The organism is Acinetobacter sp. ACNIH3 (genome assembly GCF_002918965.1).
Lineage (GTDB): Bacteria > Pseudomonadota > Gammaproteobacteria > Pseudomonadales > Moraxellaceae > Acinetobacter > Acinetobacter schindleri.
Genome location: NZ_PQLP01000023.1, coordinates 1 through 45,662 on the forward strand (window position 1 = coordinate 1; position 45,662 = coordinate 45,662).

A 45,662-nucleotide genomic window follows, 5' to 3' on the forward strand; every position below is an offset into this window, starting at 1 on the left:
ATTGCGTAGCAGGATCAAACCAAATGGCAATATTTCCGCGACTCATGAGTGCTCGGTTATATGCGGGCCAATTGGTTGTGCGGTAGATTTTGTGTGTAGGCTTCTTCATTTGAAAATTATATCGCTAAAAAAGCCTTTACAGATAGGTTTGTGCAACAAAGCCCTTTTAGAGTCGTTAAAAGAATTAGAGATTTTAACTAAAGACCCAGAGATTTCTATTATTGTTGAAACATATCAGGATTTTAATTTCGTATATGTACTTACTTTAGGTATGATAGGTTTAGTTGTAGATCGAGATAACTTTAAAGGCGATGAATCTAATTTTAATGATTTAAAAGAAATACTGAATATATCGGCACCTACTAAAAATGTGAAAATTGCCAATAAAAAATTATATGAAATTTTTGTTGGGACGGTTGAGTTAGGGATTAAATTAAAATTATTTATTTTATTAAAAGCAAAATAAAAAAGCAGCCTAAGCTGCTTTTTAAATCACTTATCTTTTGGCTCAGGCGGTGTTAACCCAAACTGCAAATACGCCATATTGGTAGCAATACGACCACGCGCAGTTCGCATGACATAACCTTGCTGAATCAAATAAGGCTCAATCACATCTTCAAGCGTGCCTGAGTCTTCCGCCATGGCTGCAGCTAAAGCTTCAACACCTGCAGGACCACCATCGAAACGCTCAAGCAGCATCGACAAATAACGACGGTCAAGCGTATCTAAACCATCTTTGTCAACTTTCAGCATATCAAGCGCACGTTGTGCCATGTCTTGGGTCACTTCGCCTGTGCCTTTGACCTGTGCATAGTCACGCACACGACGTAATAAACGATTAGCAATACGTGGTGTACCACGAGAGCGGCGAGCAACTTCAAGCGCACCTTCGTCGGTCATAGGCACATCCATCAAACTCGCTGAACGTTTCACAATATGGGTTAAGTCTTCAACTGAATAGAACTCTAGACGCTGCACAATCCCGAAACGGTCACGCAGCGGAGAGGTAAGCAAACCTGCACGTGTGGTAGCAGCCACCAACGTAAATGGCGGTAAATCCAGTTTAATCGAACGTGCCGCAGGACCTTCACCAATCATGATGTCGAGTTGGTAATCTTCCATCGCCGGGTAAAGAATTTCTTCAATGACGGGTGAAAGACGATGAATTTCATCAATAAATAAAACATCACCTTCCTCTAAGTTGGTCAGCATGGCTGCCAAGTCACCCGCACGCTCTAAAACTGGACCAGAAGTCGACTTTAAGTTACCGCCCATTTCACGTGCGATAATATTGGCCAGCGTGGTCTTGCCCAGACCGGGAGGACCAAAGATCAGGGTATGATCAAGGGCTTCTTCACGGCCACGGGCTGCACCGATAAAGATTTCCATTTGCTCACGAACCACTGGCTGACCAATGTAGTCATCGAGGGAGGTTGGGCGAATCGCACGATCAAACTGATCTTCGGGTTTTTCAGAACCACTGATGAGACGGTCTTGCATATCTAATAACTTAATCTCTTTATTGAAGCTGTTTGATGCTGCGGAAACAGCCTCAAATAATGATTTGTGTTTAGCTGCCATTGTGTAGGCGTTGTTTTACTTTTGAAAGATCAAAAGTAACAAAAATCTTTTGTTGAGTTGAGGGTACGTCCTGTACCCCAACTCAACTGGCGACATCCATGTCGCTAGTCAAGTATTGAAAATAGGAGAATAAACAAACTTATTTAACATTAAGTCATTTTCCTATTATTTATTCATCGACTTTAATGCCGCACGGATAATATCACTGGCTTCAGTAAAATCACCTTTGGCTGCATTAACCAGTTTTTGGGCTTCCAGAGGTTTGTAACCCAATGACTGTAATGCAGCTTCCGCTTCTGCCACTGCAGAATTGCCAGTAAATTGAATTTGCTCAGTGGTAGAGTTGCTTGGTGCTGTACCTGAAGTCATGGCTTTAAAACGGTCACGCAATTCAATCATCAGGCGTTCTGCGGTTTTTTTACCTACACCCGGCACTTTCACCAGTGTATTCACATCTTCATGTTCAACGGTATGAATCAGCATTTCTACACTCAGGGTAGACAGAATGCCAAGCGCCATTTTAGGGCCAACGCCGTTCACCTTTAATAAGGTGCGGAAAATAGTTTTTTCCTGTGCATTAATAAAGCCATAAAGTAACTGGGCATCTTCACGCACGGCCAAATGTGTCCAAAGGGTAATTTTCTGGCCTTTTTGCAACTGGCAAAAAGTGGTCAGTGGCGTATCAATTTCATAACCGATACCATTTACATTCAACAAAACAGTCGGTGCTTCCAGCGCCAGCACTTCACCAATCAGACATCCAATCATTTTTTATAAATACTCAATTTCAATACGGGCATAGTAGTCAGCATTCGGTCTAAAGGCAAAATACTGCAAATCAAAAAGTTGCGATTTGTCGAGATTATCAGCAAATCGTATAGATTATTAAATTAATCCAGCTTTATTGCCATGCAGTTCCTGAGCCAGGTTATAAGCCTGATGATCCGAAAACTTGGAAATAATATCCAGTACCTGCATGATATTGTCATAATGATCTGCATGGAACTGCGCACCTGAACGGTTCAGAATCGCCATCAGGCGCTGTTCCTTGAAGCTCAAATTTTTATGAGGTGTGGTCAAGGGAATAAAGGCATCTAGAATGGTTTGCAGACTCTGATGGGCAATAATTTCCAGACCGGCTTTTTGCGGATGTTCAAAGATTTTGTCTCTCGCCAGTTCTTTGGCCCGGTTAATCCCAATCTCTATGTCTGAACTGCAATAACCTAGCAATGAGCCTTTTAGCTGGCCCATCAGAATTTCCTGCTGGTGATGGGCAAATGACGTCGTGACTTCAGCTACCAGACGTTTCATTACCCGGCCACGCAGGGCAGCAATTTTTTGCTGCCAGGTTGTATCCGGCATCCCGATCTCGGATGGTGTTCCATAATCCCCTAACAAGTTTAAAAATACTGGTTCTACTTCGGCATAGCTGAGCATATTCAGACTGATGCCATCTTCCAGATCAATCAGGGCATAACAGATATCATCGGCAGCTTCGAGCAGATAGGTTAGGGGATGACGACAGTAGCGATATTCACCCAGCTGTATCAGTCCAAGCTGTCCAGCAATTTCTTTTAAAATCTCTTTTTCAGATTGATAACAACCAAATTTCGGACGGTGGCTGGCTGGCGTATTGCCAGTAGGATCGATGGTCTGAGAGAGCCATGGATATTTCAAGTAAGCACCTAAAGTGGCATAGGTCAGACGCATACCGCCATCGTTAGGATGATAGTCAATCTTGGTCAGCAGGCGCAGACCTTGCGCATTACCCTCAAACTGACGAACATCGGCTTCCTGTTCCGGGCTTAAGTTTTTCAGGAAATCAGTATGAGATGCATCATCAAACCATTCACGAATAGCGTATTCACCGGCATGGCCAAAAGGCGGATTACCAATATCATGTGCCAGACAGGCAGCCTGAATGATGGCGCCGACATCGGCAGGAGAAATCCAGGGAGGTAACTGATCCTTGATTTTTTCCGCAGCCAGCATACCTAGGGAACGCCCAATACAGGACACTTCCAGTGAATGGGTTAAACGGGTATGAATGCCATCATGCTGGGTCAGAGGGTGGACCTGAGTTTTACGATTTAGCTGGCGAAAACTTTGCGAAAAAATAATACGATCATAGTCTTTATGGAACGGGCTGCGCGCCAGTTCAGAACTTTGCTTTTTGCTGCCAATACGGACAGTGGAGAGTAATTCCAGCCAACGCATTTGAGTCATTTATCATTATTCAATCAATTCTTTAATGCATAATGCCAAAAATGGAGCTAAAAATATATGGAGTTGCGACATAAGTTGCCGTCTTAAAGTGAGATAAGGGTAAAGAGTGTTTAAAAGATGATTTTAATATTAAGATACTTCAATAGACGAAAAGAAATATTTATTTTCAAATAAAGGGAGTTTTTTTAAGGTATTCGGCACACTGAAGCGAATAAGAAGGTTTAATTCTAGATAAATTTGTTGTTGAAAAATAATACAATTTTGCGACTAAAAATAAAACTTTAACGGTTTTGATTTTTCTGCAAGAAAATGTGTTAATCTAATCGACTACATTAAATTTTTTTAACTGAAAATAAAAGTATTATTTTAAAAATCCTGACAGTTTAGCGATCAGATTTATTAATTCCTCACTAGCTGATTCCAGTATTTCACAGTAGAATATGCGCTCTCTCAAGTCACATTGTGGCATGGTTCACAAGACCATCCCGTGGAGCCAAAATCAGCATGTTTATCGTTGCCGGTGCACCTGCACATTCTTCTTTTAAGAAAACTCAACTACTTTCGCGTTTGTCGTCAATTAGTTCTGTTCAATCACTAGAAAGTCAATTTGTTTATCTTTTTGACCAAGCGCTCAACGAGCAACAACAGCAATCCGCTTTACAGCTTCTCAACGATGGTCAATCATTTGAACTGCACCAGGCTGCAAATGATGAAATCCAGATTTTAGTCACACCACGTGTCGGCACGATTTCGCCGTGGTCCTCGAAAGCGACAGATATTTTCAAGAATTGTAATACACCGGTTCATCGTCTTGAGCGCGGTGTTTTATTTACGCTGAAGGGTGTAAAAGAGCTTTCTACAGAAGCATTACAGGTCTTGCATGACCGCATGACTGAAAGCGTATTTAATGCAATTGAAGATGCGGCTGCACTATTCATCGAAACTGCGCCAAAACCTTTGAACTCGATTGATATTCTGGGTCAAGGAAAAGAAGCACTGGTAAAAGCCAATAACGAGTTTGGTTTTGCACTGTCTGATCAGGAAATTGATTACCTGACAGAAGCGTTCACTAAACTGGGCCGTAACCCGAATGACATCGAACTGATGATGTTTGCTCAGGCAAACTCTGAACACTGCCGTCATAAAATCTTTGGTTCTGAATGGACCATTGATGGTGAAGTTCAGCCATTATCATTGTTCCAGATGATCAAAAATACCTATAAAGAATCACCAACAGACGTATTGTCAGCATATAAAGACAACGCATCGGTGATTGTTGGTTTTGATACTCAGCGTTTCTACCCAACGCAAGAAGAAAACGGTCAACACGTTTATAAATACAAGAGTCAGGCTGCTCACATCCTGATGAAAGTGGAAACCCACAACCACCCAACCGCGATTGCACCATTTGCCGGTGCAGCGACAGGTTCAGGCGGCGAAATCCGTGATGAAGGTGCAACAGGTCGTGGTGGTAAGCCAAAAGCTGGTTTAACTGGTTTCACCGTATCTAACCTGAATATTCCTGGCTTTGAACAGCCTTGGGAAGAAAACTACGGCAAACCATCACGTATGGCATCTCCACTTCAAATCATGATTGAAGGTCCATTGGGTGGTGCCGCGTTCAACAATGAATTTGGTCGTCCTGCATTAAATGGTTACTTCCGTACTTTTGAACAAAATGTAAATGGCGAAGTCAAAGGTTTCCATAAGCCAATCATGATTGCCGGTGGCTACGGTAACATCCGTTCAGACCATGTTGAAAAAGATGCAATCCAGCCAGGTGATCTTCTGATTGTTCTTGGTGGTCCTGCGATGCTGATTGGTCTTGGCGGTGGTGCAGCGTCTTCTGTAGACAGCGGTAAACTTGGTGAAAACCTGGACTTTGCTTCGGTACAACGTGAAAACCCGGAAATGGAACGCCGTTGTCAGGAAGTGATTGATACTTGCTGGCGCATGGAAGATCACAACCCGATCGTTTCAGTACACGATGTAGGTGCGGGTGGTATTTCAAATGCAATGCCTGAACTTGTGAACGATCACGAGCTTGGTGCGGTACTTGATCTGCGTAAGATTCCATCGCTTGAGCCAGGTATGTCTCCAATGGAAATCTGGTCAAACGAAGCACAAGAACGTTATGTGCTTGCGATCCGTCCGTCTTCATTAGAATTATTTGAATCAATCTGTGCACGTGAACGTTGTCCGTTTGCAGTATTGGGTGAAGCGACTGAAGCGCGTCATTTAACTGTTGAAGATCCATTGTTCGGCAACAAGCCTGTGGATATGCCAATGCAGGTAATGCTTGGCGGTACACCGCGTATGAGCCGCTCATACGAAACAGCTGAACGCAAAGGCGACGACTTCGATGCGTCTAAAGTGACTGATCTTAAAGATGCGATTTATCGCGTGATCAAGAACCCGACGGTGGCATCTAAATCGTTCCTGATCACCATTGGTGACCGCTCGATTACCGGTATGGTGGCACGTGACCAGATGGTTGGCCCATGGCAGGTTCCTGTAGCAGACGCTGCCGTAACGACTACCAGCCTTGTAGGTTTCACTGGTGAAGCGATGGCAATGGGTGAACGTCCACCAGTTGCATTGTTAAACCCAGCGGCTTCTGCACGTTTATCAGTTGCTGAATCGATCTCGAACATCATGTCTGCGAAGATTGATCAGATCAGCGACATCAAACTGTCTGCAAACTGGATGGCGGCTGCAGGTCAACCAGGCGAAGACCAAGCCTTGTTTGAAGGCGTAAAAGCCATCGGTATGGAAATGTGTCCTGCACTGGGTATCGCAATTCCAGTCGGTAAAGACTCATTGTCTATGCGTACCACTTGGAATGACGAAGGTGAAGACAAATCTGTGACTTCTCCAATGTCAGGCGTGATCACTGCATTTGCACCAGTGACAGATGTTCGCAAAACATTGACACCTGAACTGAAAAATATTGATTCTGTACTGGTTCGTATTGATCTGTCTAAAGGTCAGTTCCGTCTAGGTGGTTCAATCCTGGCTCAGGTGTATAAAGCCATCGGTTCTGTGACTCCAGATGTCGACAGCTTCGATGACTTCAAAGCATTCTTTGCTCTGGTTCAAGACTGGAACAACCGTGGCTTAATCAAGGCGTACCATGACATCGGTGACGGTGGCTTAATCGCAACTGTTGCGGAAATGATGTTCGCTTCACGTCTAGGCGTAGCACTTGAAGAACAATCAGTTGCAGGTCTATTTGCTGAAGAAATTGGTGCAGTGCTTCAAATCGCGAAAGCAGATTGGGAAGCGTTACAAGCTGAAGTTGCAGCATCTACATTAAAAGATGCTATCAGCGTAGTTGGTACTGTGAACAATACAGACCAATTATCTGTAAATGGTCTTGTGCTTGAACGTAGCAATTTGCAAGTAGCTTGGACTGAAGTTTCTCACCAAATCCAACGTTTACGTGACAACGTAGAAACTGCGGATCAGGAATTTGCATTAGTTACAGACAAAGCGCACAAAGGTTTGATTGCTCAACCGACATTCGACCTGAATGAGCAAATCGAAGCACCGTTCATTAACTCACGTCGTCCAAGCATGGCTATTCTGCGTGAGCAAGGTGTCAACGGTCATGTCGAAATGGCAGCTGCGTTCGACAAAGTTGGTTTTAGTACAGTTGACGTACACATGAGCGACCTGCTGGCAGGTCGTATCAGCCTTGATGATTTCGAAGGTCTGGTGACGTGTGGTGGCTTCTCTTATGGTGACGTATTGGGTGCAGGCGGAGGCTGGGCAAAATCAGTACTGTTTAACCAGCAACTGCGTGACCAGTTTGAGAAATTCTTCAACCGCCAGGAAACCTTCTCTTTAGGTATTTGTAACGGTTGTCAGATGTTGTCTCAATTGGCTCCATTGATTCCAGGTGCGGATGCATGGCCTCGTTTCCATCGCAACAAGTCAGAAGTATTTGAAGCGCGTAGCGTAAACGTTCGTGTAGAGAAATCTCATTCTGTATTGCTTGAAGGTATGGAAGGCTCAATCCTGCCAATCGCTGTGGCTCATGGTGAAGGTCGTGTGGTTGCATCAGCTGAAAGCATTACTGCGTTGAATGCCAATAACCAGGTAATCATGCGTTATGTAGATAGCCAGGGTAATGCAACTGAGCAATATCCACTGAACCCGAACGGTTCGCCTGAAGGTATCTCTGGTGTGACCTCTAAAGATGGTCGTGCAACGATCCTAATGCCACACCCTGAGCGTAACTTCCGTGCAATCCAGCATTCTTGGAAACCAGAAGACTGGGATCAGGATGGTGCTTGGTTACGTATGTTCCGTAATGCTCGTAAATTTATTGGTTAATCAAATCAGTGAGTTGAGAAAGCCACCGGAAGGTGGCTTTTTTTATTTGCCAAAACTCGTTTTGTATAATTTTCATATGTCAGTTGAATTTAGCTGAATTGTATTATGAATTTAGAGGTAGAGTTTATTACAGCTTTATTTGATGCATAAAATAATTATAAAAATAATGACAGTGTTTATATTCACGTTTTTAGCAGGTTGTGAGTGGGATATGTGGGGAGTGAACTTTCATCGAATCGATACGGCAAAAAAATAGGATAGTTGCCAAAGCTCAGCGCAAGCAGTATTAATGGTAGATAAAACTGACACGATTCATGTGAGAAGATTAAATTTTGAAGTCGCACGAGCAATCTCTTACATATATGATATATTTCCTCTAGAAAATCATGTTTCATCGAATGTTGTGAAAAGTATGAGGACAATCACAACCAATACTAAACAACGCTTTCACGAAAAATTAGAATTTTCTAAAGCATTGGATGGTACTTTGATGATAATGCCGCGAGGTGATTATTGTAATTAATAGTTTTTAAAAACAATAACTAAAATTTATCATATGGAAAAATAGTAATTTATTCAGTAAGATGTAGATATTCAGCCACCCATTTGATGGTTTTTGCTTTTTCAGTATTTTGAAATATTTTTTAATCTCTCACTGAACTGGTTTGGATTTTGCTTTTATATAGGTATAGAGGTGATATTGTGTAATTTATGCACAATATATATGCACTTTAAAGCAAAGATGATATAGATCATTTCAGTATCAACACTCATGTATGAGGTGATGACATGGCTAAAACACTCAGAATAATAGATAGAACGGAACTACGTCAGAAAGGTTGGTGGTTATTTGGTTTTATTGTTGGTTTACAGGTGCTATTTTTGCTAGGCAGTTATTTGCTACAGGGTTCTTGATCATCAGATTTAATAAAAGCCACCGAGAGGTGGTTTTTTTCATTTTTGATTTTATGTGTGTATTACTTTTAATGAAGCGTCTTGGTTACTTTGAAGAATGAGAAATATATTCCGTAAAGTAACTAAAATCCTTTGTTAGCCTGATGGGCATCTATGTCCTACGAGTTGACGAGTGGCATCTATGCCGTAGGGTATTTTTAAAATAATGAGATATTAGGGAAAAGATGTATAATCTTAATGATCGACAACTATAATTCTTTTACCACTAATAAAGAAAAACCACCCGAAGGTGGCTCTTTATCTCTAAACAGTTAATTGAATCTGTTTCAACACCGCCTTCAGTGTATTCACAAAATCAAACTGATCATTGGTACTGTCCTGATAACGCCATGCGACATAACCATCCGGACGAACCAGAATTGCACCAGAGTCATGAATTTCAGACTTGGCATTCCAGGTGCCATACACATCGCGGTAGTCACGTGAACCGATTTGAATTACATCCAAATAAGGTAAGTTCAGTGATTCGGTCGCCTGTTTCCAGCCTTTACCCGATAAACCAGTCAGCAGGGTAAAACGACCTTTACCGGTAATATCCAGAGTGGACTGCTTTTGACCATTGGTATTAACCAGCCAGGTATGTGGCACTTTAGCACCCGGACGTGTTGTTGCTTGCAGATAAAGCTGCTGATCACGCTCAAATCTTTCAGGCTCAGCTTCACTAATGACTGCATTAGAGGTATAGCGCTGATTTAACTCTACACTTTGCGCATTAAACTCATAGTTTTTAACTGCCAATGCTTTAAACAGCTTTTGACGGATTTCAGCACCTTGCTCATCTTCAGCAAAGATACGTTCCAGCATTTGTTTTTGTGTCGTCACGCCTTGATCAAAACCAAAGACTTCTTTCAGGTATTTATAGTCAAAACGTGACTGGTTCGCACGCGACACGATCTGTTTGCCCACAGGTGCACGTTCAATTGTATAGGAATCCAGCAAGGAAGGCGCAGCCCAGCCCTTGACTGCATAAGCCAGTTTCCAGCCCAGGTTAAAGGCATCCTGCATACAGGTATTTGAACCTAAACCACTGGATGGTGGATGACGATGCACTGCATCTCCGCCATAGAATACACGGCCTTTGGAATATTCGGTTGCCCAGGTCTGGTTCACATACCAGTAAGACAGTTTTTGAATTTCGACATCTTCTACTTCAGCACCAACAAATGTATTGAGACGTGCCCGAACCTGTTCTTCAGTGACTTGTGGCTCACCTTTGGAAATGTAAAAGCCCCAGCCTATAATCCATTCATTCCATGGTGTAATGGCACGCAGTAAGCCCATACCAAGATCACCAACTCGCTTCCGGATTGACAATCCATTGCAGGATGGCAGGGCGGTGCTGCACATATTTAGTCAAATCAGCCTTAAAGGTCACATACACTGTACCGGCACGGGCCATGACACCTTCCAATGGCAAACCAAGTTGTTCCAGTACGCGTGACTTGGCACCATCCATACCGACCAGATATTTCGCTCTTAAGCTAAATTCAGTATTGGTAATCCGGTTCAGGAAAGTTGCTGTGACGCCATCTCCATCCTGTACATGAGAGAGATATTCAGTATTAAAGTTATAAATGGCGCCACGTTCACCAGCATTCTTCACCAGTAAAGCTTCCATTTTTGGCTGAATCAGATCAACCAGTGGGCATGGGCTGCCTTTGATATAGTCACCATGACGTTCATCACCGGTACCCCAGGCACTCATGCGGGCAATTTCTTCGCCAACCAGGCTGGTAGTAATCAGGCTTTCACCCATTTGTTCCCAAGGTGTAGCAATTTCTTTGACCTGTTCTTCAACTCCTAAATCACGTAATACCTCCATGGCACGTTGGTTAGTAATATGTGCGCGTGGACTCTTGGCCAGCCAGCTAAACTGGGTAAACAGTTGTACCTTGATACCATAATTGGCCAAAGCCAAACCCAATGTTGAACCTGCAGGACCGGTACCAATGATCAAATCATCGGTGTCATAATGCTGTGTCATACAAGACTCCATATATATGCGTGAAGAACAAGCCATCTATATGGTCATGCAGTCTAGTAAAACAGGATCTGTTCATATACCGATATTCATATAAACTATCGACCTATTCTTATTTGCAATGCGCGGGTCATAATCTTAAGATGCTGACCTGATCAGAAACCGGGCAGCTTATGGAACTTCGACATTTACGCTATTTTATGACTGTGGCGCAGCAACAAAGTTTTACCAAGGCTGCCGAAAAGCTGTTTACCGCTCAACCGTCATTAAGCCAGTAAATTAAGGATCTGGAATAGGAAGTTGGGGTGAACCTGTTTGATCGTTCATCCAGAAAAGTCAAACTTACCGATGAAGGGCGGGCTTTTCAGATCTACGCGGAAAAAGCACTAGAAAATGCCAAGCTGGCAGTGGCAGCAGCACGCCAGGTCGCACAGCAGAAAAATAATCAGATTCATATTAGCTTTCTGAATGTTGCAGAAATCAAGGTGATGCCTCAGATTCTGGCGCAGCTTAAAAAAATCATGCCTGACTTAAAAATTCACTTACATAGCCTGACCTGTATGGAGCAGATTCAGCGGCTAAAAAATGCTGAACTGGATTTATGTATTACCCGTTTTCATCTGGATCATCCAGATTTTGACAATATTCATTTATTGACCGAACAGATTTACTTGCTAGCTGCTCAGCATTTGCATCCTACAGATCGAATCCTGAAATTACAGGAACTGAAAAATCACAATATAATTATGTGTGAGCAGAATGCTTCACCCGTGTTTTATGAAAAGCTGGATCAGCTGCTTGGTATTGATCAGCTCGAACATGAACAGCTACTGTGGGTGACCAATGTGTTGCAACACATTAATCTGACCAATATGGGGATGGGTTTTAGTTTTGCTCCTGAGTATTTACTGAGATTTTTGAATGATCATGTGAAAATCATCCAGACGGATCAGGTGCTCCCAAAACTAGGCTTGTATGCAACATTTAACAAGAATTCTCAAAATCCTGCATTGAAGATAATTACCCAAGCCCTTAAAAATACAATAAATATCTGAATTTCAGGAAAGAATATATGTTAAAGCTGATTTATTACGTACCGGACGAAAATCTGGAAGACACTAAAAATGCAGTCTTTGCAGCAGGAGGCGGTGGCATTGGGGAATATACCAATTGCGCTTGGCAGGTTTTAGGAACCGGACAGTTTAAGCCGCAAGAAGGTGCAGATCCTCATATTGGTGAAGTCGGTAAAATGGAACAGGTAGAGGAATGGCGGGTAGAAATTCTGGTGCCAGATGAAAAGGCAGTTGAAGTCGCTAAAGCCTTAAAAGAAAGCCATCCTTATGAAGAGCCGGCTTTTGAGTTTATCCAGCTGCTGGATATCAAAGTCTAAACTCAAAGTATTATTCATATCATATTCATTACGGCGTGTTCATCCTGGCGCGCCGTCAGTCTACATTTGAAAAACAGTCAAACTGGTTTTGTTATTATAAAATTTGCCATAGCACTCCAGATAAAAAATACAATAAGGAAAATAACAATGCAGTGGCCAAAACCGCTGAGCAGAATGCTCAAAAATACGCTTAGTAAATCCATTCAATACAGTGCAGAAATTCTGCATAGTCGTATTCCCTATTCCAATGATAATCCTTATCTGGATGGTATATTTGCCCCGCAACGGCAGGAGCATTTCTCTACTCAACTCATGGTAGAAGGACAGATTCCGGCAGAACTCGATGGTGCACTAATGCGGATTGGCCCAAATCCAATTCTGGTCAAAAATCCCAGAAATTATCATTGGTTCACTGGCGATGGCATGATTCATGCCTTGAGACTGAAAGGCGGTAGGGCACATTGGTATAAAAGCAGTTACGTCGGAGTTGCCAGCGTGCAGAAGAAACTTCACCGACCACTGATTCCAGGCAAAACGCGAGGTGTTGCTGATGCCGTGAATACCAATGTCATTAACTTTGCTGGAAAAATCTGGGCTTTAGTTGAAGCGGGTGCTTATCCAGTTGAAGTCAATAGTAAGCTGGAATCCGAACGACATCATCTTTTTAAAAATGAAGAGGATTTACCATTCACAGCTCATCCGCATGTTGATCCAGAAACAGGAGATATTCATGCAGTTTGCTATGATGCCTTGAGCCAAAATAAAGTTTTTTATCTGCATATAGATTCGCATGGTAAATTGAAACACCAGGTCGAGATTCCAGTGAAACATGGACCAATGATCCATGATTGTGCCATTACTAAATCTCAGGTACTGATTCTGGATCTGAATGTAAATTTCTCGGTTCGCAGTGCTTTAAAAGGTTCAATGCTGCCTTATCAATGGAATCCAAAACGGCAGGCACGTATAGGTGTATTACCTTTTGGTGGCAAAGTCACTGACATGTGCTGGTATGAGATTGATCCCTGTTTTATTTTTCATACCGTGAATGCCTATGATCTGAATACTGGCGATATAGTGATGGATGCAGTAGTGCACTCCAAAGCATTGATCCGCTCGATTCAGGGACCGATCGAAGATCAGGATATACGACTAGAGCGCTTTATTTTTGAACAAGGAACGGGAAAAGTGACACGTACCGTATTATCAAATATCAAGCAGGAATTTCCACGGATTAATGAAGCATTTATTGGGCGACAGTATCGTTATATCTATAGTATTTCTTTTGGTGAATTTGACGATCCTTCCCATGTCAGCAGCAATACGGTGAGGTGTTTTAATTTAAGAACCAGAACCACAGAAAGTTACTCCTTTGGAGAAAACTGGATTACTGGTGAGGCAGTCTTTGTCGCACGGGAAAATGCTCAGGCTGAAAATGATGGCTGGCTAATGTCTTATATCCATGCTTTAGATTGTAGCCCCTCGAAAGTTGTAATTCTGGATGCCCAGCATATTACAGAAGGACCCATTGCAACGATTCATTTACCAGTTCGGGTACCGGTTGGATTTCATTGTAATTGGATTGATTATCGGAAATTAAGAGCGAACTATTCTTAAAAAATGATTTAGCATCGACTTGTATTTGCTCTAAATAGATTTCTTCCTTTTCGCCATCCGCGTATCAAATATTATTTCTTTTCAAAATAGTAGTGAATTTACATTGAGGTGACATGGATGTTGTCACCCGCTAGACAGAAGGTTCAAGGATGAACCTTCTGTCTGGCAATGGCTTTGGTTACTTTGGCCTGTCAAAGTAACGAAAATGCCTACGCGTATATCAGTTGATTTAAGAGAACAGTCGAGGCCGTGATATTCATTCAATAAACGTACTTAAATCTTCTGAATAAACAACTCACGATCAAAACGGTACTGCGGGAAGAATACCCCATCTTTAGCACGTTCACCTGCACCAATCACCATGACCGGATACTGCTCGTCATTTAATTCCAGAATTTCACGAACCATGGGCTCATCGAAGCCTTCCATCATACAGCTATCAAAACCATAAGCGCGTAAAGCTAAAACCAAATTTTCACAAGCCAGCGCCGTGGTTTTAGTCGCCCATAGTTTTGCATCAGCGGGGCTGAAAGCAGAAACCGGCATCTGCTTATCCAGAGTACGGGCTACTTTGAAAGCGACTTTCTTAAAGTTACCAAAGGCATTCAGATAACCTGTCTTGTAGTTATAGGGAATGTACTTATAGTACTTTTTGATTGCTGGAGGCGCCTCAGGAAATGGAAACTCACTAATATTCAGTTTCGCCATTTCATCAATGCGGTCAGTACGTGCAATACAAACAATCAGTTCAGAAGCCGTTTTAGCGGCCAGTTGGTTCATGCAGGCTTTCACCAGATGCTTTTTCTTGGATGGGTTCTGCACAACATAAAATGTCCATGGCTGCAGATTTGATGAATTTGGTGCCAGTAATGCCAGATCCAGACAGGCATCCAGTACCTCAGCAGGGATTGGTTTTTTGGTAAATTTACGCACTGAACGGCGGCTTTCAATGACCTTGCGAAAATTCTCTACATCAATATCCTGTGGTGCCGGCTCGTAATAACGCGTCTTGTCAGGATTTGAACTATCAGTTGTTTGAGAAGTCGTTTGGGAGTTTTCATTTGTCATAAGCTGGATTCTTTCAAAAATATAAAAGATTGAGGCAGTCTAAACTGCCTCAATTAAAAGATAAGTTTCAGAATTAGTTGAATTGTGTGAAATCAGGTTTCCGTTTTTGTATAAAGGCCTGAACTGCTTCCATCATTTCAGGTGAGCCTACACGCTTCATAAAGATTTCTGCCTCATCATCAATGCATTCAATAATTTCAGCCAGATTATGCTTCATTAGTGCTTTGGTCTGCTTAATAGAAGCCAAGGGTAAAGCGGCAAGAGTTTGAGCCTGTTTTTGTGCAGCTGCATACACATCTTCTTCGATGCTATTGATCAAACCTGCACTTAAGGCTTTTTCACTATTAAATCTTTGAGCTGTCAGGAGCAGTTCAGCAGCTTTGTGATAGCCAGCCTGTTGTACCAGCAGTTTGCTTGATGCACCTTCAGGAGACAGGCCAAGGCTGACAAATGGAATCTGGAACAGGGCCGTATTGTCGCTATACACCAGATCGGCGTGCAGGAGAATCGTTACCCCGATGCCAATGGCAACACCACGCACTGCAGCGATCAAAGGCTTGGAGAATTTTGCAGCAGACTTGAGCAGGACAAATGGCGGTGTATCACCGGCTTTACCCTGTAAAGGCGTCTGGATGAACTTCATAAAGTCCTGCATGTCATTGCCGGCACTAAAGTCCGCATCCTGACCACGCAAAATCACCACACGCACGCTACTATCCTGATCCGCTTCATCCAGAGCCTGAGCAATCCATAAGTAAAGCTCGCCATAGAGCGCATTTTTCGCTTCAGGACGGTGAATGGCTAAGGTCAGTATGCCATTGTCTAAATTCGCATTTAAATGCTGATGCGGTTGTTGAATACAGCTCAGTGTCATCGTACTATCCTTGCTTTATTAATATGAATTTATTGGCGCTTATTATGTCGTAAAAATTTCCTTACGACATAACTGATGCGTTCATAAAAGTAAGATGTGCTATGAAATATAAATTTGATTATCTGGTTTTTATTGGTCGCTTCCAGCCTTTTCATCTGGCACATATGCAAACCATTAAAATTGCTTTGCAGCAAAGCCAGCAGGTGATTCTGGCTTTAGGATCAGCGCAGCAGGAACGTAATATTAAAAACCCATTTCTAGCCTCTGAACGTGAAGAAATGATCCTGTCGAATTTTTCCGAAGCAGATCAAAAGCGTATTAAATTCGTACATGTCATTGATGTCTATAATGATGAAAAATGGCAAAAACTGGTAAAATTACTGGTTGCCGGAGTGGCAGAGCTAAATGCCAAAGTTGGTCTGATTGGACATTTTAAAGATGAGTCCTCTTATTATTTAAGGCTGTTCCCAGAATGGGAAATGGTGGAACTAGACAGTCTAGTTGGTGCCATTTCAGCAACACCATTACGGGAAGCCTATTATCGTGGTGACATTATGGAATCAGCATTTCCTTTAGGAACCAGCGAGTTTTTACATAAGTTTAAAAATACTGAGACTTATCAACAATTGGCACACAAGTTTAAAACGAATGATAAAACGAATCTGAGCTAAAACTGTTTTAAGGTGAGGAGTTCATTTGATTGTTAGGAAGCAACACAATGAATCTTATCATAAAAAATATAGCCTATGCAGGATGCCTTGCAGTAGTAAGTATATCAGCAGCCTACGCCAGCTGGAGCTTGACGCCTAAAAGTAGTGTGGGTTTTAGTATTAATTCATTGGGTTTGACTGTCGTAAAGGGAAGTTTTCAGCAATTCCAGGCCTCGATGCAGTTTGATCCTCAAAAACCACAACAGGCTTCAACTGAATTTACCATGCAGGTGGATAGCTTGCAGCTGTCCAAGCCAAGTCTAAAAAATATGATTATGGGTGAGGATCTGTTTGATGCTTCACGTTATAAAACTGTGAGTTTTAAAAGTACCCAGTTTAAACCAAATGGTACGAATCGCTATCAGGTATTGGGTAATTTGACTTTACGGGGTGTGACGCGTCCAGTGGTTTTTGATACCACGCTAACACCAAATAAAACCAACCCGAATTTACTTGATGTTAGTTCGAAAACAGTGATCAACCGTTCAGATTTTGGTATGAAAAAAGCCACAGCTGGTGTAGGTGAAAAGGTCAATATTCATCTGATCGGGCAGTGGAAAGCCTCATAATTTAGCTGTTCATTTCTTTGAATGTGGCAGAGCAGTCTAAATTGGAATGGGATAATTTAAATGTTGCTCTGCCTGTTCTAGAATAGTTTGGGTGAGTTGTTGTAAAGCTGGTGACTGCTGTTTCCAGTGATGCCAATACAGTTTTAAATCTGTTCTGCATTCCGGAAGGATTTCTAGCAAAGCGTTTTGTTGAAACCGATCTGCAATCTGATAGTCCGGCACCAGACCATAACTCAGTCCGGCAAAGACTGCTTCTGCAAAAGCAGTCGAAGAAGGAATATAGTAAGAAGGATAGCTTTGTTGAGAAAGACCGTGATGAGTCAGTCAAGCTTCACCATGCATGTGATCCTGATCATTATAAATAATTGCAGGCGCCTTACGTAGAGACTCGCGATGGATGCCTTGACTAAACCATCGCTGAAAAAATGCAGGTGTCACTACCAATAACGCATAGCACCAATCAGTTGAGCCTGATAGCCTTTCATGGCTTGTTGCTGTGAACTGATATCTTGATGTACTGATTGCGATGGTAATGTGGGGAATTGCAGTATGCCTGATCTTTGTGTGAGTGATAAAAAATGAGTCTAATTGGGACTCATTTTTTATTTTAAATAGATTTTAAGCTGCTTGGAGTGCTTTTAAATCTTCTAAAACCTGTTCAGCATGCCCCGCTGCTTTTACTTTACGGTATTCCTTCACCAGTTTGCCATTATGGAAAATGAAAGTAGAACGCTCAATGCCCATAACTTTTTTGCCATACATGTTCTTTTCTTTAATCACGTCAAAATGATTGCAGAGTAGTTCTTCTTTATCACTGATCAGGTTGATGCTAAGGTTCTGCTTTTCCGTAAAGTTTTGGTGAGCTTTAACTGAATCGCGTGATACTCCCAGAATTGTTGTATTTAGTGCATCAAACTGGTCTTTTAAACAGGAAAAACCAACAGCTTGTGTAGTACAACCTGGGGTGGAGTCTTTTGGATAAAAATAGATGATTAACCACGCTGCATCTAATTGAGCCAAGTTGATTTCACCAGTCGTAGTAGGGAAAAAATGGTCAAGCAAGCCGATCTCAGACATAAAAAACTCCATTGCTGTTGTAATTTTCACAAAAAAATAAGCCACATTATAGTGGCTTATTTATGCAAAGAATAATCAGAAATTATTTTTTGGCAGCAGCAGCTTTTTGGGCCTGTTCAGTTAAGGTTTTTAACTTACCGGTTAACTGTGGGCCAAAACATGCTTGCAAATCTTTATTTTGCTTTTGTACAAAAGCTAAAGTTGCTGGACTTTTCTTCTGGTTAATCGTGCTTTGAATTTCCCATTTCTGTGCATTGGTTAATTTACCATCTGCTTCAACAGCACAAGTACAATATTTGCTCACTTCAGAACTGGTCAGCTGTTTGCCTTTGCCAGTTTCTTCTTTACAAACATTGATCAAAGCAGCTTTAATATTGGTACTTTTGTAAGCATTTTGCAGTTTGCTGTCATCTGCTTGAGCAGTAGTTGCAAACAGTGCAGCGGCTGAAACTAAAGCTGAAAGAACAATATTTGACTTAAAATTTTTCATAAACTTTACCTTGTTATTACGGTATATAACGTGTCGGATCTTCAACACCTGCATCTGCAAAACCTTGTTTACGCAGACGGCAACTGTCACATGTACCACAAGCACGTCCTTGGTCATCTGCCTGGTAGCAAGATACCGTTTGGCTATAGTCTACGCCATGATCAAGGCCTAAGCGAATGATATTTGCTTTGGATAAATGTAACAGAGGTGTTTCAAATTTGAGCGCCTGACCCTCTACACCGACCTTGGTCGCAAGGCGTGCCATATTGGCAAAGGCTTCAATAAATTCAGGACGACAGTCAGGGTAACCGGAATAATCGACGGCATTAATTCCGATCACAATTGCTTCTGCACCAAAAACTTCAGCTGCAGCCAGTGCATAAGACAAGAAAATTGTATTGCGTGCTGGGACATACGTCACAGGAATACCTTCCTGAAGTTGGTCTGGCACATCAATACTGTGATCAGTCAGGGCAGAGCCACCGAGGTTACCTAAGTCAATATTGATGACACGATGTTCTACACCTGCACGACCAGTCAAAGCTCTTGCTGCATCAAGTTCAGTGGTCGAACGCTGGCCATACATAAAACTTAAAGCAATACATTCGTAGCGTGCCTGCGCCCAGGCTAAACACGTGGTTGAGTCTAATCCGCCAGATAACAATACAATGGCACGAGGGCGCATAGCTAAATCTCCAAAATATTTGATAAATAATTAACGACCAGTTTCGTCATTCCATAACAGCTTATGTAACTGTAGCTGGAAGCGAACAGGGAGATGGTCTTCTAAAATCCATTGGGCCAGATCACGTGCCAGCTGTGGCATACGCGCTGTACCTTTTTCCACTTCAAAAGCAGGCGAGAACCAGACCGTACCGACTTTTTCATTAAGCTGATATTGTTTAACCTGCTGTTTGGACCATTCATAATCTTCACGATTACAGATTACGAACTTGATCTGATCGTGCTGGGTTAAATGGTCGAGATTGGAAAGCAAATTTCGTGCAACTTCACCCGAAGTTGGCGTTTTCAAGTCTAATACTTTTGATACACGAGGATCTACCTTAGACACATCCAGCGCACCGCTGGTTTCCAAGGAGACTTCACAGCCGGCATCGGCCAGGCGCTGCATTAACGGCAAGGCATTCGGCTGTGCCAGTGGTTCACCACCAGTCACGCAGATATAAGGTGTCTTAAAATCGAGTGTGGTTTGAATGATTTCTTCTAAAGATTTACGCTCACCACCTTCGAAAGAATAGGTGGTATCGCAATAGGTACAACGCAGTGGACAACCCGTCAAACGGATAAAGACTGTTGGCAGACCTGCTGTATTGGCTTCACCTTGTAATGAATAAAAGATCTCCGTGATGCGTAAACCCGCAGACGGATCAGAAACAGGGATAGCAGAAGATCGAAGCGTACTCATAACAAAATTAACCAGAGAAGAAAGAACAATGTATAAAAATAAAAATCCCTACGATCATTACTGACCGTAGAGACGAAGAGCGACTAAAGCTCTGAGGAACATTAAGTTCCTAAAAAGTTAAGACTTAGTCTTCACGCAACAGATCGTTCAGGCTAGTTTTCGCACGTGTTTTTGCGTCAACTTTTTTCACGATCACAGCAGCGTACAGGCTGTATTTACCGCATTTAGAAGGAAGGCTGCCAGATACAACGACTGAACCAGCAGGTACACGGCCGTAGTGGATTTCGCCAGTTTCACGGTCATAAATCTTGGTGGATTGACCAATAAATACGCCCATAGAAATCACAGAGCCTTCTTCTACGATTACGCCTTCTACGATTTCAGAACGTGCACCGATAAAGCAGTTGTCTTCGATAATGGTTGGGTTTGCTTGAAGTGGCTCAAGAACACCACCAATCCCTACACCACCTGACAGGTGAACATTTTTACCGATTTGCGCACATGAACCTACAGTTGCCCATGTATCAACCATCGTACCTTCATCAACATACGCACCGATGTTCACATAAGAAGGCATCAATACCACATTTTTCGCCTGGTAAGAACCTTTACGTGCTACAGCAGGTGGTACTACACGTACACCAGCAGCTTTGAACTGTTCTTCAGTCCAGTCACCAAACTTAGTATCTACTTTGTCATAGAAGCGAAGATCACATGCTTCCATTGGTTTGTTGTCATTCAGTTTGAAAGACAACAATACAGCTTTCTTAATCCATTGATGAACAACCCATTCACCATCGATTTTTTCAGCTACACGTAAAGAGCCATTGTCCAGGCCAGCAATTACTTCCTCAACTGCTTGACGAACTTCAGCAGCACAATCCGCTGCTGTGAAATTCGCACGGTCTTCAAACGCTTGTTCAATGATTGTTGAAAGCTGAGACATGATCTTCCTTCCAGAAAAAAAATTTCCAAGATTTTACACTATATTGAGCAAAGATTAGATGGAAAACACGACTTATATCAAAATTAATTCTTCCGAATTATGGAGAAAATGGATGTGTCAAGTTTCATTAAAAGATTAATGAATATTATATTTATATAGCTCATGATTTAATCAATAAATAGAAAATTTCTAGTAAAAGCATCCAATTAAGGTGACTGTGCAAAAAACCTCATGAAAATCATATAAAAGGCATCAAATGTATCAAAAGTTTACATAAACTCAGCAAAACTTGAATAAAGAGTGATCATATTGTGAATTAAGATGCAGGCATAACGAAGAGTAAAAACGTTAAAAATAATTTTTTTGAGGAGACATAGATGAAAACTTTTGCTAAATATTTTGCGCTGTCTGTACTTGCTGCAGCAACCACTTCTGTCATGGCAGCTGATGAAGTCATTGTAACCGACGAAGGCGTTGCTGAATTCTCTTTCTTCAAACCTGCTGCTGTTCGTGCTGAAGTCGGTACTACTGGTTACGGTGGTGCAATCTCTTGGAGCGCTAACCCATATGTAGGTGTAACCTTAGGTTATAACGGCGGTGATATCTCTTGGTCAGATGATATTGAAGTAGATGATGTCAACTACGATGTCGATATGGACAACAATCTGGTTTATTTAAATGCTGAAATCCGTCCTTGGGCGAACTGGTTCTATGTTGCAGCTGGTGTAGGTTATATTGATCAGCAATATGGTTTACTTGCGCGTAATGATGGCGGTACTATTGAAATAGATGGTAATGAAACTAGTTTAACCAGCCTAGGTTATGATTTAGATTACAGTAACGAAATTGCGCCTTATCTCGGTATCGGCTTTTCACCAGCAATTACCAACCGTTGGGGTGTATTTGGTGAAGTAGGTGCTTATTATACTGGTAATCCTAATGTTACCAATGTACGCACTACAGGTGGAGCACCGGAAGATGCTCAGTTAGTTGCTGATCATATCAATGAAGTACGTAATGATGATAAATATGAATGGCTTCCAGTGGCTAAGCTAGGTGTAAGCTTCCGTTTCTAATTATTCGATTTAATAAAAAAACGAGCTTTGGCTCGTTTTTTTATATCTATCAAGTTATTAAATTAATTTATGTGTTTAATCTTACTTCAATATATCAAGCTAAAAGTCCATAAGGTTCTTAATTTTTAAATATTACTCTGAAGCTCAATTATGCCTGTGTTTCAAGAAATACTTACTTGAAAAAAACATAAAAAAGAGGCTAAAAAGCTTCATTTCATTTACTTAGATTTTATAGATTAGTCATCCGGATAAGCTACTTTTTTTAGTGCTCGAATGTCTGCATCTGGAGAGCAAAGCGAGATAAATTCGTAGCCATAACCACGTAATAAATGGCCTTTACGTACAGCAATCCATGTTGTATTTACACCAAAAATATCAGTTTTAATTTGTTTTAAGCGATAATCACGTTCTGGGTCGTATGCCACATCATTGACAATACCGACACCCATATTCAGCTCTACATAAGTTTTGATTACGTCGGCATCTAGGGCGGACATTACGATATCCACATCAAAACCTGCTTCTTCAAAAGCGGTATCGATTTTAGAACGGCCTGTAAAACCACCGTGATAAGTGATGATCGGATAATTCGCCAGATCTTCAATACGTATATTATCTTTCTTGGTTAATGGGTGGTTTTGAGGCGTGATAATGCTGTGTTGCCAGTTATAGTACGGCACACTGGCCAGGTTATCTTCAGTCGTTAAGGCTTCAGTCGCAATCCCGATGTCTGCTTCACCTTGTAGCAGCATTTCGGTAATTTCAACCGGACTGGCCTGTTGCAGAATAAGATGAACTTTTGGAAATTCTTTTTTGAACTGATTTACGATCGGCGGTAATACATAACGTGCCTGGGTATGCGTTGTCGCAATGGTCAATGTCCCTTCATCAACCTTGTTAAAGTCATCTGCCAGACGTTTGATATTGTCAGCATCGACCAGCATGCGTTCCACAATCCCGAGTAATGCCTGACCTGGTTCAGTCAGACCGAGTAAACGCTTACCTTTACGGATGAACAGCTGTACACCAAGTTCATCTTCCAGGTCTTTAATATGCTTGCTCACACCCGATTGTGAGGTATACAGTGCTGCAGAAGCTTCAGTTAAATTAAAGTTTTGACGAACAGTTTCTCGAATAATTCTTAATTGTTGGAAATTCATTTTCTATATACCCTATAAGCGGATGGGGCTGAAATGGCCCCATCTGAATGTGTCTTAAGCAACCTGATTTGCAAATAAATGCAGGTTAAGTGGACTTAACCATACAGTCTGATTTGGTCGGAATTGATGCGCTCGTGCTTCTTCAGGTGTCAGTGAAATTTCAATCAGGTTACCCTGACGGTCATTCAGTTCTGCAACGACTTTACCGGCAATCCATAATTCACGAATAAAGGTCGCCTGAATTGCATTGTCCTGTGGCTGAGCGGAGATACGCAGTTCATCAGGGCGGGCGAATACAATTACATCACCTTGTGGATGCTGTTGTGCCGCATCAAATTGGATGCGATCTTCACCCAACTGAATGATGCCGCCATTATTCTGACCTTCGAAACGGTTGGCTTGACCCAAGAAGTCGAACACGAATGGCGTTTTCGGAGTTTCATATACTTCACGTGGTGAACCAATCTGTTCGACATTCCCTTTGTTCATCACCACAATTTGATCTGCAACTTCCAGTGCCTCTTCCTGATCATGCGTCACGAAAATAGAAGTGATATGCAGCTCATCATGCAGGGTACGTAACCAGCGACGCAGTTCTTTACGCACTTTGGCATCTAGCGCACCAAAAGGTTCATCTAGTAATAGTACGCGTGGTTCAACCGCTAGGGCACGCGCAAGCGCAATACGCTGACGCTGACCACCAGACAATTGAGCAGGGTAGCGATCTGCCAGAAAGCCGAGTTGTACCAGATCCAGTAAACGGGTGACACGTTTCTTGATTTCAGTCTCTGATGGACGGGTTGAACGTGGGCGAACACGTAAACCAAATGCCACGTTGTCATACACTGTCATATGACGGAACAGCGCATAGTGCTGGAATACAAAACCGACTTCACGTTCACGCACATGGACATTAGTTGCATCCTGACCTTCCAGAATGACCTGACCACCATCTGCAGATTCAAGACCAGCAATAATACGCAGCAGGGTGGTTTTACCACAGCCTGAAGGACCCAAAAGAGCTACTAGCTGGCCATCCGGGAAATCCAGGGAAATATTATTCAGTGCATGGAATGCACCAAAGTGTTTTTCAATATTTTTAACTTGAATACTCATGTAGGCATTCCTTAAGAAACTGTTAAATCGTCATTACGTTTGTTTTGTTTTTCCTGGCGCATTTCTACCCAAGTTTTAAGCACCAAGGTCACAATTGCGAGGAGAGCCAGGAGCGAGGACACAGCAAACGCAGCACTAAAGGTATATTCGTTATAGAGAATTTCGACGTGTAGCGGCAAAGTATTGGTTTCACCGCGGATATGACCAGATACTACTGATACCGCACCGAACTCACCCATGGCACGTGCATTACACAGAATCACGCCATAGATCAGACCCCATTTAATGTTTGGCAGGGTCACTTTCCAGAAGGTTTTCCAGCCTGATGCACCGAGTACAATTGCAGCTTCTTCTTCTTCGGTGCCTTGAGCTTCCATTAAAGGAATCAATTCACGCGCTACGAAAGGTACCGTAATAAAGATGGTGGCCAAAACAATTGCGGGTACGGCGTACAGGATCTTAATGTCATTATCCATTAACCAGCTACCCATCCAGCCTTGGGTACCGAAAATCAGCACCAGCATCATACCGGCGATGACCGGGGATACCGAGAAGGGTATATCGATAATCGTGGTCAGGATAGACTTGCCCGGGAAGTTAAACTTCGCCACTGACCAAGCAGCAGCCACACCAAATACTACGTTTAACGGTACTGCAATTGCAGCAGTTAATAGCGTTAGTTTCACCGCAGATAATGTATCTGGATGAACCAGTGCCTGAGTATATACGCCGACGCCTTGCTTGAACGCTTCAACAAAGACCAATACCAAAGGCAGAATCAGGCAACTTAAAAAGAAGATCAGCGCAATTGTGAGTAGGGTATAACGTACCCATTTTGGCTCGCGAGTTGCATCACGGGATTGCAGCTTTTCAGCAAGTGCATTGCTGTTGGTATTTAAACTCATCGTGCAGTTCTCCCTGTGCGACGGCTAGCCCAAGCTTGTAACAAGTTAATCAGGAACAGCATCACAAATGAAATCAATAGCATCACGACAGCAATCGTGGTTGCACCCGCATAGTCATATTCTTCCAGACGCGAGATAATCATCAGCGGAGCAATTTCCGTTTTAAACGGCTGGTTACCGGCAATAAAGATGACCGAACCGTATTCACCCACGCCACGTGCAAATGCCAGGGCAAAGCCTGTAATCAATGCGGGTAGCAGAATCGGGAAAATAATTTTGGTCACGATTTGGAAGCGGTTTGCCCCGAGCGCAGAAGCAGCTTCCTCAAGTTCAGTTTCCAGATCAGACAGTACTGGCTGAACCGTACGCACCACAAAAGGAATCCCAATAAAGATCAGCGCCAAGGTAATACCTATCGGGGTATAAGCCACTTGAATACCTATTGGTTCCAGATACTGACCGATCCAGCCTGTAGGTGCATACAGTGAAGTTAATGCAATACCGGCTACGGCAGTTGGCAGGGCAAATGGTAAATCTACCAGAGCATCAATAATACGTTTACCTGGGAAGCTATAACGTACCAGACACCAAGCCAGTAACAGACCAAAAACAACATTGATCAGGGCTGCGATAATGGCGGCACTAAAACTCAGCTGAAGTGACTTGAGAATACGTTCAGAGCTCAGGATTTCCCATAAGCCATCCCAGCCAATGCCAAGTGATTTAATAAATACGGCAGACAGTGGAATAAGAACGATTAATGACAAATACGCTAGGGTAAAGCCTAGAGATAGACCAAATCCTGGCAGCACTCGGGATCGCTGCGACATGATTACTCCTCAAAAGAGAGAATGCTGATTGAAGACAACCAGCGAATATTAAAAATGAAATTTGCGACAAGCATAATTTGCAACATCTAAAATGCAAATTTAAAAAAATACTTGCCTTCATCAGTATTGCTGATATGTTGCATCGGCATCTCTGAATTCAGGTATTGTTTAATTTCAGGGAAGGGGCCAAAGCCCGAGGCAACATTGATATGACCGACGGCGCCCAGATTAATCGGCTGGATTTTCCAGGATTCGGCAAAAGCATGTGCATCTTCAAAACTCAGCCAAGGATCATTTTCACTGATCAGCATGATGGTCGGAACCTGAAGCTTGAGCTGATGGAAATAAGCGCTGTAATCTGTTTGGCTATCACGTGCAAAGCCATTTTCACTAAAACGGGCTGGGTTGGCCGGAGCCACCAGAACCAGTTTTTTAATTTTTCGACAAAGTTCTGGATGCTGGTCAAGTGCTGCAAGACTGGTCAGGCAGCCAAAGCTGTGCGCTACGATTTCAATATCATCTTCAATTTGCTGTACAGATTTGACAAACTGCGCTACCCAGCTACTCAGTACCGGATGGTTCCAGTCTTGCTGTTGAACACGGGAGCATTGCATCAGACCACGTTGCAACCAGGATTGCCAGTGATCATGTTCACTGCCACCTACACCTGGAACAATGAGGGTATGTATCATGCGAATGCTCCTTATCTGTTCAATGCGAAACTTATTTTGCTGTATTGGCTTTCACGATTTGATCGAAAATGCCGCCATTTTCAAAGTGAGCTTTTTGCACTTTGTCCCAACCACCAAATTCCTGATCAATCGTCACCAGTTTTAAGGGCTTGAAGACCTGACTGTACTTTGCCAGTACTTTTTCATTACGTGGACGGTAGAAGTTACGTGCTGAAATTTCTTGACCTAGTGGTGAGTAGAGGAAGTTCAGGTAACCTTGTGCCAGGTATTTGTTGCCTTTTTTCGCTACTGTTTTTTCTACGATCGCAACTGGTGGTTCAGCCAGAATAGACAAAGAAGGTGTGATGATTTCAAACTTGCCGGGTTGTTCACGAAGTGCCAGATGCGCTTCATTTTCCCACGCCAGTAATACGTCACCGATACCGCGTTCAGCAAATGTCGTTGTTGAACCACGTGCACCTGAATCTAGGACTTTGGTCTGCTTGTAGATTTTGCGAACAAATTCTTGTGCTTTGGCATCATTACCGCCTGGTAGGTGTTTTGCATAAGCCCATGCTGCCAGATAATTCCAACGCGCCCCACCAGAGGTTTTTGGATTTGGTGTAATGATTGCGACATTAGGTTTAACCAGATCGCCCCAGTCTTTAATATTCTTTGGATTGCCTTTACGCACCAGGAATACGATGGTTGATGTATAAGGTGTAGAGTTGTGAGGCAATTTTTTTTGCCAATCCGCAGGGAGTAATTTGGCTTTTTCTGCAATAACTTCGATATCAGCAGCCAGTGCTAATGTCACTACATCAGCTTCCAGACCATCAATCACAGCACGTGCCTGTTTACCAGAACCACCATGTGACTGTTTAAAGTTAATAGTTTGGCCCGTACGGCTTTTCCAGTATTTGCCAAATTCTTTGTTGACGTCTTCATAGAGTTCACGCGTCGGATCATAAGAGACATTCAGAAAATCCCGCGCTGCTGCACCAAAAGAAGTTGCTGAAATAACAGCAGCCAAAACCCCAATTTTTAATTTTGTTGTAATGCTCATGTGAACCTCAAACTCTTACACGTTTTGTAACATGAGTGAAGAATAAACTTATTCTTTATGCATAAAAAATAATTAAAAATGAATTTTATATGAAAATAAAAGATAAGTGGATAAGTACGTATCTGAAACAAGAATGGCCTTATTGAATAAGGCCATTAACGCTGCATTTATAAGACTTTATTTTGCACTGTTCGCTTTTACGATCTGGTCAAAGATACCGCCATTGTCAAAGTGTTGCTTCTGAACCTTAGTCCAGCCTCCAAATTCTTTATCAATCGTAACCAGTTTTAGTGATTTAAATACATGACTGTATTGCTTTAACACGGCTGCATTACGAGGACGATAGAAGTTCTTTGCTGCAACTGCTTGGCCAGCAGGTGAGTACAGATAGTTGAGGTAGGCTTTAGCCAGATTTTCATTACCATCTTTCTTGGCATTCTTTTCTACAATTGCCACAGGTGGTTCAGCCAGAATAGACAGAGAAGGCGTGATGATTTCAAACTTGCCGGGTTGTTCACGAAGTGCCAGCTGTGCTTCATTTTCCCAAGCCAGCAATACATCACCAATGCCGCGTTCAGCAAATGTCGTTGTTGCACCACGCGCACCAGAATCCAGTACTTTGGTCTGTTTATAAATCTGGCGAACGAATTCTTGTGCCTTGGCATCATTACCCCCTGGCTGGTGTTTTGCCCATGCCCAAGCTGCCAGGTAGTTCCAGCGCGCGCCACCAGAAGTCTTCGGGTTTGGCGTAATGATATCTACACCCGGTTTAACTAGGTCGCCCCAGTCCTTAATGCCTTTCGGATTGCCTTTTTTGACTAAGAAAACAATTGTTGAGGTATATGGTGTCGAGTTTTGCGGGAATTTCTTCTGCCAGTCTGTCGGTAACAGGCCACGTTTAGCAATTTCATCAATATCTGCTGCCAGAGCCAGTGTAACGACATCTGCATCCAGACCATCAATCACGGCACGTGCCTGTTTGCCTGAACCGCCATGTGATTGTTTAAAATTAATATCTTGACCAGTAGATTTTTTCCAGTAAGCACTGAATTCTTTGTTAAAGTTGTCGTACAATTCGCGAGTTGGGTCATAGGATACATTTAAGAAATCCTTTGCAGACACACTAAATGCAGTCGCTGAAATCAGTGCTGCAAGTACCCCAATTTTTAATTTACGGACGTTCATATTTGCCTCAAATGTTTCTTTGTTTTGTTGGATGGGGCAAGAATAGCTGGAGATTTTTTGCATAAAAAATAATTAAAAACGAATTTTATGTGAGTAAAACAGATATATAGACAGAGCTTATATTTCATCGCTCTATCCGTCACCAGAGAGGCTTCAAAAGCATGCTGTATTTAAAAAATGCTCAACCCGTCAAAGATATAGATGTGCTGGATCGTGCCTTTCATTATGGTGATGGATGCTTTACTACCGCTCGCATCCGTCGAAACCGGATCGAGTTAGCAGACCGTCATCTAGCCCGTTTAAGGATGAGCCAGCAAAAATTAAGTTTGCAGGCTGATCTGGACCTGATTGAAAAAAGTTTGCAAGCGTTATTGAAATCAGAAGCTGAACTGAACGGCACCTTAAAGATTGTACTGAGTCGTGGTATAGGGCAGCGTGGTTATAGCCTGCCAGACCATCCGGCAGATCTTTGGGTGTTCTATTATCCGAAAACTGTACAGGACTTCAGTTATGAACAGATTCAGACGGGTGTATTGCAACAGGCCATTGGTCTCAGTATGCCGAATCTGGTGGGGCTGAAAACCTTAAACCGTCTGGAACAGGTTTTGCTTAAACAGGAAGCGGATCAGCATGGCTGGCCGGAAGCACTGGTAACTGATGTGCAGGGTACAATTGTTGAAGGGGTGAGCAGTAATTGCTTCATTCGTATAAACAATACATGGATTACACCAGAACTTCGTTATAATGGCGTCTTCGGTGTGATGCGTGCAGAAATTTTGCAACGTATGCAGGATCAGGGCATTATCTGTCAGCTGCGTGATGTGGAAATGGATGAAATTCCTCATATCGACAGCTTGTTTTTCTGCAATGCGCTCAGTCCGATGAAAATTGCCACTCAATTTGAGCAGCGTGCTTTAAATGTAGATGCTTGTATTGAACTTTTTAACCGTCTTCGATTGAATCAGATGCCTTATTAATATGTCAGCTTCCAAGTCTAAAACCAAAAAGAAAAATAATGCCAAACGCCCTGGTTTCATGAAAGGGATAGTTCTATTTCTAATCGGGATACTCCTAGTTCTAGGGTTGATCCTGAAAGCTAGCCTATGGAAAGATTATCCTGTAGAAGGTCAAAAACAGTTACTGGCAATTAGTAACGGTGAAACCTATTCTGGATTTATTGATCGGCTGGCCAAAGAAAATCATGTCAGCTTTCCGATTATTTTAAAGCTGTATCAGCGCTTCATCATTCATGACACGATGAAAGCAGGTGTTTATGAAGTACGCGATGGCATGAGTATCCGTCAAGTGCTGGAAATGATTTCCAATTCGGAAAATGCTCAAATGAACCGGATTCTGGTGGTTGAAGGTACCACTTTCAAACAGCTGATCGATACTTTAAAGAAAGATGATCTGGTAACTAAAGAAGTGGTGAATTTGCCAACCGATCAATTGCTCAAAGAACTCAATATTCCATTCAATCATCCTGAAGGTCTATTCGCTCCAGATACCTATTTCTTTGCCAAAGGCGAAACAGATCGCAAGATTCTGACCGATCTTTATCAGCGCCAGATGAAGTCTCTGGACCAGGCTTGGGAAAAACGTGCTTCAGATCTGCCATATCAGAATAAATATGAAGCGCTGATCATGGCATCGATCATTGAAAAGGAAACCAGTCTGGATAGCGAGTTACAACAGGTGTCTGGTGTATTTGTGCGCCGTTTGAAAATCGGCATGCGTCTACAGACAGATCCAACCGTAATTTATGGCATGGGCGATAAATATCAAGGCAATATTACCCGTCAGGATCTGCGCACACCGACAGCATATAACACCTATACCATTTCAGGCTTGCCGCCAACACCAATTGCCCTGCCGAGCAAAAAAGCGATTGAAGCAGCGATGCATCCAGATAATTCACAAAATATTTACTTTGTTGCAACGGGTAATGGTGGGCATAAGTTCAGCACGAATCTGCAAGATCACAATAGAGCAGTGCAGGAATATCTCACTGTTTTACGTTCAAAAAATTAAGGAGTGAGCATGTTTATCAGCTTTGAAGGCACTGAAGGTGTAGGGAAAACCACGCTCATTCGTCGTATCTATGATGATTTTGTTGCACAGGGCAAAGAAGTGGTGTTGACCCGTGAACCGGGTGGCACGCCGATGGCCGAACAGATCCGTTCACTATTGCTGGCGGTGAATCATGAAGAAGCCATGTGTAATGACACTGAGCTGTTATTGATGTATGCCGCACGAGCACAGCATTTAGCACAGGTTATTCTGCCTGCGCTTAAGGCAGGTAAGATAGTCTTGTGTGACCGTTTTACTGATGCCAGTTTTGCCTATCAATGTGCAGGGCGTGGACTCAGTGAAGCCAAGCTGAATTTACTGAATGATAATTTCGTGGCACGTATGCCAGATGTCACTTTCTGGCTGGATGCGCCAATTGAACTCGGCATGAACCGTGCCCGTGAACGTGGTGCGCTGGATCGTTTTGAACAGGAGAAAGTCTCTTTCTTTGAGAAAGTAAGAAGCGGTTATGAAACTTTGTGGCAGCGTCATCCGCAACGTATGAAGCGTCTCGATGCGACTCAAGCTCCAGAGCAGGTTTTTGCTCAAGCCATGGCAGAATTACAGGTGGTCTGAGCAGTCAGATTAAAACCAGTTCAATTCTTTAAAAATCTTCTATATTGTTTTCAATATGGAAGATTTTTTATGAAAAGTACATTTGAACAGATCCTGCAGTTTTTAGAAGTAGAATTTCCACAAAGCCTTGAGCATTGTGAGGTCATGGATATACAGCCTCAAACCTCAACTGTTCGTTACCGTGTGAGTGATAGTCAGTTGCGTCCAGGTGGTACGATTTCTGGGCCAACCATAATGACGATCGCGGACTTTGGTTTGTATGTCGCAATTTTAGGAGAGATTGGTCTGGTGGGGTTGGCTGTCACCACCAATATCAACATCAATTTTTTGCGTAAGCCCGATGGACAGCGTGATCTGATTGCAAAATCTCGCCTGATAAAAGTTGGAAAAGCACTTATTGTCGGGGAAGTTTGGGTCTATTCAGAAGGTATGGAAGAACCTGTTGCACATGTCACCGGAACTTATTCGATTCCGTCTAAATCAGTATCTTAATCGCATAAAATAAAAGAACTATATTTTTTTAATAATGATAAAAATAAATAAATTCAATTAGTTGTGATTTAATTATTATTTATATAGCTGATTTGGGAGCGGTGATACAAAGCTGGTCCTGCGCAAATAATGAGGCACAATTGACCGGAAGATTGGGAAGGTTAATGGCAATCGCAGATCATAAAATGGACAGCTATTTCAACAGAAGCTGTATCCACTTGCGGGAAAAATTGCTAGAGAGACTTAATGAGCATTATTTACATCAGACTGCTCGCCGTAGTTGTGCTTATACTCAAGTGATGGGTTCAGATTTATCTAAAAATCTTGAAAGCTGCAATCTAGATATATAGCAAATAAAAAAACCGGATCATGAGATCCGGTTTTTTACACTTAAGTATTTAAACTTCTGCTGCATTCACCAATGGCTGTTCCACTTCAAAACTTGGTGGAATCAGTACAGTTTTGCGTAACTCAGGTAACTGTTCCGGATAGTCCAGGGTATAGTGCAGACCACGGGATTCTTTACGTTGCATGGCACAGCGCACAATCATCTCCGATACCAGCACCAGATTACGCAGTTCTATCAGGTTTTTGCTGACCTGATAATCCTGATAATACTCGGTAATTTCTTTTTTCAGCATTTCAATCCGGTGCAGGGCACGTTCCAGACGCTTGGTGGTACGGACAATGCCTACATAGTTCCACATGGTCTGACGCAGCTCATCCCAGTTTTGCAGAATCACTACATCTTCATCCGGATTAGTTACCTGTGAATCATCCCAGGCTGGGACTTCAGGTATGGATTGGTTCGCTTTAAAATTTTCCTGAATATGCTTGGCTGCACTCATGCCATAAACAAAGCATTCCAGCAGTGAATTACTGGCCATACGATTCGCGCCATGCAGGCCGGTATATGAAGTCTCGCCAATAGCATATAAACCAGCAATATCAGTTTGACTATTCTCGTCAACCACCACACCGCCACAGGTATAGTGTGCTGCGGGTACCACCGGAATCATTTCCCTGGTGATATCAATTCCCAGCTCTAATAGGCGTGCATACAGCGTCGGGAAGTGCTCTTTAATAAAGTCTTCATCTTTATGGGTAATGTCCAGCCAGACATGACGGATCCCCAGGCGTTTAATTTCATAGTCAATGGCACGCGCCACGATGTCACGCGGTGCCAGTTCAGCACGTTCATCAAAACGCAGCATGAAACGTTCACCATCCGGTAGACGTAAGTATGCCCCTTCACCACGCATGGCTTCAGTAATCAGGAATGAACGCGCTTGCGGGTGGTATAAACAGGTCGGATGAAACTGGTTGAACTCCATATTGGCGACTCGACAGCCGGCGCGGTAAGCCATCGCAATACCGTCACCCGTAGCAATATCTGGATTCGAAGTATAGAGATAAGCCTTCATTGCACCACCACAGGCTAGGGCAGTAAATGGTGCCAGAAAAGTATGTACCTGTTCGGTGTGTTCATCCAATGCATACAGGCCGAGTGCCCGGTTTTCACCTGCATGACCAAGTTTTTTGGAGCAGATCAGATCAATCGCAATATAATTTTCAAAGATATGAATATTCTGCTTTTCTTGGGCTCGCTGTACCAAAGTAGTGGAAATCGCACGTCCTGTAGCATCTGCTGCGTGAATAATGCGGCGCTGAGAATGGCCCCCTTCACGAGTCAAATGCAGTTGTTCCTGTTCATCTAGTGTGAACTGCACGCCATGCTTGAGCAGGAAATCGACTGAAGGCTTGCCCCCTTCAACGGTCTGCTTGACTGCATCCATTTCACACAATTGTGCCCCGGCAATCATGGTGTCATCGATATGCTGCTCGAGAGAATCCATTTCATCAAGTACAGCTGCCACACCCCCCTGGGCATAAAATGTACTCGCATCCGTAAGCGTTGATTTGGCTAAAACTACAATATTAAAATGTTCTGGTAAAGATAAGGCTAAACTTAAGCCGGCGCCGCCGCTGCCCACAATAATCACATCAAAATGATGTGTCGTGTGTAAATTAGACATGACTATTCAGCTAACTGAAAAAAAGTCCGGCTATCACAGCGCTTTTTTGTACAAAAGGCAAGCATTTATCTACCCATAAATTTATGAAAAAAAGTAATGAAAGCTGAAACTTAAGGCTTTAAAAATGGCATAATATCAGCAAGTAGAATAAGAACATTTCGTTACTTAAATTTTGTATAGTTTATGATAAAACTAATTTAAATAGGTTTATCAGTCATTTGAGTGAATAAATATATGAAAATCTTGGATGTTAAACACGGAATATTTGCGGCAACATTAACAATGACGGCATTGCAGGCGGGGGCAGCCACTCCAGTTGATTTTTCAAATCTGGTTGCACAAGTCAGTCCGGCAGTGGTGAGTGTCAATGTTGTTAAAAAAATGTCCGAAGAAGAGCTATTACAACAACAAATTCCAGATATTTTACGCCGTTTCTTTGGTAATCAGGTCATTATTCCTCAGCCACGTGCACCTCAAGAAAAAACAGGGTATGGCAGCGCCTTCTTTATCAGTAAAGACGGCTATTTGCTGACTAATCACCATGTGATTGAAAATGCATCCAAGGTGACCATTACCTTAAATGACCGTCGTGAAATTGATGCAACAGTTGTAGGTAGCGATGAACGTACTGACGTGGCTTTACTTAAGGTCAATGGTGCAGGTTTCCCGGAGTTACGCACGGGAGATGTCGGGCGTTTACGTGTCGGTGAGCCTGTACTCGCCATCGGTTCACCATTTGGTTTTGACTATTCGGCTTCTGCCGGAATTGTCAGCGCCAAGATGCGTAATATGATGGGTGAAACTGCAGTGCCATTCATTCAGACTGATGTAGCTTTAAACCCGGGGAATTCTGGTGGGCCGCTGTTTAACCAGCACGGTGAAGTAGTCGGGGTGAATTCACGTATCTTTAGTGGAACTGGCGGTTATATGGGCTTGTCATTCTCCATTCCAATTGATGTCGCAATGGAAGTGGCTGACCAGTTGAAACGCAATGGTAAAGTTACCCGTTCTTATCTGGGCGTAAGCTTGCAAGATATTGACCGTAATCTGGCAGAATCTTATAAGCTGTCTAAGCCGGAAGGTTCATTGGTAACCCAAATTGCACCCAACTCGCCAGCGGCCAAAGCAGGCTTACAGGCGGGAGATGTCATTCTTAAATATAACGGGACTGATATTTCTCGTACCAGTGAATTGTTGAATTACTTAAACCGTTCTGCACCAAAACAGCAGATCCAGTTAGAAGTATTGCGGGATGACAAACGCCGTAATATCAATGCCACTTTAAGTGCAGCACCGGACGATACCCCAGCGAATGCCAGCAATCAGGCGCAACCAAACAAAGGACCAGTCATCGGGGTCACTATTCGTAACCTGACACCAAATGAAATGAGTAGTTTAGACATCAAAGGTGGTGTAGTGATTCAGGATGTGCGTCCAGGTGGAGTTGCGGCACAAGCACGTATTATGCCGAATGATGTGGTGACCAATATTAATGGCAAGACTGTTCTGAACAGCAACCAGTTTGTAGAAACTGTATCTGAATTAAACAAAGGCAGCGTCGCGCGGGTAACACTTATCCGTCAAGGACAGCGCGTGATCGTGGGCATGCGGGTCTCATAAATGCATCATTTGTTGGTAAAAACCGTCTGAACTCAGGCGGTTTTTTTAATATTTGGCAATTTACCCTGCAAATAAAATCTGTAGACTCTAAGTCGCTATATGATCTAAAGGATAAGAAACGCGTGAAGGGTATTTTTGATCTGAAGTTAACAGTAAAACCAGAACATATTGATATCTTGGGGCATGTAAATAATGTGGTCTATGTGCAGTGGATGCAGGATGTTGCAACCGCGCATATTGAACAGATCGGTTTGGGTCTAGAGCAGTACCTGGAATTAAAGCATGCCATGGTCGCAGTCGAGCATCATGTGCAATATCGCAAGGCAGCATTTGAAGGTGATGAGCTGATTTTGCGTACTTGGTTAAATGATATCAATGCACTCTATTCATTCCGCCAATATGCCTTCTATCGCCCGGCAGATCAGAACCTAATCTTTACAGGGAGTACGCAATGGGCCTGTGTGGAAATTGCCACTGGTCGTCCGAAGCGGATGTCACCGACATTTACCCAAGCCTATCAACCCTTATTAGCAGATATCAATCCTTTGGATTTTAGTCAGTTGTATCTGACAGATTAAATATCAACAATGAAGCACACTTAAATGTGGTTGTGTGTATTTAAACGACAATCGCTCTGATGTTGCCAAAACTTGGTTAGAGCGATTTCATGGCAAACAAAGTAGTGGAATGAGCGACGAAAATATAATTCTTTTTCTGTAACTGCATTCTGCTATAATCCTCGGCAATTTCTATTCGGCTTTTGTTGTGCAATCCCTTTATATTGCATGGCGCGTTTTTTCTCAAGGTAGCCCATGGCGCAAGCTAAAAAATCTGTTGATATTAAAAACATTCGTAACTTCTCGATTATTGCGCATATTGACCACGGTAAATCGACCCTGGCGGATCGATTCATTCAAACCTGTGGTGGTTTGCAGGATCGTGAAATGCAGGCTCAGGTTCTCGATTCTATGGAGCTTGAACGCGAACGTGGGATTACCATTAAAGCGGCATCGGTGACCTTGTACTACACACACCCGAATGGCCAGGAATATCAGCTAAACTTCATTGATACTCCGGGACACGTGGACTTCTCGTATGAAGTATCGCGTTCACTTGCTGCGTGTGAAGGTGCATTGCTGGTTGTAGATGCAGCACAGGGTGTAGAAGCACAGTCTGTTGCAAACTGCTATACCGCAATTGAGCAAGGTCTGGAAGTATTGCCAGTTCTGAACAAGATTGACTTGCCGCAGGCTGAACCTGAACGTGTGATTCAGGAAATTGAAGACATCATTGGTATTGAAGCCACTGAAGCACCGACCTGTTCTGCAAAAACAGGCCTGGGTATTGAAGGTGTGCTGGAAACTCTGGTGAATGTGATTCCTGCGCCAACAGGTGACCGTGATGCACCGCTGCAAGCATTGATTATCGACTCATGGTTCGATAACTACCTGGGCGTTGTGTCTTTAGTTCGTGTGAAACAGGGTCGTGTGCGTAAAGGCGACAAGATGTTGATGAAATCAACTGGTCAGACGCACATCATTACTTCAGTAGGTATCTTCAATCCAAAGCATACCGAAACCGATATTCTTGAAGCGGGTGAAGTAGGTTTTGTGATTGCGGGCATTAAAGACATCTTTGGTGCGCCAGTCGGTGATACGATCACACTTGCCTCTACTCCAGATGTTGAAGTATTGCCAGGTTTCAAGAAGGTAAAACCTCAGGTTTATGCAGGTCTGTTCCCGATTGATGCCAGTGACTTTGAACCTTTCCGTGAAGCGCTGCAAAAATTACAGATTAACGACTCTGCCTTGTTCTTTGAACCTGAAAGTTCAGATGCACTTGGTTTTGGTTTCCGTTGTGGCTTCTTGGGGATGCTGCATATGGAGATCGTACAGGAGCGCCTGGAACGTGAATACGATCTGGATCTGATTTCATCTGCACCGACTGTAATTTATGAAGCGGTGATGAAAAATGGTCAAACGATCTATGTCGACAGTCCATCAAAAATGCCAGACGGTTCAACAGTAGAAGACCTGCGTGAACCGATTGCAGAATGTCATATCTTAGTACCACAAGAATATCTGGGCAATGTGATGACCTTGTGTGTTGAGCGCCGTGGTGTGCAAAAAGACATGAAGTTCATGAGTAATCAGGTATCCATTACCTTTGAAATTCCGATGGCTGAAGTGGTCATGGATTTCTTCGACAAACTGAAGTCTTGCTCACGCGGTTTTGCCTCACTGGACTATAACTTTGTGCGCTTTGAAAGTTCATCATTGGTTAAAGTTGATGTCCTGATCAATGGTGACAAAGTGGATGCCTTGGCAATGATCTGTCACCGTCAGGATGCACGTCACCGTGGTATTGCCCTGGTTGAAAAAATGAAAGACCTGATTCCACGTCAAATGTTTGATGTCGCGATTCAGGCAGCCATTGGTGCACAAATTATTGCCCGTTCTACTGTAAAAGCGATGCGTAAAAACGTATTGGCAAAGTGTTATGGTGGTGACGTGTCACGTAAGAAAAAACTTCTGTCTAAACAGAAAGAAGGTAAGAAACGTATGAAGCAGGTGGGTAGCGTAGAAATCCCACAAGAAGCGTTCTTAGCCGTATTAAAAGTCGAACGCTAAAATAATAAGGATATAAGCCCATGGATTTTGATTTTAATTTAATTCTTGTTCCTGCCACGCTGTTTTTTATTGCAATATGGCTGCTTGATAAGTTTGTTCTGAAACAGCGACAGACCAAAGGCAAGGGCAATGAAAATTTTATCATTACCTGGGCTTATGACTTCTGGCCAGTGCTGACCGTTGTGCTGGTTCTGCGTTCATTCTTGTACGAGCCTTTTAATATTCCATCTGATTCCATGGTGCCCACCCTGGAAACAGGTGACTTCATTCTGGTCAATAAATTCGATTATGGTGTGCGTCTGCCCATCATCAATAGCAAAATTATTGATACTGGAAGTCCAGAACGTGGTGAAGTGGCGGTATTCCGTTATCCACCACAACCTGGTATTAGCTATATCAAACGTATTGTAGGTTTACCGGGTGATCATATTGTCTATGATCATGGTCAATTGATTATTAATGGTGAAAAAGTCACTAAAGTTCCTGTTGAATTTAGCCGTGAAAAAGACCGTTTAGATACGCCTGAATCAATTTATCACAAAGAGACTTTAGGTAAGCATACCTTTACCATGCGTGAGCTTGAAGGGGTAAATGTGGCGCGTCAGGCACCATTTATCAACTTTGTGGAAAATGGTAAATATTCAGGTGAAAATGGTTTATATTGGGAAGTAAAAGTTCCAGAAGGTCAGTACTTTGCAATGGGGGATAATCGTGATCAGAGTGCTGACAGTCGCTTCTGGGGATTTGTTCCGGAAGAAAATTTAACCGGTCGCGCATTCTATATCTGGATGCATAAAGAACCAGGTTTTAAATTACCTTCGTTTAGCCGAAACGGAACAATTGACTAATTTATTGTTTCAATTGGGAAAATAAAAATGAGACATCAACAAGGTGCATCGTATATTGCAATATTGTTTGCAATTATGGGGTTTGCTTTTCTGGCAAAAATCGCAATTGCGGTATGGGAACCGTATTTCGATGATCGTCTGGTAGATAGCCAGATTGAGGAGCTACTAAAAACAGCTCCTGCAAATATCACGCCGGAGAAATTTAATTCGGAACTGTCTAAGCGTTTAGAGATGAATAATATTCGCGATTTTGACATTAAGCAGAATGTTATTCTCGACAATGCGCAAGCGATGGTCGTAAGAAAGAATTATGAAGTTCGCAAGAATTTTCTAATGAATATCGATTTAGTGATGAAGTTTGAGAAAGAGTTTGATCAAAGCACAGTCAAAGCTAAATGATGAACGTCTTGCCAAGCGGATCGGCTATCAGTTTAAACAGGCTGATTTGCTGAAACTGGCATTGACCCATCGTTCAGTCAGTCATAAACACAACTACGAGCGCCTGGAATTTCTGGGCGATTCGCTTTTAGGGATGATCATTGCCAATTATCTCTTCACTGCTTATCCACACGAAAATGAAGGCCGTTTAACGCGTATGCGTGCCACTCTGGTTCGTCAGGAAGCATTAGGAAAAATCGCCAATGATTTAAAGCTGAGCCAGAATTTAATTCTCAGTACCGGTGAATTGAAATCTGGTGGTCATCATCGTGAGTCTATACTAGCAGATACGGTAGAAGCCATTATTGGTGCGATCTATGTCGATTGCGGTGATCTCACCGTGTTAGAGCCGATTGTGTTAAAATGGTACGAACCGTATTTAGACCATATTGAGCCGACCGATCAGCTTAAAGACCCTAAATCTCGCTTACAAGAGTATTTACAAGCACGTAAGAAACCTCTCCCAGTTTACGAGGTTGTAGATATTCAAGGGGATGCCCCAAACCAGCATTTCAAAGTGGAGTGCCGGATTGAAGACTTACCTATCCTGATCGGCGAGGGTTCAAGTCGCCGTTTCGCTGAACAAGCAGTTGCAGCAGAAATTTTAAAACTATTGGAGCATAAGTCTTAATGACTACTCATTCCGATCACATCGATGCTGATCACGAGTCGCAAAGCGACAGCAATGACTTAATTAGTCAATTTTTTAGCGAACAAGGCACTGAAATCCCTTCGGATTACCGCAGTGGTTTTGTTGCGATTGTTGGTCGTCCAAACGTGGGTAAATCAACCTTGATGAACCATATTTTGGGACAGAAACTTTCGATTACTTCACGTAAGCCACAAACCACACGTCACAAGATTGTGGGCATTGATTCACGTGAGAAATCTCAGGCAGTATTTGTGGATACTCCAGGGATGCACAAGAAAGAAGTACGTGCCATCAATAAAATGATGAACCGCGCTGCACACTCTGCACTACGGGATGTAAACCTAGTTTTATTTGTTGTTGATGCAGATAAGTGGACGCCAAACGACGACCTGGTTTTGGAAAAGCTGAAAAATGCGGATATGCCGGTCATTCTAGTGATCAATAAGATTGATACACTAGAAAATAAAAACCATGCATTACCTTTGATTCAAGAACGTGCCAAGCTGATGAACTTTGCTGAAATCGTACCGGTTTCTGCGCTTCGTGGTGCTAACCTTGAGCATCTGCGTACAACGATTGCGAATTATCTGCCGTTCCAGCCACCGTTATATTCACTGGATCAGCTGACTGACCGTTCAGAGCGTTTCCTGGCATCTGAAATTATCCGTGAAAAGATCATGCGTCAGTTGGGCGAAGAGCTGCCATACGACTTAACTGTTCAGATCGAATCCTTTAAAACGGAAGAGCCGACCCTGAATGAGAAAACCGGTCGCATGAAACCGGCATGTACCTATATTGATGCGACGATTTTTGTTGATCGCCCTGGCCAGAAAGCCATTGTGATTGGTGAAAAAGGCTCCAAGCTGAAAAAAATCGGTATGGATGCACGTGTCGATATGGAAAAGATGTTCGAACAGAAAATCATGCTAACGCTTTGGGTGAAAGTCAAAGGCGGCTGGTCTGATGATGAGCGAGCCCTGAAAAGTCTAGGTTATAGCGACATTTAAATTGGATAGGAACGGATCATGATGAAATTTCTGGTAGTCATTGCATGTGTTTTATTTTTGCAGGGCTGTATTCATAAAGTAGTGACCGTTCCTGCCAAAGTTGCCTATAAAACCACAAAGTACGCGGTCAAAGGGACCGCGGCTGTTGTGGGTGCCGCCATTCCCGATGGGGATGACGAAGAAGACGAGAAAAAATCAAAAAAGAATAAAGACTAAAGAAGTAGCCTATGCGTAATGAAGTGCTGCATGGATACTTGATTCATCATCGTAAATATCGCGATCGCAGTCATATTGTGCATTTATTTACCCAGGAATATGGCCGTATTGACGGGATACTGAGACAAAATCCTCCACCACAATATCAACCCATCAGCTTGCTAGCCTCTGGCAAATCTGAACTCAAAAACTTCACCAAATTAGAAATTGTTAATCAGCCGATCTTTTTTTTTGGCGATGCCTTCTTTTCTGGCTTTTATCTAAATGAAATCCTGTTGCGTTTATGTCCGCTTGAAGTGCAAATGCCGCTGACCTTTGCCAAATATGGCGAAACGTTGAATGCCTTGCAAAAACTCTCCGATCAGGAAAATCCCAATACTTATTTAAAACAGGTTCTGCGTCAGTTTGAACATATCTTATTAGAAGAACTGGGCTATGAACTGGATTTTTCGGTTGATGCCAATCAGGCACCAATCAATCCCTTGCAACATTACTATTTTCAGTTGAATGAAGGTTTTATGCCTTCGGCCAAGGCCTTGCGCTCAACCATGTCGGGCCAGCAGATTTTAACAATGCAGCACTATGAAAAGGGTAGGGATTTTAATCCAGAACAGTTACAATTACTGACGAAGCTATATCGACAGGTGATCACTGCTTTGCTTGGTGACCGACCACTGAAAAGTCGACAGTTGTGGATCCAAAATTCTCAATCTCAATCGTAGTTAGGAAAATATTATGGCTGCATTACTTGGTGTCAATATTGACCATGTCGCAACTTTAAGACAAGCACGTGGTACGACGTACCCAGACCCAGTCAATGCTGCATTGATCTGCGAACAGGCGGGTGCAGAGGGCATTACCTTGCATTTACGTGAAGACCGTCGTCATATCCAGGATGATGATGTACGTCGTATGCGTCCGGTATTGACCACGCATATGAATCTGGAAATGGCTGTGACTGATGAAATGGTGGCTTTTGCTAAAGAAATTCAGCCGCATCATGTCTGTTTTGTGCCTGAAAAACGTCAGGAAGTCACTACTGAAGGCGGTCTGGATGTGGTTGGTCATTTTGAAGATGTGAAAAAAGCCACTCAAGAACTGACTGCGATTGGCTGTGATGTGTCACTATTTATTGATGCTGACTTTGCCCAGATTGATGCTGCGGTCGCGTGTGGTGCGCCGACGATTGAGATTCACACAGGCGCCTATGCCGATGCAGAAACTCCAGAAGCGCAACAAGCGGAACTTGAACGCATTGTGAAAGGCGCTGAATATGCTGCTTCTAAAGGTCTGGTGGTGAATGCAGGTCATGGTCTGAATATGGATAATGTCACTCCAATTGCTGCAATTCCTCAAATTCATGAATTAAATATTGGTCACTCGATTATTGCAGATGCAGTTTTTGTTGGTTTAGCGCAAGCGGTTCAACAAATGAAGGCTGCAATTAAAGCTGCGCGTTAAGATTGCAAGAAACATATGTCAAATATTGATTATGATGAACTGATGAAGCCTGTCATTGGCTTCCTGGGTTGTGAAACACCAAAAGCCTGGCTCGATGAGGCATTACAGAATCTGGAGATCCTGATGCAGGATCATGCTAACTGTGAGAAGAAAGCAGCCAGTACAGCAATGAACCTGATGTTCCGCTATAGCTTCTTTGTAGATTTACAGGTGAAACTGGCGCAACTGGTACGTGAAGAAATGCTGCACTATGAACAGGTGCTGGAATTCATGAATAAGCGTGGCCAGCAATGGATTGGTCTCAGTGCAGGGCGTTATGCGGGTGGTTTGCGTAAGGAAATCCGGACCTATGAACCAGAAGCATTAATTGATGTGCTGGTGATTGGTGCTTTTGTAGAAGCACGCTCTTGTGAGCGTTTCTATGCGCTTGCTCCGCTGGTGGATGACGAGTTAGGACGCTATTACCGTTACTTGCTCAAATCTGAATCTCGCCATTTTGAGGACTACTTGGCCTTAGCTTTGGATGTGGCTAAAACTGCAAAATTGAAAAATCCAAAAGAAGATATTCAGGCGCGTATTGAACATATTCGTGAAGTAGAAAAGAATCTGATTCTCAGTCCAGATGAGATGTTCCGCTTCCATAGTGGTGTACCAGTAAAAGCTGCTTAAAGCATCCTTAAAAAAAATCCTCCAAAATGGGGGATTTTTTATATCTATCGAAAGTATAGCTCAGTGTCTTTTAAGTTTAAAAAAATAGCCTAAGCAATTTTAAATGTCTACTATTACTGTGTGGATTTAAAGGCAACTCTACTTAGGGATATATTAAATATTAAATATTAATTGTTAAAAAAATGTACGAGTTAAAAATAAAATCCTTCATATCTGATGGAAGTATGGTTATCAATCACGATCATTCTAATTTCATGGAGGAAAGAGAAGGGGGAGATGAAAAGTTTTTATGTGAATAAAGCTTAAAGCAATAAAAAAAGCCCAAGTCTAAAATGCTTGGGCTTTCTTGAATTTGGCTCTCCCACCTGGGCTCGAACCAGGGACCTGCGGATTAACAGTCCGTCGCTCTACCGACTGAGCTATGGGAGAATCTGAATGCGATTATAGAGGGATTTTGACAGGGGTCAAGCAAAAACTTCTATATTTATTGCAAATATAGTTTGTCTGATTTTAATTTAGACAATCAAATTTAAAATTCAAAAAAAGCTTGTCAGCGCATAAGCGAATTGCTAAATTGAAAATATAAAGTCGTTTGACCAGATGGTCAAACAGTGTGGATTTAAACCTACTTGCCAGCACAAAAATGGCTAAACCGGAGAAAGCGAATGAATACGCTCACTATCCCTCAAATTTTCGCCCAACTATCTTTCTATCAAGAAAACTACCTTGATATTATTCAAGATTTTACCCAATATTTTACTTCTGTTCATGGCGCTGAAATCCGTTTATGGCCCTTAGCTGCAAAACAGTTGTATTTGGGTGACTTGTTACAATTGTGGTTTGCAGAAAAATGGCTGGTTGAGAAGGAACGCCAATTTAGCTTTGAAATATTCCTGAATGCGCCTGAAATACAGCCAAAAGATCTGTTTATTTATGCTATTTCGGGCAATCTCATTACGGGTTCAAATCAGTCTAAAGTTTGGCAGACATCTACTGCACAGACTCAAGAATTAAGTCTGGCGAATGTCTCTAGACATTATTTTGAGTATCAGGCTTTGACTCAACCAAAAGCTGTTCAAGCACCACAGGCGAAGTGGGGTATGCTTTAAGCCTTTCTTAAACTAGAAGTTTTTAACGAAAAATCATACAGGTGGCTGTTGCATGAGCATAAAGCTTACCATCTTCATCGATAATTTTTCCTTCTGAGATTGCAAGATTTTTGCTGGTATTAATGAGTTGACCAATAGCCGTCAATGGTCTGTTTTGGGGAATGGGGCGACACATTTTAATATTGAGATCAATCGTGCCATATCCTGCGCCTGCTTCTAAAACGGTATGAATTGCACAGCCTGTTACGGTGTCCAGTACTGTTGCAGCAAAGCCCCCGTGTACACCGCCTAAAGGATTTAAATGGTGTTGATCTGCCTGCACCTCAAACGTGACCTGACCACTTTCAATTAAAGTAGGTTTCATGGGAATGGTTGTTGCCATATAAGGCATCGGCAGGTTGCCATTACACATTTCTTGCATAATCTGTAAACCTGCTCTGTACACGACAAAAATAGATAACTCATTGAAATAATGTCACAATAATTGTTTTCTAACGACGAATACTATGACACATCTCAATGAGTTATATCTTATCTTAAACAAATATCTAAAATGGAACA

The 45,662-nt window shown here is 42.6% G+C and carries 44 protein-coding genes, 1 tRNA gene and 3 pseudogenes; 26 read left to right on the plus strand and 22 right to left on the minus strand.

Features of this window, described 5'->3' with window-relative positions; genetic code table 11:
• Nucleotides 1–109 (minus strand): annotated as a pseudogene (locus C3420_RS10250) (IS5/IS1182 family transposase); the annotation flags it as partial.
• On the opposite strand from C3420_RS10250, the gene C3420_RS10255 reads away from it, so the two are divergent.
• Nucleotides 110–466 (plus strand): hypothetical protein, encoded by a 357-nt coding sequence (locus tag C3420_RS10255; protein ID WP_228152963.1) that lies wholly within the window; start codon nucleotides 110–112, stop codon nucleotides 464–466.
• Between the two features lie 26 nt (nucleotides 467–492).
• On the opposite strand, the gene ruvB is transcribed toward C3420_RS10255, so the two are convergent.
• The 3 genes from ruvB to C3420_RS10270 form a co-directional block, all read right to left on the minus strand.
• Entirely contained in the window at nucleotides 493–1,500 is a 1,008-nt protein-coding gene (gene ruvB, locus C3420_RS10260) for a Holliday junction branch migration DNA helicase RuvB (RefSeq protein ID WP_008303702.1), read from the minus strand.
• 246 nt (nucleotides 1,501–1,746) lie between these two features.
• On the minus strand, nucleotides 1,747–2,349 hold the full coding sequence (gene ruvA / locus C3420_RS10265) for a Holliday junction branch migration protein RuvA (protein WP_076753875.1): 603 nt from the start codon (nucleotides 2,347–2,349) through the stop codon (nucleotides 1,747–1,749).
• 117 nt (nucleotides 2,350–2,466) lie between these two features.
• A complete protein-coding gene (locus C3420_RS10270; protein ID WP_076753873.1) occupies nucleotides 2,467–3,807 on the minus strand; it encodes a deoxyguanosinetriphosphate triphosphohydrolase in 1,341 nt (446 codons plus the stop codon).
• 504 nt (nucleotides 3,808–4,311) lie between these two features.
• On the opposite strand from C3420_RS10270, the gene purL reads away from it, so the two are divergent.
• Both purL and C3420_RS17805 read left to right on the plus strand, forming a co-directional pair.
• The gene (gene purL, locus C3420_RS10275; protein ID WP_076753872.1) at nucleotides 4,312–8,145 is read left to right on the plus strand and encodes a phosphoribosylformylglycinamidine synthase; all 3,834 of its coding nucleotides are present in this window, start codon (nucleotides 4,312–4,314) and stop codon (nucleotides 8,143–8,145) included.
• Nucleotides 8,146–8,934: 789 nt separating this feature from the next.
• The gene (locus C3420_RS17805; RefSeq protein ID WP_265733426.1) at nucleotides 8,935–9,060 is read left to right on the plus strand and encodes a KGW motif small protein; all 126 of its coding nucleotides are present in this window, start codon (nucleotides 8,935–8,937) and stop codon (nucleotides 9,058–9,060) included.
• 303 nt (nucleotides 9,061–9,363) lie between these two features.
• Here the strand turns inward: C3420_RS17805 and C3420_RS10285 are convergent.
• Nucleotides 9,364–11,104, minus strand: a pseudogene (locus C3420_RS10285) (FAD-dependent monooxygenase).
• A 170-nt stretch (nucleotides 11,105–11,274) separates the two neighbouring features.
• Here C3420_RS10285 and C3420_RS10290 point away from each other — a divergent pair.
• The 3 genes and pseudogenes from C3420_RS10290 (at nucleotide 11,275) to C3420_RS10300 (ending at nucleotide 14,108) form a co-directional block, all read left to right on the plus strand.
• A pseudogene (locus C3420_RS10290) lies at nucleotides 11,275–12,156 on the plus strand (LysR substrate-binding domain-containing protein).
• A gap of 17 nt (nucleotides 12,157–12,173) precedes the next feature.
• The gene (locus C3420_RS10295; RefSeq protein ID WP_103800252.1) at nucleotides 12,174–12,491 is read left to right on the plus strand and encodes an NGG1p interacting factor NIF3; all 318 of its coding nucleotides are present in this window, start codon (nucleotides 12,174–12,176) and stop codon (nucleotides 12,489–12,491) included.
• A gap of 147 nt (nucleotides 12,492–12,638) precedes the next feature.
• The gene (locus C3420_RS10300) at nucleotides 12,639–14,108 is read left to right on the plus strand and encodes a carotenoid oxygenase family protein (protein WP_103800253.1); all 1,470 of its coding nucleotides are present in this window, start codon (nucleotides 12,639–12,641) and stop codon (nucleotides 14,106–14,108) included.
• A gap of 273 nt (nucleotides 14,109–14,381) precedes the next feature.
• Here C3420_RS10300 and C3420_RS10305 read toward each other — a convergent pair whose 3' ends face one another.
• Nucleotides 14,382–15,176, minus strand: coding sequence for a nitroreductase family protein (locus C3420_RS10305; RefSeq protein ID WP_103800254.1), 795 nt, complete (start codon nucleotides 15,174–15,176; stop codon nucleotides 14,382–14,384).
• Nucleotides 15,177–15,249: 73 nt separating this feature from the next.
• Nucleotides 15,250–16,050 carry an enoyl-CoA hydratase gene (locus C3420_RS10310; RefSeq protein ID WP_103800255.1) on the minus strand — a complete coding sequence of 267 codons (801 nt, stop codon included), beginning with the start codon at nucleotides 16,048–16,050 and terminating at the stop codon, nucleotides 15,250–15,252.
• A gap of 101 nt (nucleotides 16,051–16,151) precedes the next feature.
• On the opposite strand from C3420_RS10310, the gene C3420_RS10315 reads away from it, so the two are divergent.
• From C3420_RS10315 to C3420_RS17625, 3 genes are all read left to right on the plus strand, one after another.
• Entirely contained in the window at nucleotides 16,152–16,721 is a 570-nt protein-coding gene (locus tag C3420_RS10315; protein WP_005222785.1) for a nicotinate-nicotinamide nucleotide adenylyltransferase, read from the plus strand.
• A gap of 47 nt (nucleotides 16,722–16,768) precedes the next feature.
• Complete coding sequence (locus C3420_RS10320) at nucleotides 16,769–17,329, plus strand: YceI family protein (protein WP_103800256.1); 561 nt, start codon at nucleotides 16,769–16,771, stop codon at nucleotides 17,327–17,329.
• 110 nt (nucleotides 17,330–17,439) lie between these two features.
• The gene (locus C3420_RS17625; protein ID WP_228152964.1) at nucleotides 17,440–17,694 is read left to right on the plus strand and encodes a hypothetical protein; all 255 of its coding nucleotides are present in this window, start codon (nucleotides 17,440–17,442) and stop codon (nucleotides 17,692–17,694) included.
• A gap of 253 nt (nucleotides 17,695–17,947) precedes the next feature.
• On the opposite strand, the gene C3420_RS10330 is transcribed toward C3420_RS17625, so the two are convergent.
• From C3420_RS10330 to dapD, 5 genes are all read right to left on the minus strand, one after another.
• Nucleotides 17,948–18,406, minus strand: a complete 459-nt coding sequence (locus tag C3420_RS10330; RefSeq protein WP_103800258.1) for a peroxiredoxin — start codon at nucleotides 18,404–18,406, stop codon at nucleotides 17,948–17,950.
• Between the two features lie 82 nt (nucleotides 18,407–18,488).
• On the minus strand, nucleotides 18,489–18,896 hold the full coding sequence (locus tag C3420_RS10335) for a hypothetical protein (RefSeq protein WP_004815159.1): 408 nt from the start codon (nucleotides 18,894–18,896) through the stop codon (nucleotides 18,489–18,491).
• Between the two features lie 16 nt (nucleotides 18,897–18,912).
• Complete coding sequence (gene queC / locus C3420_RS10340) at nucleotides 18,913–19,581, minus strand: 7-cyano-7-deazaguanine synthase QueC (RefSeq protein ID WP_004815160.1); 669 nt, start codon at nucleotides 19,579–19,581, stop codon at nucleotides 18,913–18,915.
• 30 nt (nucleotides 19,582–19,611) lie between these two features.
• Complete coding sequence (queE, locus tag C3420_RS10345; protein ID WP_103800259.1) at nucleotides 19,612–20,322, minus strand: 7-carboxy-7-deazaguanine synthase QueE; 711 nt, start codon at nucleotides 20,320–20,322, stop codon at nucleotides 19,612–19,614.
• Nucleotides 20,323–20,446: 124 nt separating this feature from the next.
• Complete coding sequence (dapD, locus tag C3420_RS10350; protein WP_103800260.1) at nucleotides 20,447–21,268, minus strand: 2,3,4,5-tetrahydropyridine-2,6-dicarboxylate N-succinyltransferase; 822 nt, start codon at nucleotides 21,266–21,268, stop codon at nucleotides 20,447–20,449.
• 377 nt (nucleotides 21,269–21,645) lie between these two features.
• Here dapD and carO point away from each other — a divergent pair, with 377 nt between their 5' ends.
• Nucleotides 21,646–22,344, plus strand: a complete 699-nt coding sequence (carO, locus tag C3420_RS10355; protein ID WP_103800261.1) for an ornithine uptake porin CarO — start codon at nucleotides 21,646–21,648, stop codon at nucleotides 22,342–22,344.
• Nucleotides 22,345–22,580: 236 nt separating this feature from the next.
• On the opposite strand, the gene C3420_RS10360 is transcribed toward carO, so the two are convergent.
• The 7 genes from C3420_RS10360 to C3420_RS10390 form a co-directional block, all read right to left on the minus strand.
• Nucleotides 22,581–23,504, minus strand: a complete 924-nt coding sequence (locus C3420_RS10360; protein ID WP_004815164.1) for a CysB family HTH-type transcriptional regulator — start codon at nucleotides 23,502–23,504, stop codon at nucleotides 22,581–22,583.
• A 54-nt stretch (nucleotides 23,505–23,558) separates the two neighbouring features.
• On the minus strand, nucleotides 23,559–24,620 hold the full coding sequence (locus tag C3420_RS10365) for a sulfate/molybdate ABC transporter ATP-binding protein (RefSeq protein WP_103800262.1): 1,062 nt from the start codon (nucleotides 24,618–24,620) through the stop codon (nucleotides 23,559–23,561).
• An 11-nt stretch (nucleotides 24,621–24,631) separates the two neighbouring features.
• Nucleotides 24,632–25,525, minus strand: a complete 894-nt coding sequence (gene cysW / locus C3420_RS10370; RefSeq protein WP_004892240.1) for a sulfate ABC transporter permease subunit CysW — start codon at nucleotides 25,523–25,525, stop codon at nucleotides 24,632–24,634.
• Nucleotides 25,522–26,355, minus strand: coding sequence for a sulfate ABC transporter permease subunit CysT (gene cysT / locus C3420_RS10375; protein ID WP_004815168.1), 834 nt, complete (start codon nucleotides 26,353–26,355; stop codon nucleotides 25,522–25,524). Before cysT ends, cysW begins: the two co-directional genes overlap by 4 nt.
• An 86-nt stretch (nucleotides 26,356–26,441) precedes the next feature.
• A complete protein-coding gene (locus C3420_RS10380; RefSeq protein WP_076753847.1) occupies nucleotides 26,442–27,047 on the minus strand; it encodes an RBBP9/YdeN family alpha/beta hydrolase in 606 nt (201 codons plus the stop codon).
• Between the two features lie 31 nt (nucleotides 27,048–27,078).
• The gene (locus C3420_RS10385; protein WP_103800263.1) at nucleotides 27,079–28,092 is read right to left on the minus strand and encodes a sulfate ABC transporter substrate-binding protein; all 1,014 of its coding nucleotides are present in this window, start codon (nucleotides 28,090–28,092) and stop codon (nucleotides 27,079–27,081) included.
• A 177-nt stretch (nucleotides 28,093–28,269) separates the two neighbouring features.
• Entirely contained in the window at nucleotides 28,270–29,277 is a 1,008-nt protein-coding gene (locus C3420_RS10390; RefSeq protein WP_076753844.1) for a sulfate ABC transporter substrate-binding protein, read from the minus strand.
• A 161-nt stretch (nucleotides 29,278–29,438) separates the two neighbouring features.
• Here C3420_RS10390 and pabC point away from each other — a divergent pair, with 161 nt between their 5' ends.
• From pabC to C3420_RS10410, 4 genes are all read left to right on the plus strand, one after another.
• A complete protein-coding gene (gene pabC, locus C3420_RS10395; protein WP_076753843.1) occupies nucleotides 29,439–30,254 on the plus strand; it encodes an aminodeoxychorismate lyase in 816 nt (271 codons plus the stop codon).
• Nucleotide 30,255: 1 nt separating this feature from the next.
• Nucleotides 30,256–31,308 carry an endolytic transglycosylase MltG gene (mltG, locus tag C3420_RS10400; RefSeq protein WP_076753842.1) on the plus strand — a complete coding sequence of 351 codons (1,053 nt, stop codon included), beginning with the start codon at nucleotides 30,256–30,258 and terminating at the stop codon, nucleotides 31,306–31,308.
• 9 nt (nucleotides 31,309–31,317) lie between these two features.
• Nucleotides 31,318–31,923: a dTMP kinase gene (gene tmk, locus C3420_RS10405; protein WP_076753841.1), complete on the plus strand. Its 606-nt coding sequence runs from the start codon at nucleotides 31,318–31,320 to the stop codon at nucleotides 31,921–31,923.
• A gap of 69 nt (nucleotides 31,924–31,992) precedes the next feature.
• Nucleotides 31,993–32,415: a PaaI family thioesterase gene (locus C3420_RS10410; protein ID WP_076753840.1), complete on the plus strand. Its 423-nt coding sequence runs from the start codon at nucleotides 31,993–31,995 to the stop codon at nucleotides 32,413–32,415.
• 398 nt (nucleotides 32,416–32,813) lie between these two features.
• Here the strand turns inward: C3420_RS10410 and nadB are convergent, their stop codons facing one another.
• Nucleotides 32,814–34,457 (minus strand): L-aspartate oxidase, encoded by a 1,644-nt coding sequence (gene nadB, locus C3420_RS10415; protein ID WP_171294465.1) that lies wholly within the window; start codon nucleotides 34,455–34,457, stop codon nucleotides 32,814–32,816.
• Nucleotides 34,458–34,685: 228 nt separating this feature from the next.
• Between nadB and C3420_RS10420 the strand changes: the two genes are divergently transcribed.
• The 11 genes from C3420_RS10420 to C3420_RS10470 all read left to right on the plus strand — a co-directional run bounded on the left by C3420_RS10420 (nucleotide 34,686) and on the right by C3420_RS10470 (nucleotide 43,992).
• Nucleotides 34,686–36,071 carry a Do family serine endopeptidase gene (locus tag C3420_RS10420; protein ID WP_004815187.1) on the plus strand — a complete coding sequence of 462 codons (1,386 nt, stop codon included), beginning with the start codon at nucleotides 34,686–34,688 and terminating at the stop codon, nucleotides 36,069–36,071.
• Nucleotides 36,072–36,193: 122 nt separating this feature from the next.
• Nucleotides 36,194–36,649: an acyl-CoA thioesterase gene (locus tag C3420_RS10425; RefSeq protein WP_005222761.1), complete on the plus strand. Its 456-nt coding sequence runs from the start codon at nucleotides 36,194–36,196 to the stop codon at nucleotides 36,647–36,649.
• A 234-nt stretch (nucleotides 36,650–36,883) separates the two neighbouring features.
• A complete protein-coding gene (gene lepA / locus C3420_RS10430; protein WP_004815191.1) occupies nucleotides 36,884–38,701 on the plus strand; it encodes a translation elongation factor 4 in 1,818 nt (605 codons plus the stop codon).
• A gap of 20 nt (nucleotides 38,702–38,721) precedes the next feature.
• Entirely contained in the window at nucleotides 38,722–39,549 is an 828-nt protein-coding gene (gene lepB / locus C3420_RS10435) for a signal peptidase I (protein WP_008307639.1), read from the plus strand.
• A gap of 27 nt (nucleotides 39,550–39,576) precedes the next feature.
• Nucleotides 39,577–39,948 (plus strand): DUF4845 domain-containing protein, encoded by a 372-nt coding sequence (locus tag C3420_RS10440; RefSeq protein ID WP_076753837.1) that lies wholly within the window; start codon nucleotides 39,577–39,579, stop codon nucleotides 39,946–39,948.
• Nucleotides 39,920–40,618: a ribonuclease III gene (rnc, locus tag C3420_RS10445; RefSeq protein WP_004815197.1), complete on the plus strand. Its 699-nt coding sequence runs from the start codon at nucleotides 39,920–39,922 to the stop codon at nucleotides 40,616–40,618. Before C3420_RS10440 ends, rnc begins: the two co-directional genes overlap by 29 nt.
• Complete coding sequence (gene era / locus C3420_RS10450; RefSeq protein ID WP_004815199.1) at nucleotides 40,618–41,646, plus strand: GTPase Era; 1,029 nt, start codon at nucleotides 40,618–40,620, stop codon at nucleotides 41,644–41,646. Before rnc ends, era begins: the two co-directional genes overlap by 1 nt.
• An 18-nt stretch (nucleotides 41,647–41,664) precedes the next feature.
• The gene (locus C3420_RS10455; protein ID WP_004784512.1) at nucleotides 41,665–41,862 is read left to right on the plus strand and encodes an NF038104 family lipoprotein; all 198 of its coding nucleotides are present in this window, start codon (nucleotides 41,665–41,667) and stop codon (nucleotides 41,860–41,862) included.
• Nucleotides 41,863–41,873: 11 nt separating this feature from the next.
• Entirely contained in the window at nucleotides 41,874–42,584 is a 711-nt protein-coding gene (gene recO, locus C3420_RS10460; RefSeq protein WP_004784509.1) for a DNA repair protein RecO, read from the plus strand.
• A gap of 13 nt (nucleotides 42,585–42,597) precedes the next feature.
• Complete coding sequence (pdxJ, locus tag C3420_RS10465) at nucleotides 42,598–43,323, plus strand: pyridoxine 5'-phosphate synthase (protein ID WP_004784507.1); 726 nt, start codon at nucleotides 42,598–42,600, stop codon at nucleotides 43,321–43,323.
• Nucleotides 43,324–43,338: 15 nt separating this feature from the next.
• The gene (locus C3420_RS10470; protein WP_103800265.1) at nucleotides 43,339–43,992 is read left to right on the plus strand and encodes a tRNA-(ms[2]io[6]A)-hydroxylase; all 654 of its coding nucleotides are present in this window, start codon (nucleotides 43,339–43,341) and stop codon (nucleotides 43,990–43,992) included.
• 353 nt (nucleotides 43,993–44,345) lie between these two features.
• Here the strand turns inward: C3420_RS10470 and C3420_RS10475 are convergent.
• A tRNA-Asn gene (locus C3420_RS10475) sits at nucleotides 44,346–44,421 on the minus strand.
• Nucleotides 44,422–44,657: 236 nt separating this feature from the next.
• Here C3420_RS10475 and C3420_RS10480 point away from each other — a divergent pair.
• Nucleotides 44,658–45,101 carry a hypothetical protein gene (locus C3420_RS10480; protein WP_076753834.1) on the plus strand — a complete coding sequence of 148 codons (444 nt, stop codon included), beginning with the start codon at nucleotides 44,658–44,660 and terminating at the stop codon, nucleotides 45,099–45,101.
• Between the two features lie 22 nt (nucleotides 45,102–45,123).
• Here C3420_RS10480 and C3420_RS10485 read toward each other — a convergent pair whose 3' ends face one another.
• Nucleotides 45,124–45,513 carry a PaaI family thioesterase gene (locus C3420_RS10485; protein ID WP_416202840.1) on the minus strand — a complete coding sequence of 130 codons (390 nt, stop codon included), beginning with the start codon at nucleotides 45,511–45,513 and terminating at the stop codon, nucleotides 45,124–45,126.
• Nucleotides 45,514–45,662 lie beyond the last annotated feature (149 nt).

Bases quoted from the DNA above. Each gene is read 5' to 3' on its own strand.
- ruvB (WP_008303702.1), bottom strand. From the start codon at position 1,500: ATGCAAGACCGTCTCATCAGTGGTTCTGAAAAACCCGAAGATCAGTTT.
- ruvA (WP_076753875.1), bottom strand. From the start codon at position 2,349: ATGATTGGATGTCTGATTGGTGAAGTGCTGGCGCTGGAAGCACCGACT.
- C3420_RS10270 (WP_076753873.1), bottom strand. From the start codon at position 3,807: ATGACTCAAATGCGTTGGCTGGAATTACTCTCCACTGTCCGTATTGGC.
- purL (WP_076753872.1), top strand. From the start codon at position 4,312: ATGTTTATCGTTGCCGGTGCACCTGCACATTCTTCTTTTAAGAAAACT.
- C3420_RS17805 (WP_265733426.1), top strand. From the start codon at position 8,935: ATGGCTAAAACACTCAGAATAATAGATAGAACGGAACTACGTCAGAAA.
- C3420_RS10295 (WP_103800252.1), top strand. From the start codon at position 12,174: ATGTTAAAGCTGATTTATTACGTACCGGACGAAAATCTGGAAGACACT.
- C3420_RS10300 (WP_103800253.1), top strand. From the start codon at position 12,639: ATGCAGTGGCCAAAACCGCTGAGCAGAATGCTCAAAAATACGCTTAGT.
- C3420_RS10305 (WP_103800254.1), bottom strand. From the start codon at position 15,176: ATGACAAATGAAAACTCCCAAACGACTTCTCAAACAACTGATAGTTCA.
- C3420_RS10310 (WP_103800255.1), bottom strand. From the start codon at position 16,050: ATGACACTGAGCTGTATTCAACAACCGCATCAGCATTTAAATGCGAAT.
- C3420_RS10315 (WP_005222785.1), top strand. From the start codon at position 16,152: ATGAAATATAAATTTGATTATCTGGTTTTTATTGGTCGCTTCCAGCCT.
- C3420_RS10320 (WP_103800256.1), top strand. From the start codon at position 16,769: ATGAATCTTATCATAAAAAATATAGCCTATGCAGGATGCCTTGCAGTA.
- C3420_RS10330 (WP_103800258.1), bottom strand. From the start codon at position 18,406: ATGTCTGAGATCGGCTTGCTTGACCATTTTTTCCCTACTACGACTGGT.
- C3420_RS10335 (WP_004815159.1), bottom strand. From the start codon at position 18,896: ATGAAAAATTTTAAGTCAAATATTGTTCTTTCAGCTTTAGTTTCAGCC.
- queC (WP_004815160.1), bottom strand. From the start codon at position 19,581: ATGCGCCCTCGTGCCATTGTATTGTTATCTGGCGGATTAGACTCAACC.
- queE (WP_103800259.1), bottom strand. From the start codon at position 20,322: ATGAGTACGCTTCGATCTTCTGCTATCCCTGTTTCTGATCCGTCTGCG.
- dapD (WP_103800260.1), bottom strand. From the start codon at position 21,268: ATGTCTCAGCTTTCAACAATCATTGAACAAGCGTTTGAAGACCGTGCG.
- carO (WP_103800261.1), top strand. From the start codon at position 21,646: ATGAAAACTTTTGCTAAATATTTTGCGCTGTCTGTACTTGCTGCAGCA.
- C3420_RS10360 (WP_004815164.1), bottom strand. From the start codon at position 23,504: ATGAATTTCCAACAATTAAGAATTATTCGAGAAACTGTTCGTCAAAAC.
- C3420_RS10365 (WP_103800262.1), bottom strand. From the start codon at position 24,620: ATGAGTATTCAAGTTAAAAATATTGAAAAACACTTTGGTGCATTCCAT.
- cysW (WP_004892240.1), bottom strand. From the start codon at position 25,525: ATGAGTTTAAATACCAACAGCAATGCACTTGCTGAAAAGCTGCAATCC.
- cysT (WP_004815168.1), bottom strand. From the start codon at position 26,355: ATGTCGCAGCGATCCCGAGTGCTGCCAGGATTTGGTCTATCTCTAGGC.
- C3420_RS10380 (WP_076753847.1), bottom strand. From the start codon at position 27,047: ATGATACATACCCTCATTGTTCCAGGTGTAGGTGGCAGTGAACATGAT.
- C3420_RS10385 (WP_103800263.1), bottom strand. From the start codon at position 28,092: ATGAGCATTACAACAAAATTAAAAATTGGGGTTTTGGCTGCTGTTATT.
- C3420_RS10390 (WP_076753844.1), bottom strand. From the start codon at position 29,277: ATGAACGTCCGTAAATTAAAAATTGGGGTACTTGCAGCACTGATTTCA.
- pabC (WP_076753843.1), top strand. From the start codon at position 29,439: ATGCTGTATTTAAAAAATGCTCAACCCGTCAAAGATATAGATGTGCTG.
- mltG (WP_076753842.1), top strand. From the start codon at position 30,256: ATGTCAGCTTCCAAGTCTAAAACCAAAAAGAAAAATAATGCCAAACGC.
- tmk (WP_076753841.1), top strand. From the start codon at position 31,318: ATGTTTATCAGCTTTGAAGGCACTGAAGGTGTAGGGAAAACCACGCTC.
- C3420_RS10410 (WP_076753840.1), top strand. From the start codon at position 31,993: ATGAAAAGTACATTTGAACAGATCCTGCAGTTTTTAGAAGTAGAATTT.
- C3420_RS10420 (WP_004815187.1), top strand. From the start codon at position 34,686: ATGAAAATCTTGGATGTTAAACACGGAATATTTGCGGCAACATTAACA.
- lepA (WP_004815191.1), top strand. From the start codon at position 36,884: ATGGCGCAAGCTAAAAAATCTGTTGATATTAAAAACATTCGTAACTTC.
- lepB (WP_008307639.1), top strand. From the start codon at position 38,722: ATGGATTTTGATTTTAATTTAATTCTTGTTCCTGCCACGCTGTTTTTT.
- C3420_RS10440 (WP_076753837.1), top strand. From the start codon at position 39,577: ATGAGACATCAACAAGGTGCATCGTATATTGCAATATTGTTTGCAATT.
- era (WP_004815199.1), top strand. From the start codon at position 40,618: ATGACTACTCATTCCGATCACATCGATGCTGATCACGAGTCGCAAAGC.
- C3420_RS10455 (WP_004784512.1), top strand. From the start codon at position 41,665: ATGATGAAATTTCTGGTAGTCATTGCATGTGTTTTATTTTTGCAGGGC.
- recO (WP_004784509.1), top strand. From the start codon at position 41,874: ATGCGTAATGAAGTGCTGCATGGATACTTGATTCATCATCGTAAATAT.
- pdxJ (WP_004784507.1), top strand. From the start codon at position 42,598: ATGGCTGCATTACTTGGTGTCAATATTGACCATGTCGCAACTTTAAGA.
- C3420_RS10470 (WP_103800265.1), top strand. From the start codon at position 43,339: ATGTCAAATATTGATTATGATGAACTGATGAAGCCTGTCATTGGCTTC.
- C3420_RS10480 (WP_076753834.1), top strand. From the start codon at position 44,658: ATGAATACGCTCACTATCCCTCAAATTTTCGCCCAACTATCTTTCTAT.
- C3420_RS10485 (WP_416202840.1), bottom strand. From the start codon at position 45,513: ATGTGTAATGGCAACCTGCCGATGCCTTATATGGCAACAACCATTCCC.